At 71.4% G+C, this 57,531-nt stretch carries 43 protein-coding genes and 1 tRNA gene (2 of these 44 only partly in view); 22 read left to right on the top strand and 22 right to left on the bottom strand.

All coding sequences use genetic code 11. From position 1 onward, the window contains the following. A protein-coding gene (locus ACZ5KV_RS13955) for a thioredoxin domain-containing protein (protein WP_464239899.1) crosses the window boundary here: on the top strand, positions 1–377 show its end. 1,885 nt of this gene lie to the left of the window's left edge; 377 of the gene's 2,262 nt are visible here — the last part of the coding sequence; its start codon lies beyond the left edge, outside the window; it ends in the stop codon at positions 375–377. Between the two features lie 105 nt (positions 378–482). Here the strand turns inward: ACZ5KV_RS13955 and ACZ5KV_RS13950 are convergent, their stop codons facing one another. Then, entirely contained in the window at positions 483–2,888 is a 2,406-nt protein-coding gene (locus ACZ5KV_RS13950) for an SLC13 family permease (protein WP_464239898.1), read from the bottom strand. 495 nt (positions 2,889–3,383) lie between these two features. On the opposite strand from ACZ5KV_RS13950, the gene ilvB reads away from it, so the two are divergent. After that, positions 3,384–5,069, top strand: coding sequence for an acetolactate synthase large subunit (gene ilvB, locus ACZ5KV_RS13945; RefSeq protein ID WP_464239897.1), 1,686 nt, complete (start codon positions 3,384–3,386; stop codon positions 5,067–5,069). After that, entirely contained in the window at positions 5,056–5,379 is a 324-nt protein-coding gene (gene ilvN, locus ACZ5KV_RS13940; protein WP_464239896.1) for an acetolactate synthase small subunit, read from the top strand. The genes ilvB and ilvN overlap by 14 nt, the downstream gene beginning before the upstream one ends. A 101-nt stretch (positions 5,380–5,480) precedes the next feature. Here the strand turns inward: ilvN and cbiM are convergent, their stop codons facing one another. Next, on the bottom strand, positions 5,481–6,107 hold the full coding sequence (cbiM, locus tag ACZ5KV_RS13935) for a cobalt transporter CbiM (protein ID WP_464239895.1): 627 nt from the start codon (positions 6,105–6,107) through the stop codon (positions 5,481–5,483). 204 nt (positions 6,108–6,311) lie between these two features. Here cbiM and ACZ5KV_RS13930 point away from each other — a divergent pair, with 204 nt between their 5' ends. The 5 genes from ACZ5KV_RS13930 (at position 6,312) to ACZ5KV_RS13910 (ending at position 12,462) form a co-directional block, all read left to right on the top strand. Continuing rightward, the gene (locus ACZ5KV_RS13930; protein ID WP_464239894.1) at positions 6,312–7,697 is read left to right on the top strand and encodes an ATP-dependent 6-phosphofructokinase; all 1,386 of its coding nucleotides are present in this window, start codon (positions 6,312–6,314) and stop codon (positions 7,695–7,697) included. An 8-nt stretch (positions 7,698–7,705) separates the two neighbouring features. Further along, positions 7,706–9,265 carry a sialidase family protein gene (locus ACZ5KV_RS13925; RefSeq protein ID WP_464239893.1) on the top strand — a complete coding sequence of 520 codons (1,560 nt, stop codon included), beginning with the start codon at positions 7,706–7,708 and terminating at the stop codon, positions 9,263–9,265. A 92-nt stretch (positions 9,266–9,357) separates the two neighbouring features. Further along, positions 9,358–10,716: a sensor histidine kinase gene (locus ACZ5KV_RS13920; protein ID WP_464239892.1), complete on the top strand. Its 1,359-nt coding sequence runs from the start codon at positions 9,358–9,360 to the stop codon at positions 10,714–10,716. Between the two features lie 98 nt (positions 10,717–10,814). Further along, entirely contained in the window at positions 10,815–11,726 is a 912-nt protein-coding gene (locus ACZ5KV_RS13915; protein WP_464239891.1) for a zinc dependent phospholipase C family protein, read from the top strand. A gap of 79 nt (positions 11,727–11,805) precedes the next feature. Further along, entirely contained in the window at positions 11,806–12,462 is a 657-nt protein-coding gene (locus ACZ5KV_RS13910) for a hypothetical protein (protein ID WP_464239890.1), read from the top strand. On the opposite strand, the gene ACZ5KV_RS13905 is transcribed toward ACZ5KV_RS13910, so the two are convergent. Beyond that, entirely contained in the window at positions 12,434–13,390 is a 957-nt protein-coding gene (locus ACZ5KV_RS13905) for a PAS domain-containing protein (RefSeq protein ID WP_464239889.1), read from the bottom strand. The genes ACZ5KV_RS13910 and ACZ5KV_RS13905 overlap by 29 nt on opposite strands. A gap of 238 nt (positions 13,391–13,628) precedes the next feature. Here ACZ5KV_RS13905 and ACZ5KV_RS13900 point away from each other — a divergent pair, with 238 nt between their 5' ends. Next, on the top strand, positions 13,629–14,045 hold the full coding sequence (locus ACZ5KV_RS13900; protein ID WP_464239888.1) for a secondary thiamine-phosphate synthase enzyme YjbQ: 417 nt from the start codon (positions 13,629–13,631) through the stop codon (positions 14,043–14,045). On the opposite strand, the gene ACZ5KV_RS13895 is transcribed toward ACZ5KV_RS13900, so the two are convergent. The 4 genes from ACZ5KV_RS13895 to ACZ5KV_RS13880 all read right to left on the bottom strand — a co-directional run bounded on the left by ACZ5KV_RS13895 (position 14,032) and on the right by ACZ5KV_RS13880 (position 20,292). Further along, the gene (locus ACZ5KV_RS13895) at positions 14,032–17,094 is read right to left on the bottom strand and encodes an ATP-binding protein (RefSeq protein WP_464239887.1); all 3,063 of its coding nucleotides are present in this window, start codon (positions 17,092–17,094) and stop codon (positions 14,032–14,034) included. The two genes, ACZ5KV_RS13900 and ACZ5KV_RS13895, sit on opposite strands and share 14 nt — an antisense overlap. A gap of 15 nt (positions 17,095–17,109) precedes the next feature. After that, on the bottom strand, positions 17,110–17,913 hold the full coding sequence (locus tag ACZ5KV_RS13890; RefSeq protein WP_464239886.1) for a substrate-binding domain-containing protein: 804 nt from the start codon (positions 17,911–17,913) through the stop codon (positions 17,110–17,112). Between the two features lie 116 nt (positions 17,914–18,029). Further along, entirely contained in the window at positions 18,030–19,457 is a 1,428-nt protein-coding gene (gene gltA / locus ACZ5KV_RS13885; RefSeq protein ID WP_464239885.1) for an NADPH-dependent glutamate synthase, read from the bottom strand. Further along, entirely contained in the window at positions 19,450–20,292 is an 843-nt protein-coding gene (locus ACZ5KV_RS13880) for a sulfide/dihydroorotate dehydrogenase-like FAD/NAD-binding protein (protein WP_464239884.1), read from the bottom strand. The genes gltA and ACZ5KV_RS13880 overlap by 8 nt, the downstream gene beginning before the upstream one ends. 462 nt (positions 20,293–20,754) lie before the next feature. Here ACZ5KV_RS13880 and ACZ5KV_RS13875 point away from each other — a divergent pair, with 462 nt between their 5' ends. Beyond that, positions 20,755–22,938 carry a glutamine synthetase III family protein gene (locus ACZ5KV_RS13875; protein WP_464239883.1) on the top strand — a complete coding sequence of 728 codons (2,184 nt, stop codon included), beginning with the start codon at positions 20,755–20,757 and terminating at the stop codon, positions 22,936–22,938. A gap of 108 nt (positions 22,939–23,046) precedes the next feature. On the opposite strand, the gene ACZ5KV_RS13870 is transcribed toward ACZ5KV_RS13875, so the two are convergent. Further along, positions 23,047–25,542: a sensor domain-containing protein gene (locus tag ACZ5KV_RS13870; RefSeq protein ID WP_464239882.1), complete on the bottom strand. Its 2,496-nt coding sequence runs from the start codon at positions 25,540–25,542 to the stop codon at positions 23,047–23,049. A 471-nt stretch (positions 25,543–26,013) separates the two neighbouring features. Here ACZ5KV_RS13870 and ACZ5KV_RS13865 point away from each other — a divergent pair, with 471 nt between their 5' ends. The 8 genes from ACZ5KV_RS13865 (at position 26,014) to ACZ5KV_RS13830 (ending at position 38,975) form a co-directional block, all read left to right on the top strand. Continuing rightward, positions 26,014–27,720 carry a glycoside hydrolase family 3 protein gene (locus ACZ5KV_RS13865; RefSeq protein WP_464239881.1) on the top strand — a complete coding sequence of 569 codons (1,707 nt, stop codon included), beginning with the start codon at positions 26,014–26,016 and terminating at the stop codon, positions 27,718–27,720. Between the two features lie 93 nt (positions 27,721–27,813). After that, positions 27,814–28,293, top strand: coding sequence for a chemotaxis protein CheX (locus ACZ5KV_RS13860; protein ID WP_464239880.1), 480 nt, complete (start codon positions 27,814–27,816; stop codon positions 28,291–28,293). A gap of 102 nt (positions 28,294–28,395) precedes the next feature. After that, complete coding sequence (locus tag ACZ5KV_RS13855) at positions 28,396–30,570, top strand: AsmA family protein (RefSeq protein WP_464239879.1); 2,175 nt, start codon at positions 28,396–28,398, stop codon at positions 30,568–30,570. Between the two features lie 263 nt (positions 30,571–30,833). Beyond that, complete coding sequence (locus tag ACZ5KV_RS13850; RefSeq protein WP_464239878.1) at positions 30,834–31,736, top strand: DMT family transporter; 903 nt, start codon at positions 30,834–30,836, stop codon at positions 31,734–31,736. Beyond that, positions 31,729–34,977: a UvrD-helicase domain-containing protein gene (locus ACZ5KV_RS13845; RefSeq protein WP_464239877.1), complete on the top strand. Its 3,249-nt coding sequence runs from the start codon at positions 31,729–31,731 to the stop codon at positions 34,975–34,977. Before ACZ5KV_RS13850 ends, ACZ5KV_RS13845 begins: the two co-directional genes overlap by 8 nt. Then, positions 34,974–35,462 carry a 2-thiouracil desulfurase family protein gene (locus tag ACZ5KV_RS13840; RefSeq protein WP_464239876.1) on the top strand — a complete coding sequence of 163 codons (489 nt, stop codon included), beginning with the start codon at positions 34,974–34,976 and terminating at the stop codon, positions 35,460–35,462. The genes ACZ5KV_RS13845 and ACZ5KV_RS13840 overlap by 4 nt, the downstream gene beginning before the upstream one ends. Beyond that, positions 35,459–38,473 carry a PD-(D/E)XK nuclease family protein gene (locus tag ACZ5KV_RS13835; protein WP_464239875.1) on the top strand — a complete coding sequence of 1,005 codons (3,015 nt, stop codon included), beginning with the start codon at positions 35,459–35,461 and terminating at the stop codon, positions 38,471–38,473. The genes ACZ5KV_RS13840 and ACZ5KV_RS13835 overlap by 4 nt, the downstream gene beginning before the upstream one ends. A 205-nt stretch (positions 38,474–38,678) precedes the next feature. Then, a complete protein-coding gene (locus ACZ5KV_RS13830) occupies positions 38,679–38,975 on the top strand; it encodes a hypothetical protein (RefSeq protein WP_464239874.1) in 297 nt (98 codons plus the stop codon). Positions 38,976–39,333: 358 nt separating this feature from the next. On the opposite strand, the gene ACZ5KV_RS13825 is transcribed toward ACZ5KV_RS13830, so the two are convergent. The 6 genes from ACZ5KV_RS13825 to ybgF form a co-directional block, all read right to left on the bottom strand. Further along, positions 39,334–40,323 (bottom strand): tyrosine recombinase XerC, encoded by a 990-nt coding sequence (locus ACZ5KV_RS13825; RefSeq protein WP_464239873.1) that lies wholly within the window; start codon positions 40,321–40,323, stop codon positions 39,334–39,336. Further along, positions 40,298–41,329, bottom strand: coding sequence for a GGDEF domain-containing protein (locus tag ACZ5KV_RS13820; protein ID WP_464239872.1), 1,032 nt, complete (start codon positions 41,327–41,329; stop codon positions 40,298–40,300). Before ACZ5KV_RS13820 ends, ACZ5KV_RS13825 begins: the two co-directional genes overlap by 26 nt. A gap of 2 nt (positions 41,330–41,331) precedes the next feature. After that, positions 41,332–42,180 (bottom strand): HDOD domain-containing protein, encoded by an 849-nt coding sequence (locus ACZ5KV_RS13815; RefSeq protein WP_464239871.1) that lies wholly within the window; start codon positions 42,178–42,180, stop codon positions 41,332–41,334. A gap of 1 nt (position 42,181) precedes the next feature. Then, positions 42,182–42,631 (bottom strand): hypothetical protein, encoded by a 450-nt coding sequence (locus tag ACZ5KV_RS13810; RefSeq protein ID WP_464239870.1) that lies wholly within the window; start codon positions 42,629–42,631, stop codon positions 42,182–42,184. Between the two features lie 185 nt (positions 42,632–42,816). After that, the gene (gene dprA / locus ACZ5KV_RS13805; protein WP_464239869.1) at positions 42,817–44,175 is read right to left on the bottom strand and encodes a DNA-processing protein DprA; all 1,359 of its coding nucleotides are present in this window, start codon (positions 44,173–44,175) and stop codon (positions 42,817–42,819) included. A gap of 8 nt (positions 44,176–44,183) precedes the next feature. Further along, the gene (gene ybgF / locus ACZ5KV_RS13800; protein WP_464239868.1) at positions 44,184–45,191 is read right to left on the bottom strand and encodes a tol-pal system protein YbgF; all 1,008 of its coding nucleotides are present in this window, start codon (positions 45,189–45,191) and stop codon (positions 44,184–44,186) included. 211 nt (positions 45,192–45,402) lie between these two features. Between ybgF and ACZ5KV_RS13795 the strand changes: the two genes are divergently transcribed. Continuing rightward, complete coding sequence (locus ACZ5KV_RS13795) at positions 45,403–46,347, top strand: hypothetical protein (protein WP_464239867.1); 945 nt, start codon at positions 45,403–45,405, stop codon at positions 46,345–46,347. Between the two features lie 92 nt (positions 46,348–46,439). After that, positions 46,440–46,955 carry a DUF3124 domain-containing protein gene (locus ACZ5KV_RS13790; RefSeq protein ID WP_464239866.1) on the top strand — a complete coding sequence of 172 codons (516 nt, stop codon included), beginning with the start codon at positions 46,440–46,442 and terminating at the stop codon, positions 46,953–46,955. Between the two features lie 127 nt (positions 46,956–47,082). On the opposite strand, the gene ACZ5KV_RS13785 is transcribed toward ACZ5KV_RS13790, so the two are convergent. The 8 genes from ACZ5KV_RS13785 to ACZ5KV_RS13750 form a co-directional block, all read right to left on the bottom strand. Beyond that, entirely contained in the window at positions 47,083–50,022 is a 2,940-nt protein-coding gene (locus ACZ5KV_RS13785; RefSeq protein ID WP_464239865.1) for a chemotaxis protein CheA, read from the bottom strand. Between the two features lie 77 nt (positions 50,023–50,099). Continuing rightward, positions 50,100–50,471, bottom strand: a complete 372-nt coding sequence (locus ACZ5KV_RS13780) for a response regulator (RefSeq protein WP_291499515.1) — start codon at positions 50,469–50,471, stop codon at positions 50,100–50,102. A gap of 11 nt (positions 50,472–50,482) precedes the next feature. Then, entirely contained in the window at positions 50,483–51,190 is a 708-nt protein-coding gene (locus ACZ5KV_RS13775) for a chemotaxis protein CheW (RefSeq protein WP_464239864.1), read from the bottom strand. Then, positions 51,177–51,953 (bottom strand): ParA family protein, encoded by a 777-nt coding sequence (locus ACZ5KV_RS13770; RefSeq protein WP_464239863.1) that lies wholly within the window; start codon positions 51,951–51,953, stop codon positions 51,177–51,179. Before ACZ5KV_RS13770 ends, ACZ5KV_RS13775 begins: the two co-directional genes overlap by 14 nt. 39 nt (positions 51,954–51,992) lie before the next feature. Further along, positions 51,993–52,385 (bottom strand): PilZ domain-containing protein, encoded by a 393-nt coding sequence (locus ACZ5KV_RS13765; RefSeq protein ID WP_464239862.1) that lies wholly within the window; start codon positions 52,383–52,385, stop codon positions 51,993–51,995. 31 nt (positions 52,386–52,416) lie between these two features. After that, a complete protein-coding gene (locus tag ACZ5KV_RS13760; RefSeq protein ID WP_464239861.1) occupies positions 52,417–53,295 on the bottom strand; it encodes a CheR family methyltransferase in 879 nt (292 codons plus the stop codon). Beyond that, positions 53,296–55,224: a HEAT repeat domain-containing protein gene (locus tag ACZ5KV_RS13755; RefSeq protein ID WP_464239860.1), complete on the bottom strand. Its 1,929-nt coding sequence runs from the start codon at positions 55,222–55,224 to the stop codon at positions 53,296–53,298. Positions 55,225–55,277: 53 nt separating this feature from the next. After that, the gene (locus ACZ5KV_RS13750; protein ID WP_464239859.1) at positions 55,278–56,357 is read right to left on the bottom strand and encodes a protein-glutamate methylesterase/protein-glutamine glutaminase; all 1,080 of its coding nucleotides are present in this window, start codon (positions 56,355–56,357) and stop codon (positions 55,278–55,280) included. 318 nt (positions 56,358–56,675) lie between these two features. Between ACZ5KV_RS13750 and ACZ5KV_RS13745 the strand changes: the two genes are divergently transcribed. Beyond that, positions 56,676–56,752: transfer RNA gene (locus tag ACZ5KV_RS13745), tRNA-Pro, on the top strand. Between the two features lie 509 nt (positions 56,753–57,261). Next, positions 57,262–57,531, top strand: partial view of a carboxymuconolactone decarboxylase family protein gene (locus tag ACZ5KV_RS13740; RefSeq protein WP_464239858.1) — the 5' portion only. 60 nt of this gene lie beyond the right edge of the window; 270 of the gene's 330 nt are visible here — the first part of the coding sequence; it begins with the start codon at positions 57,262–57,264; its stop codon lies off the right edge, out of view.

Here is a 57,531-nt window from a genome sequence, read left to right as displayed (position 1 = left end):
GCGACCCGACGCACACCCGCCGCGCCGAGGCCCTGCTGGCGGCCTTTGCGGGCAACCTCGCCGAAAACCCCTCGGCCCATGCCCACTTCCTGTGCGGCCTGCTCCGCTGGCTGGCTCCGGGCCCGGACGTGGTCGTGGTCGGAACCCCCGGCGCAGCGGACACCGAGGCCCTGCTCGCCGCCATCCGCACCCAGGCCCCGCCGGACACCCTGGTCCTGCTCAAAAACCCGGCGGACGCGCACGCCGCCGAGCGCCTCGCGGCCCTTGCGCCGTTTACGAAAGACATGACCATGCGCGACGGCAAGGCCACGGCCCACATCTGCCGCGACCAAACCTGCGCCCCCCCGGTCACGGACCCGGCGGGCCTGCCCTTCTGACCTCCGGCCACCCAGCCGCGCAAACAAAGACCTCCCCGCCAGCCTGGGCTGGCGGGGAGGTCTTGTTCTTTCTCGGCGTGCCCCGCTCTTCCGCGGGCCCCCGCCTTACGCGGGCCAGAGGATGGGCAGCAGCCAGACGCTGACGGCCATGACGACCACCGTCAGCGGGATGCCCACGCGCAGGTAGTCCGTGAAGCGATAGCCGCCCGGGCCCATGACCAGCAGGTGCGCGGGGTGGGACAGGGGGCTGGCGAAGCTGGCCGAGGCGGCCATGGCCACGGTCATCATCAGCAGATGGGGCGAGATGCCCAGGTCCGTCGCCGCGCTGAGGGCCACGGGGGCCATGAGCACCACCAGGGCCGCCGTGGGGATGACCTGCGTGCCCAGCACGGTGACCAGGAACAGCGCCGCCACCACCCAGCGCGGACCCAGGCCGCCCACCGTGGCGATGAGCACCTCCGCGCCCATGCGTGCGGCCCCGGTGTGCTCCACGGCCACGCCCAGGGGCAGCATGCAGGCGATGAGGAAGATGACCTTCCACTCGATGGCCCGGTAGGCCTCCTCCATGCTCAGGCAGCGGAACAGGACCATCAGCGCCGAGCCCGCCAGGGCCGTGATGGCGATGGGCGCGAGCCCCAGGATGGCCGAGAGGATCACGGCCAGCATGATGACCGCCGCCAGGGGCGCCTTTTCCAGGCGCGGGGCCTGGGCGGCCTCCTGGTCCAGCACCAGGAAGTCCGCATCGCGCGAGACGGCCTCCAGGCTCTTGCGCGAACCGTAGACGAGCATGGCGTCGCCGAACTGCAAGGGCAGCTCCTGAAGGCCCGTGCGCAGGGCCTTGCCCCCGCGCCACAGAGCCAGCACGCTCAGCCCGTAGCGCTCGCGGAAGCGCAGATCGGCCAGGGTCTTGCCCGTCAGCGTCGTGCGCGGAGAAAGCAGAATCTCCGTGGCCCCGATGCGTTGGGACTCCAACTCGGCGGCCAGGCTGGGCGGCGTGGGCATGGGCGCCAGGTCCTGAAGGCTGCGCAGCACGTCGAAATCGCGCCCCGAGCCGTGCAGCACGAGCACGTCGTCGCCCTGGACGACCTCGCCGGGCTCGGGCATGCAGTGCAACGCCTCGTCGCGATAGATGCCGACCACCGTCAGCCCGAACTTGTTGCCCAGGTGGCTGTCGGCCAGACTCACGCCCACCAGCGCCGACTCGGGCGGCACATGCAGGGACATGAACGGCCCGGTGACGGGCACGGCCGGGGCGTGCTCCCCCCGGGCCCGGGCGGGCGTTTCCAGCCCCGCCAGCAGGCCCAGGCGGGCGACCTCGGCCAGGGCGGAGGGCTCGGCCAGCAGGGTCAGGGCGTCGCCCACGGCCAGGGGCCGGTGGGCCATGTCCTTCCCCGCCGAACCAGGAGTCAGAACAGGAGCCGGACCAGGGGCCGCGCCCGGCGCGCCCGGTACGTCCGGCTCTTGGGCCGGGTCCAGCGCCAGCACATGAACCCGGTGCTCGCGGCGCAGGGAGCTTTCGGCCAGGGACTGGCCCGCCAGGGCCGAGCCCTCGCCGACCACGCCCCGGGCCACCAGCAGCAGCCGCTCGGCCAACCCCTCGGCCACGTGCCCCGGGGTGGCGCGCAGGTGCTTGCTGCCGTGGAAGTGCCTGAAGCGCTCCACCGGCCCGTGGACCACGAGCACATCGCCCTCCTGGAGGCGCTCGTCGGGCCGGGGGGCCAAATGCAGATCCTCGCCCCGGCGCAGGGCGACCACGGTCAGTTGCAGGGCCGAGCCCAGGCGGGTTTCGACCAGAGTGCGGCCCGCCAGGGGCGAGCCGGTGCGGATGCCCAGGGAAAACACGTGGGCGTCGAACTGGTAGTTGGCCTCGGTGCCGCCCGAGGCCGCCACCTGCCCACGGGCCGCCGAGGGCAGAAGCCGCCGCCCCGCCAGAATGACGAACACGATACCCGCCAGGACGATGGCCCCGGTGATGGGCGTGAAGTCGAAAATCGCAAAGGGCGTGAGGCCCGCGTTGCGCAGGGCGTCGGTCACCAGGATGTTCGGCGGGGTGGAGATGCCCGTGAAGGGGCCGCCCAGCAGGCAGCCCAGGGCCATGGGCAGCAGCAGGCGCGAGGGCGGCCGCCCGCTGCGCCGGGCAAGGTCCATCGTCGCTGGCAGCAGGATCACGGCCACCGTCGTCGTGTTGATGAGCGCCGAAAAGATGCTGGCCGCGGCCATGAGCACCACGATGAGCAGCCATTCGGGGCTCCGGGCGAAGCGTTGCAGCGGCTTGCCCAGCCGGTAGGCCACGCCCGTGCGCGACAGCCCGGCGGAGAGGATGAACATGGCCAGCACGGTGATCACCGCCGGGCTGCTGAACCCGGCCAGGGCGTCCTCGGGGCCCACGAGCCCGGTCAGCGCCAGGGCCGAGAAAACGAGCAGGCCCACAAGGTCCACAGCCAGCCAGCCGCCGACGAACAGCACCAGGGCCGCCAGGGTGATGCCCGCCAGCAGGAAGAGTTGCAGCACTCCGGATTCTCCGTTCAAAGGCCGCCCGCGCGCCGGACGGCCTTTCATGACGTGGTTGATGACGACCGCGGGTCGTCATGGTCCGCAGCCTCGCGCGGGGCCGCGCCGCCCGCGAGGGGCGGCATTTCCCTCTATACGCCACCGCGCGCCCGGGGTCATCCAAAATGTCTGCGCCGCCCCCCTTGACGGGCCGGGCGCCCGGGTGTAACGCTTCTCGGAACAGGCGCCCGCCGGGCGCCGCAACCCGAACCCCCGAGGCCCGTCACGATGACGCCCACCCGACTCGCCCTACTGCTCCTCGCCGCCAAGGCGTTGGTCGTCGTAGCGCTGGTCGTCGTACGTCGTCGCAACGCCGTTGCGCTGTAGGGTTCGCTTTTTCATAAAATTGCATTGCAACCCCCGTCGGCGCAGGTCGGCGGGGGTTTTTCGTCGGGGCGGTCCAGCCCCGGCGGCCTCCGCCCGACCGCACCCGGGCAACCCAAGGAGGCTGGTCCCATGGAACGTGCGAGCGGAGCCGAAATCGTCGTCCGGCTTCTGGAACGGCAAGGCATCCGAACCCTTCCCGGCATCCCCGGCGGCGCGAACCTGCCGCTGTACGACGCCCTGTCCAGAAGCACCGTCATCCGCCACGTGCTTGCGCGCCACGAGCAGGGCGCGGGCTTCATCGCCCAGGGCATGGCCCGCGTCACCGGGCTGCCCCAGGTCTTCCTGGCCACCTCGGGCCCCGGCGCCACCAACACCCTGACCGCCCTGGCCGACGCCCGGCTGGACTCCGTGCCGCTCATCTGCATCACCGGCCAGGTGCCCAGCTCCATGATCGGCACCGACGCCTTCCAGGAAGTGGACATCTACGGCATGAGCCTGCCGGTGACCAAACACAACTTCCTGGTCCGCTCCGCAGAGGAACTGCTGACGGTCATCCCCGCCGCTTTCCGCATCGCCGCCTCGGGCCGCCCCGGCCCCGTGCTGGTGGACATCCCCAAAGACGTGCAGACCCGGATCGCCCACTTCGAGGACTGGCCCGCCCCGGGCCGCCCCGACCCCCTGCCCGGGCTGGACATGGACGCCATCCTGCGCGCCGCCGCGCTCATCAACGGCGCCCGGCGCCCGCTGCTCTACCTGGGCGGCGGCGCGGCGCGCTCCGGCGCGGCCCAGGCCGCCCGCGCCCTGGCCGAGGGCGCAACCATCCCGGCGGCCATGACGCTCATGGGCCTGGGCACCCTGCCCTCGGCGCACCCGCTGTGCCTGGGCATGCTCGGCATGCACGCCGCGCCCTACACCAACATCCTGCTTGAGGAATGCGACCTGCTCATCGCCGTGGGCGTGCGCTTCGACGACCGCGCCACGGGCAAGCTCGACCAGTTCTGCCCCCAGGCCAGCGTGGTGCATATCGACATCGACCCCGGCGAAATGGACAAGCTGCGCACCCCCGAGGTCGGCATCACCGCCGACGCGGCCCAGGCCCTGGACGCCCTGCTGCCCCTGGTGGACCGCCGCAAACGTGCCCCCTGGGCCGAACGCGTGACCCAACTGCGCAGGAGCCACGGCTTCGAGCCGCCCCAGGCCGACGACCCCGCCAGCGCCTACGGCGTCATCCTGCACGCCGCGCGTCTGGCCGGGGAAGACGCCGTGATCTGCACCGACGTGGGCCAGCACCAGATGCGCACCGCCCAGGCCTACCCCTTCACACGCCCGGGCCGCCTGCTGACCTCCGGCGGCCTGGGGACCATGGGTTTCGGCATGCCGGCGGCCATCGGCGCGGCCCTGGCCCGGCCCGATCTGCCCGTGGTCTGCTTCAGCGGCGACGGCAGCATCCTCATGAACATCCAGGAGCTGGCCACCGCCGTGGAACAGGGCGCGAACATCAAGATCATCCTGCTGGACAACAACGCCCTGGGGCTGGTGCAGCAGCAGCAGCAGCTCTTCTACGGCGGGCGCATCTTCGGCTCGGACTACCGCATGCGCCCGGATTTCACGGCCATCGCCCGAGGCTTCGGCATGCGCGCCTACGACCTGTCCACGGGCGTGGCCCCGGCCCAGACCCTGGCCATGGCCTTTGCCGAGCGCGGCCCGTGCCTGATCCGCGTGCCCGTGCGCGCCGCCGAGGGCGTGTATCCCATGGTGCCCCCAGGCGCCGCCAACCGCGAAATGATCGGAGACGCAGCCCATGTTCATCCCTGACCACGCGGCCTTGCCCGCCAAGGAGAAAGCCATGCAGCACGTCGTGCTCGAACTGACGGTGAACAACCACCCCGGCGTCATGTCCCACGTCTGCGGGCTGTTCTCGCGCCGGGCCTACAACGTGGAGGGCATCGCCTGCATGCCCGTGGGCGACGGCGCGGTCAGCCGCATCTGGCTGCTGGTGGAGGACCAGCGCCGCCTGGAGCAGATGATCGCCCAGGTGGGCAAGCTGGAGGACGTGCGCCGCGTTGACCGCCACGGCGGCGACCACCCCGTGTTCGCGGAACTGGGGCGGCTGGTGGCGGGCTGACCGCGCCGCGAATGCCCCGGCCCGGAAACGGCAGGCCCGCGCGGAGGAATCCTCCGCGCGGGCCTGCGCGTTTCGGGGCGCCGGGCGGCCGGGGGCCGGGGTCAGCGCGGGGGCCGGGTCGGCGCGGGGGGCGCGAAGTGCAGCGCCTCGGGCCGCACCCGGGCCAGGAAGGAAACCGTCAGCAGCGTGACCACGCCCTCCACGAGCATGATCGGCAGGTGCGCCAGCAGCAGGGCCACGGCCACGGCCATGAACCCTTCACCGGACAGGGCCAGGGCGCAGGCCGTAAGCAGCCCGGCCAGCCCCACGCCCAGGGCGCCGCACAAAAAGGCCCCCACGGAGCGCGCCTGCCCGCCGCGCGCCATGAGCGGGCGGAAGGCCCAGCCGCACACGGCGGCGGAAAAAGCCATAGTGAAGGTGTTGACCCCGAGCACCGTGAGCCCGCCGAACTGGAAAAGCACGGCCTGGAGCGTGAGGGCCACCAGAATGGCCGGGAAGGCCGCCAGCCCGAGCATGGCCCCCAGCAGGCCGTTCAGGATCAGATGCGCGCTGGAAGGCCCCACGGGCACGTGGATCAACGAGGCGACGAAAAACGCCGCCGAAAGGATGGCCACGGGCATGAGCCGGTCGTGGTCCAGCCGCCGCAGGCCCAGGGCCGTGCCTCCCGCCGCCAGGGCCCAGCCGCCCGCCAGCACCGCCGGGGCCAGCACGCCTTCGGAAATATGCATCGCGCCTCCTTGCGCCCGGGCGGCTGCCGCCCGGCGCCTGCGGCAGGCGTACACGAAAACGCCCTTCGTGTCACCGGGCTTGTATTCCGGGTGCGCGGGCCCGCCGCGGGGCGCTGGATTGCGGTTTGCCCCCGCCCGGGTTTCTGGTACATGAATGCTGAACCCGGGCCGCGCGCCGCGCCCGGCAGCACAGGAGAACCCGCCATGCCCACCAGGAAGGCCGCTCCCAAGGCCCGCGCGTCCAAAGCCGCCCCCGGCGGCGCCCCCGCCGCCCCCGGGAAGGATCTCGACACCGCCATCGCCCGCGTGGGCGAGCCCAAGGTGCCCTCGCCCCTGCCTTACAGCCGCTTCGTGGCCGACGACGCCCACGCCGCCGTGCATCTGGACGAGGAACTGGGCCTGCCCGGCGGCCAGACCCGGCGCTGCGAATTCGAGCTGGCCGGGCCGCGCCGGACGGTCTACTTCGACCCCTCCAAGGTCAAATGCGCCATCGTCACCTGCGGCGGCCTGTGCCCCGGCATCAACGACGTGATCCGGGCCATCGTCATGGACGCGCACCACAACTACCGCGTGGCCGCCACCCTGGGCATCCGCTTCGGCCTGGAGGGCTTCATCCCCAAGTACGGTCACAACGTCTGGGAGCTGACACCCGGCTCGGTGTCGGACATCCACCTCTTCGGCGGCACGGTGCTCGGCTCCTCGCGCGGGCCCCAGGCGCCGGACGAAATCGTGGACGCCCTGGAACGCATGAACATTTCCGTGGCCTTCTTCATCGGCGGCGACGGGACCATGAAGGCCGCCCACAGGGTCCACCTGGAGGCCGCCCGGCGCGGGGCGCGCATCGCCGTCATCGGCATCCCCAAGACCATCGACAACGACATCAGCTTCGTCTTCCAGTCCTTCGGGTTCGACACCGCCGTGGAGGCCGCCACCCAGGCCATCCAATGCGCCCACACCGAGGCCACCGGCGCTTACAACGGCATCGGCATGGTCAAGCTCATGGGCCGCGAGTCGGGCTTCATCGCCGCCCAGGCCACCCTGGCCCTCAAGGAGGTCAACTTCGTGCTCGTGCCCGAGGCCCCGCTGGACCTGGACGGCCCCGAAGGCTTCCTGGCCGCCCTGGAGCGCCGCCTGCGCACGCGCCACCACGCCGTGGTGGTCGTCGCCGAGGGCGCCGGGCAGGACCTGTGCCGCGCCTCGGGCCACACCGACGCCTCGGGCAACGTGCAGCTCGGCGACATCTGCTCCATCCTGCGCGAGCGCGTGACCCGGCACCTGAACGAACGCGGCGTGCAGCACACCCTGAAATTCATCGACCCGAGCTACATCATCCGCTCGGTGCCCGCCAACGCCAACGACCGCGTGTATTGCGGCTTCCTGGGCCAGCACGCCGTGCACGCAGCCATGTCCGGGCGCACGGGCATGGTGGTCAGCAAAATGCGCGGGCATTACATCCACCTGCCCCTGACCCTGGTCACCTCCGGGCGGCGCAGGCTGAACATCGACTCCGACTACTGGCGCGCGGTGATGGAAAGCACCGGGCAACTGGCCTACGCCAAGGGCTGCGACCAGGGCGCCGGAGCGTCCTGAGCCCCGGGGTGGCATCCATCGCCGCCCTGGCCGCGCGCCACGCCGTGGTGGACGCCCGGCCCGGGCAGTACCTGTGTTTTCCCGACCTGCTGGCCCTGCCCGGCGGGCGGCTGCTATGCGTCTACCGCGAGGCCGACCGCCACGTGGCCACCCGGCGCGCCCTGCTGGCCCGCGAAAGCGCCGACGGCGGCGCCACCTGGGGCCCGGCGCGCGAGGTGGCCCGGGGCACGGGCCACTGCCCGCGCCTGTCCGCCCCGGCCCCGGGGCTGGTCTGCGCGCTGGACGACGACGGCGCCCTGTTCGCCAGCCGCGACGCGGGCCGCACCTGGAGCGCCGCCCGGGGCACGGGCATGGCCCACGGCGTGCCCGACCGCATTCTGCCCCTGCCCGGCGGCCCCTGGCTGACCACCGCCCACCGCCACCTGGACGGCCCCGAAGACCCCGCCAGCGGCCAACGGCCCACGGAGCAGATCGTCTTCGCCAGCCGCGACGCCGGAAGTTCGTGGCGGCCCAGGGGCCGACTGGCGGGCCCGGGGCGGCTGGTGCTGTGCGAGGCGGCCATGGTCCGCCTGCCCTCGGGGCGCCTGCTGGCCCTGCTGCGCGAAAACAGCCACGTGGGCGAGCCCATCCGCCGCTGCCACAGCGACGACGGCGGACGGACCTGGAGCGCCCCGGAACCCACGCCGCTGCTGGGCCACCGCCCAACCCCGGGACTGACGACCGACGGCCGCCTGCTGGTAACCTACCGCGATACCGGCCCGAGCCCGGGAACCTCGGCCTGGCTGGGGCCCGAGGAAGCCCTGCGCGGCTTCGCACCCCAGGGCCCGGCCAGCCACGCCCCCGGGCCGCCGCCGCCCCTGTCCGCCGCCGGGCTGCTGCTGGAGGCTCCCCCGGCCACGGCGCCCTGGCTGCTGCACCCGCTGACGGACCCCGACGCCGAACATGCGGCGCTGGAAGCCGAGGTCCGCTGCCTGGAGGGTGCGGCGGGCCTGCGCCTGGGCGGCTGGTGGCGCGTGACGCCCGGGGAACTGGCCCTGCTCGGGCCGCCCGAATCGGGTGGATCGGGCGGGGCCCACGGCGCCCCCTCCGAGGTGCTGGCGCGCACGGCCCTGGCTCCCGGCGCCTGGGCGCGCATCCGCCTGGAATGGCGCCCGGGCGAGGTTCGGGCCCTGGTGGACGGCGCGCCCCGGCTGGCCGTGGCTCTGCCCGCCGCCGACGTACGCCGCCGGGCGGTCTGCTTCGGGGCCCTGCCCGGCGCGGCCGGGCGCAGCCTGTGGCGCGCCGTGGATCAGGACATCCGGCCCCTGGGCGGCGGCCCGGGCCACGCCTGGGCCTGGACCCCGGCCCAGGGCCAGCCGGACGCACGGGCCCGCCGCGAGGTGCTGCGCCTGGCCGACGCCCCGGGCGTGGCCTGGCCGGACTTCGGCTACTCCGGCTGGGCCGAACCCCGCCCGGGGCGGTTCGTCTGCGTTTACCACCACGCCGAAGCCCAGGCCCCGGACTACGCTCCCGGCACCGGCGCCCACGTGCGCGCCACACGCTTCGACGCGACGGATTTCCCGCCCTGAGGACTTTTCCACCATTGCGCCCCGGGCCGAAGTGCGTATATGCTCCCTCGCGCCGTTTCCTGTCCGGACACACTCCAGCCACGCCGAGCCCCATGACCGACCTGCTTCTGGACGTTTTGCGCACCCTGGTCCTCGCGGCCATCCTGGCCACCCTGCTGCACGCGGGCGGCAGGCGCGGCCTGGGCGGCACCCAGGGCTGGCGGGCCTTCGTGGCCGGTTTCGGCCTCATCCTTTTCGGCTCGGTGCTGAACACCCTGCGCGGCCTGCCGGGCCTGCTGCCCGGCCCGGGCGCGCCCCTGCTGGATCTGCTGGAACGGGTGGTCGGCTTTGTGGGCGGCATCTGCCTGCTGGCCTGGGGCCTGTGGCGCTGGCTGCCCGTGGTCGCCGCCACCCGGGCCAACGAGCGCGAGCTGCTGCGCATCAAGGAACGCTACCGGGCCATCAGCGCCATGACCTCCGACCTGAACATCGACGCCGAGGTGCTGCCCGACGGCTCCCTGCGCGTGGACTGGATTTCCGGCTCCCTGCACTCCGACAGCGGCTACGCCAAGGACGACATCATGACCTTCGAGCAGTGGCGGCGCGTCGTCCTGCCCGAGGACCGGCCCCTGCTGGAAAATCATCTGGCCGCCGCCGGGGCGGGGGAACCGCGCCGCACGGAGTTGCGCGTCCGCACCAGGGACGGGCGCGAGCTCTGGCTGGCCCTGGCCACCCAGCCCCGCCGGGAGCCCGGCTCCGCCACCCGCTGGCTGACCACCGCCGTGCGCGACATCACCGCGCGCAAGCTGGCCGAAGCACGCACCCTGCGCTCCCTGGAGGAGAACCAGATCCTGCTGCGCGAGCTGCACCACCGGGTCAAGAACAACCTCCAGGTCATCACCGGGCTGGTGGAACTGGCCAAGAGCCGCATCAAGGACAAGGACCCCGAGGTGCTCGAAGCCTGCCGGGACCTGCACGCCAAGATCGGCTGCATGGCCCTGGTGCACACCCAGCTTTCCGCCGACCCCTCCCGGGGCCACATCGACTTCGGGACCTACGCCCGGACCCTGGCCGAGCAGACCGCCCGGCTCTATGACGCCGCCGCCGTGGATCTGGACTTCGACCTGGACGAGGTGCTCCTGGACCTGGACACCGCCGTGCCCTGCGGCCTGGCCCTCAACGAACTGCTGACCAACGCCTTCAAGCACACCGTCGGCGGAGGCCTCACCCGCGTGGGCGTGACCGTGCGCGCCCAGGGCGGCGAACTGCTGGTGCGCGTGCGCGACGACGGCCCCGGCCTGCCGGGGGGCGAACCGGAGCAGGGCACGGGCATGCGCCTGCTGCACAATCTGGTCGCCCTGCAACTGCGCGGCAGCGTGGAATTTTCCTGCGGCCCGGGAACCACGGCCATCCTGCGCCTGCCCCTGAGCCGCGACACCGACGGGTTCCCCTTGCCATCACCCCGGCCTTGAGGCAGAATCGAAAGATACGCCACAGGCGCCAAGCTGTTTGCGGGAGAGCCCGGACCCGGCCGTCAGGCCCATCCCGGCCCCTCTCCACAGGTCACGCCATGCCCTTTTGTATCGCCGCCGCCACCCTGCTTCTCTTCCTGCTGCTGCCCGACGCCCAGGCCCACGCCTGGGGGCCGGGGGTGCACATGGCCGTGGGCAACTGGTTCCTGGCCAACCTCGACTGCGTGGCCCCGGACGTGGGGCGCATCCTGTCCCTGCACCCCGGGGCCTTCCTCTACGGCAGCCTCGCGGCGGACATCTTCATCGGCAAGGGCAGCACCGTGCGCCCCGGCCACAGCCACAACTGGGCCACGGGCCTCAGTCTGCTGGCCCGGGCCGACAACGCGCGCACCCGCTCCTACGCCTACGGCTACCTCGCCCACCTGGCCGCCGACACGGTGGCCCACAACCACTTCGTGCCGGAAATGCTCTGCGGCCTGCCCGCCGGGGGCCGCCTGGGGCATGTGTACATCGAGATGCAGGCCGACGCCCGCGTCAGTTGGGACACCGGGCAGGCCCGCGAACTGTTCGCCAGCCCGCAGCACGACACCGACGCCGCCCTGCTGGCCACGGTGCGCAAGCGGCGCTGGCCCTTCCTGCTCAAGAAGCAGGTCATCAAGGGCCATCTGTCCCTGTGCGGCCGCCGCCGGTGGGATCAATCCCTGGACGTTGCCGACCGCGTGGTGCGCCTGGGCGGGCTGCGCTACTTCCAGGACATGTTCGCCCTGACCCTGGACGCCGTGGGCGACTTCCTGGCCCGGCCCGGGGAGTCGCCGGTCATGGAGCTGGACCCCATCGGCAGCGCGCCGCTGGGCCGGGCCGCCGGGCTGCGCCGCCTGGGCGGCCGCCCCGGGCGCCGCACGGGCCGGGCCCCGGGCGGACTGTTCCCCCTGCCCGGGCAACTGGCGAGCCTGCCCCGGCTGCACGACAGGCAGGGCAATACGGAAATCCCCCTGCGCCGCGCGGGCTGACGCCCCGCAAGCCTGCCGCCGCAATCGCACAATCGCCGCCATTGCCGCCATTGCCGCCGTTTCCGAGGACACGACAGCCATGCCAGCCCCCGGCCCCCGACCGCACGCACCGGCCACGACATCCGCCTCCGGCGCCCCCGGCGCCCCCGGCGCGCCGCCCCTGCCCCTGCGCTACCTGCGCGCCTCGCCCCTGCCCCACGCCACGGCCCTGGCCTCGGCGGGGGTCTGCCTGACCCTGGCCCTGGCCGCCCTGAGCCACCTGGACGACGGCAGCCACCGAGCGGCCGCCGCCTGCGCCGCCCTGGCAGCGGGGTGGCTGGGTCTGGCCTGCGTCGCCCTGCTGGACGGCTTCTCGCGCTTCCGCGAATACCGGCGCATCAAGGCCATGCTCGCGCGCCACGGCTGGAACCGCCGGGTCTTCACCCTGGTGGCCGGTTCGCGCTGCCAGCGCGACGCGGCCCTGCAAGCCGCCCACGAGGCCGGGCACGGCCGCCGCGCCCGACGCTTCTTCCGCGCCCTGGGCTACCGCTGGTACCACCTGCTGCCCGACGCCGTGGCCCGCAACCCGCTGTGCTTCTTTCACCCGCGCTTCCTGCGCGGCTCGTTCCTGCCCGGCAAGGCTCCGCGGGCCCGAAGCCGCCAGCGGACGCGACAAGGCCCCGCGCCCGAAAGGACGCGGGGCCCGCAGCGCCGCGGCGGCGGCGGATTCAGTCCAGAAGGCGCTTCTGGCCCGTGAGGGCCATGATGTCCGTCACGTCCTGGGTCACCTCCAGCACGCCGAGGTAGGCGCCGTCGTCCCCGCGCACGGCGAAGTAGCGGATGTGCACCTTGCGGCCCATGAAGTCGATCCAGAATTCGGCCGTGTCCCGCGTGCCGTCGCGCATGCTCTGCACGATCTCGCGGACCACGTGCACGCTGCCCTCGGGGTGGCATTTCTCGACCTTGCGCCCGATGACCGACCGGGTGCGCGGGAAGATCTTGGTCCGGTCCAGGCGGTTGAAATAGGCCACCGTGTCCTCGGCGTCCACGAAGGTCACCTCCACGGGCAGGGTTTCGAGGATGCCGTGGATCTGGGCGGGGGTGAGCCGCGCGGCCAGGGAGCGGCGCACCCCGGCGTCCTCGATCTCGGCGACCATGCGCGCGTAGTTCTCCCGCGCGCCGGGGCCGTAGGTCTGAAGGTCCAGGCGCTCGAAGGCTGCCAGCAGGCCCACGCCGTCGCGCTCCTGCATGACCTTGCGGCCCATGGGGTAGAGCACGTCGTTCTCCTTCCAGATGTGCTCGGCGCGGATGCGCAAATAGTCCTGGCCCTCGCGCACGAAGCGCTCCCGCTCGCCCGCCGGGGCCGAGGGCAGCCCGCCCACCTCGCGGGCCATGCGCCCCAGCAGCTCGCGCTCGGCCTCGTGCTCGGCGAGCATCACGCCCAGCGGGCCGCCCTGCACGGGGATGCCGCGCTGTTCCAGCAGCGGAAAGAGGTATTCCTCCTCCTTGGCGTTGTGGATGCGGTCGCCGAATTCGAGCAGGAAATCCAGGGCCCGGCGGGTCTGCACCGGGTCGTGGCCCAGGGTGCGCACGCGCTCCAGGTTGGCCCGCAGCACGGCCATGGCCCGCTCGATGAGCTCATGCTCCTCCACCAGAAACGTATCCCAGCGTCTGACCTGATCCATGTGCCTCCTCCTCGCCCCGCGGGGCTGTGGGTTGTGTCCGTTTCGGGAGCGTGGCCCGCGCGGCACCGCTTCGCCTTGACGCGGGTCAAAACCCGCTCCACCATACCCCAGGCCCCGCCTTCGGGGAAAGCCCCGGACACGGGAAAACCGGCGCCGCCGGAGCCGCACGGGGCCGCGCCCGCCCGTGGCGGGCTCCCCCGCCACGGGCCCACGGGGTCCAGGACCACAGGAGAACGTCATGAAATCCTACCGCAAGGAACTCTGGTTCCAGGTGCCCACTCGCCGGGCCTTCGTGAACATCACCCCCGACGTGGAGCGCTGCCTGGCCGAGTCGGGCATCCACGAGGGCCTGTGCCTGGTCAACGCCATGCACATCACCGCCAGTGTGTTCATCAACGACGACGAATCCGGCCTGCACCACGACTACGAGGCCTGGCTGGAGCGCCTGGCGCCCCACGAGCCCGTGTCCGGCTACCGCCACAACGTCGGCGAGGACAACGCCGACGCGCACATGAAACGTCAGATCATGGGCCGCGAGGTGGTGGTGGCCGTCAGCGGCGGGCGCCTGGACTTCGGCACCTGGGAGCGCATCTTCTACGGCGAGTTCGACGGGCGGCGCAAAAAGCGCGTGCTGGTCAAGATCATCGGGGAATAGGTCCGGGCCCGAACGCCGGACCGGACGCCGGACCCGCGACCTTGCGCAGCAGGGCTTCGAGCTCCTTGAGGGAGGCCGGTTTGGCGATGTAGCCGTCCATTCCGGCGGCCAGGATGCGTTCGCGGTCGCCGGGCAGGGCGTGGGCGGTCATGGCCACCACGGGGATGGCCGTGTCCACCCCGGGCAGGCCGCCCGAGCGGATGTCGCGGGTGGTGTCCAGGCCGTCGCGGCCGGGGAGCTGCACGTCCATGAGCACGCAGTCGAAGCCCTCGCCCGCCAGCAGGGCCAGGGCCTCGTCGCCGCTGGCCGCGCAGACGGCGCTGTGGCCCATGCCCTCCAGGAAAAGCTGGATGGTCACGGTGTTCAGGGGCTCGTCGTCGACCACCAGCACGCGCAGGGGCCGCGCCGGGGCGGCGCCGGGAGCGGCGGGCGGGGCGGCACCGGAAGCGGCGGCCCCTGCCTGCCGTTCGGCCCCGGGCACTCCGGCGGGCAGGGTGAACAGCACCGCGGTGCCCGCACCGGCCTCGCTGTCCAGGGTCAGGGTGCCGCCCCACAGGCCCACCAGACGGCGCACGATGCCCAGCCCCAGGCCCGAGCCCCGGCCGTCCCCGGTCCGGGGGGCCGCCACCTGGGTGAAGGCCTCGAACACCGCGTTCTGCCGGTCGTCGGGGATGCCCCGGCCCGTGTCGGCCACGGTCCACAACAACAGCCGCCGTCCGTCGGGCCTTTCATGCGGCAGCGGCGCCAGTTCCACGCGCACCCCGCCCCGGGCGGTGAAGCGCACGGCGTTGGCCACGAGGTTGAAGAGCACCTGGCGCAGGCGCACCTCGTCGGCCACCACCCGCGCGGGCACGCCGTCGTGGATCACGGCCGTAAGCTCCAGGCCGTGCGCCTCCGCCGCCGGGCGGAAATTGTCCAGCACCAGCGCCGCCGTGGCGCGCGGGTCGAATTCCGTCTCGTGCGGGCGCAGGGCCCCGGCCTCCAGGCCCGAAAGGTCGAGCACGTCGTTGACCACGTCCACGAGGCTGCGGCAGGTGTCCAGCCCGCGCCGGACCAGGGCCTCCTGCCGCGCGTTCGGCCCGGAGCGCTCCAGCAACTGCAAGGTGGCGTAGATGCCGTGCAGCGGGCTGCGCAGTTCATGGCTCATGGTGGCCACGAACTCGCCTTTGGAGCGGTTGGCGGCTTCGGCCGCGTCCCTGGCCTCCAGGATGGCCCGCTCGGCGCGTTTGCGCTCGGAGATGTCGTGGAGGGACAGGCGCAGGCCTTCGGTCTCCCCGGGGCGATCCTGCACCGGGGCCAGATGGGCCAGGCAGGTCAGTTCCCCGCCGTCCCGGCGGCGCATGACCAGCTCCCACGGCCCCGAGGGCAGGCCCGAGGCCGTCAGCCGCACGGCCGAATCGAACAGGGCCCGGCTGCCCGGAGTCACCAGGGTCCGCAGATCCGGCGGGGGCAGCAGGGGCCCGGGGCCGAAACCGAAGGCCTCGCGCCCGGCCTGGTTCACATAGAGCACGCCCAGGTCCGGCCCGGCCTCCAGGATGGGCGTGGGCAGATGATCGGCCATTTCGCAAAAGCGGCGCGCCGACAGGCGCAGGGCCTGTTCGGCCAGCTTGGACCGGGTGATGTCGCGCAGCAGGCACAGGGCGCCCTGAGGCATGCCGTCCGCGGCCTTGAGCCGCGTGCAGGACAGGGAGAGCCACTCCCGCGTGCCGTCTTCGGCCGTGCGTCCCAGTTCCAGGTCCCGGAAATCGCGCTCCACGGGCAACCCCGGGCCGGACACGGCGCGACAGGCCGCCAGGGCCTCGCCCAGGGTGCGGTCCAGCAGGGCGTCGGCCGCGCAGCCCAGGATGCGGCAGGCCGCCGGGTTGGCCAGGGTCACACGGTCCGCGCCGTCGAGCACCAGCAGCCCTTCGTCCATCTGGGCGATCAATTCAGCGTGGTAGCGGTTGGCGGCCACAAGGCTGCCCTCGTAACGCTCCAGAGTGTCCAGCATGTCGTTGTAGCCGCGCGCCAGCAGGCCGAACTCCGCCCGGGGCGCACCCTGGACGCGGGCGCTGAAATCCCCGGCGGCGACGCGGGCCAGGGCCCGCTCCAGGGGCCGCACCTGGCGGTCGATCCAGCGTGCCAGCAGGAAGGTCACCAGAGTCGCCACCGCCAGGGTGGCCAGCCCCACCCAGACCACCTGCCGGTGCAGGGCGGCCAGGGGCGCCAGATAGGCCTCGCGGGGAATCCACAGCGTGCAGTGCCAGTCCAGCCCGGGCACGTGGTCCTCGAGCACCACGAGCTCCTGGCCACCCCGGCTGGCCAGCCGCAGGCCGCGCCCGGCCTGGCGCACCCAGGGCAGATGCGGCAGTTCCTCCACGCGGGTGGCGAACAGGTCCGCCAGGACGTGGGCGGGCAGCAGCTTGGAGCCCAGGGCCACGCTGTGCAGGGGCGTGCCGTCGGCGGCGGTGATGGTCAGGGTGCCGGGCAGGGCCAGGTTCATGGTCCCCAGGCTGGCGCAGAATTCGTCCACCGGGACCATGGCGTAAAGCAGCCCCGTGAACCTGTCGAAGGGATCGTGGCGGGCCAGGGAGTAGTAGAGGCCCGGGGGCAACACCCCGGCCCCGAGGCCGCGCGGGCGGACCAGCACCTGCCCGGGCTGCCCCAAAGCCTCGCCGAACAGGGCCGTGGCGGCGATGTCGTCCATCTCGGGGCGCACGCCGTCGCGCCCCACCTTGACCTCCTCCACCCCCGAGGGGTCGGTGTAGGCCATCAGGGCGAAGGTTCCGGCCTCGGAGTCGAACAGCCGGGCCACGCGGTGCTCCGCAAAGCCGGTGGCGTAGTCGGCCACCTCCGGGCTGCCCGCCAGCCGCCGGAAGGCCGCGAGGTTCATGCGGTTGCGCAGGGCCAGGTTCTCGGTCACCCGGGCCATGACCTCGCCGAGCACGGCGGCCTGGTTGCGTTGCAGCAGCGAGGAGACGATCATGTCCGCCGACAGGCCGAGCAGGGCCATGACCAGGGCGGCCACGGCCAGAACGGCGAGCAGGAAACGTCCTTTGAGCGACCGCATGGCGCGACCGGCGCCCTAGGGCGCCACAGGCAGGATGTCCAGCTCCGCCAGCGCGGCACGGCCCTCGGGGCCGAGGGCGAAATCGAGGAACCGGCGGGCGGCGGGCGAGGGCTCGGGCAGCCAGGCCAGGCCGTGGGTCATGAGCAGCGGATAATCCGGGCGCACGGCTCCGGACGCATCCGGCTCCAGGCCCTCGATCCACAGGATGTTCAGACCCCGGGCGCGGGCGGCGGGCAGGCTGACGATGCCGAAGGAAAATTCGTTGTCCGCGATGTCGGCCAGGGCCTCGCCCGCCTCGTAGGCCACCTTGCCCACGGGAACGTGGTCCGCGAGCTCGGTCAGGTAGGCCGACAGGGCCCCCTGGGGCGCCTCGCTGGCCTCGCGCTGGACCACGCATATCCTGTGATCCGGCCCGCCCAGGGCCTTCCAGTTGGTGATGCCTCCGGAGAGCACGCCCACGGCCTGGGCGCGGGTCAGCCGCGCGACCTTGACCCCCGGGTGGGAGGCGAACACCACGGGCACCCGGCCCAGGGGCCGGTATTCGAGCTGGAAGCGCAATTCCTTGTCCCGCAGGGGGCGGGCCAGGCGGGCGATGTCGCAGGTGCCGGCGGCGGCGCAGCGCACCCCGCCGCTGGAGCCCACGGTGGGCGGCACGTCCACGGCGCGGTCGGGGTAGGCGCGCATGTAGGCCCGGGCCAGGTGTTCGAAAACCTCCTGGCCGTCGCCTGTTCCGGCCAGGACCACGCGTTCCTGACAGGCGGCCGCCTGGGCCCACAGGACCAGGAACAAGGCGGCGAGCAGGACAAACGGACGCTGCACGATGACCCCCGGAATTGCTGGAACAAACGAAGCGGGCAAAGCCTAGCCGCAAAAAGCCGGGGAAGTCAACGCGCCCGCAAAACAGTGTGCTTTGCGGAGATGCGCCTCCCGCCGGGCTAGCCCTCGGGGCAGCCCAGGCGCCCGGCGATGACCCGCGCCGCGCGGCGCCCCGCGCCCATGGCCTGGATCACCGTGGCGGCGCCGGTCACGATGTCCCCGCCCGCGAAAACGTTCGGCACGCTCGTTTCGCCCGTGGCTTCGTCCACGACGATGTAGCCGCGCCGGTCCACGGCGACACCCGGCTCGCTGGCCAGCAGCAGCGGGTTGGCCCGGGTGCCCACGGCGATGATGGCCAGGTCGGTTTCCAGCTCCATGGTCCGGCCGGGAATGGGCACCGGGCGGCGGCGCCCCGAGGCGTCGGGCTCGCCCAGCTCCATCCGCTGCAAGGTCACCGAACGCAGGGCGAAGCGCTCGTCGCCCGAAAAGGACAGCGGCGCCGCCAGGGTCTGCATGACGACGCCCTCCTCCTCGGCGTGCTCGATCTCCTCGCGGCGGGCGGGCATGTCGGCCACGGTGCGCCGGTAGACCACGCGCACGCTGGCCGCGCCCAGGCGCAGGGCAGTGCGCGCGGCGTCCATGGCCACGTTGCCCGCGCCGTAGACCGTGACGTTGCGGCCCAGGATGACCGGGGTGTCGTGGTTGGGAAAATCGTAGGCCCGGCCGAGGTTCACGCGCGTCAGGTACTCGTTGGCCGTGAACACGCCGTTCAGGTTCTCGCCGGGAATGTCCAGGAAGCGGGGCAGCCCGGCGCCGACGCCGATGAACACCGCCGAGAAGCCCTGATCGAACAGGTCGCGGATGCTGAAGGTCTTGCCGCCCACGCGGTTGGTGACGAACTCGACCTGCTGCGTGCCCAGGGCGCGGACCTCCTTGGCCACGATACGGTCCTTGGGCAGGCGGAACTCGGGGATGCCGTAGACCAGCACCCCGCCGACCTCGTGCAGCGCCTCGAACACCGTGACCTTGACCCCCCGCGAGGACAGGTAGCCCGCCACGGTCAGCGACGAGGGGCCCGAGCCGATGCAGGCCACGCGGCGGGCGGGGTCCACGGGCGTGCAGTCGCGCGCGCCGGTGAGCAGGTCGCAGGCGTCCATGTGCACGTACTGGTCCGCCGCGAAGCGCTCCAGGCGGCCGATGGCCACGGGCTCGGCCTTGCGGCCCAGCACGCAGGCGCCCTCGCACTGCGTCTCCTGCGGGCAGACGCGCCCGCAGATGGCGGGCAGGCTGTTGGCCGTCTTGATGGCCCGGTAGGCCGCGCCCACGTCGCCCGCGGCCAGGTGGGCGATGAAGGTCGGGATGGGCACCTCCACCGGGCAGCCCTTGACGCACAGCGGGCGCTTGCATTGCAGGCAGCGCCGGGCCTCGGCCACGGCCATGTCGAAGGTGTAGCCCAGGGCCACCTCCTCGAAATTGCGGACCCGCTCGGCGGCGGGCTGCAAGGGCATGGCCACGCGGGGGGCGGCGGGCGCCGCGGCCCTAGGCATCGGCCCGGCACCTGCAATAGTGGTCGTGGGCGGCGCGCTCCATTTCCTTGAAGGCCGCCAAGCGCTGGGCCAGCTCCTTGAAATCGACCTCGTGGCCGTCGAACTCCGGGCCGTCCACGCAGGCGAAGCGCGTGCCGCCCGCCACGGTCACCCGGCAGGCCCCGCACATGCCGATGCCGTCGAGCATGATGGAGTTCAGGCTGACGGTGGTGCGCACGCCGAAGGGCCGCGTGGTCTCGGCCACGGCGGCCATCATCGGCACCGGGCCCACGGCCACGATCTCGCCGACCTCGCGGCCCTGTTCAAGGTGCTCGCGCAGCACCTCGGTGACCAGCCCCCGGTGGCCGCGGCTGCCGTCGTTGGTGGACACGAGCACCTCGTCGCAGAAGGCCGAAAGTTCTTTCTCGAAAAGCAGAAGGTCCGCCGAGCGGGCGCCGATGACGGCCACCACGCGGTTGCCCGCGTGCCGGTGGCCCTTGGCGATGTGGTGCATGGCGGCCACCCCGGTGCCGCCGCCCACGCAGATGACCGTGCCGCAAGGCTCGATGCGCGTGGGCCGCCCCAGGGGCCCGCACAGGTCGAGAATGCTGTCGCCCTCGTTCAGGGCCTCCAGCATGGCTGTGGACTTGCCGAGCACCAGGTAGACCATGGTAATGGTTCCGGCCTCGGGGTCGGTGTCGGCGATGGTCAGGGGAATGCGCTCGCCGGTTTCGCACACGCGCAGGATGACGAAATTGCCGGGCCGGGCCTTGGCCGCGACGTGCGGCGCGTCGACCACGAGCTTGCTGGTCTGCCCGGGGATGAGCTGTTCCTTGTGCAGGATGCGGTGGGCCATGGAAAGCCGTCCTGTGCGCGGAGGGCGCGGGCGAGGTCCTGGCCGCTCCGGCCCCGGCGCGGGGCCGGGCGGGGCGGGCCGCCACGGGCGCACGCGCCGCAGGCCCCACGGCCCGCGCGCCGCCCAGGGTCCGGGCTCAAGCGCCAAGCAGGGTTCTTTTCAGAACAATCTATCACGGTCAAGGATTTTCCCGCACCGCAGCCTGCCCCGGCGCGGCCCAAAAGGACAAGGATGACATTTCTGTAACTCACTCACCCGAGAACACGCAAATTTTATAACAAATTTGGCAATCGAGAGACATGCGCAGCCTTCCTCGAAGCGGCAGCACTTTGAAATAACACGCGAACGGCAACTTGGCCCTGTATTTGATAATACACCGGGCACCGATATTTTGCTGGCCCCGGCCGGGCGGACCCGGTCGCTCCAGGTAATGTCCCATACCGCACCCAAGGAGATGCAAACATGAGTGGATACCAGGCCCGCCTGAACGCCATCGCCGCCATCAACAACTACAAGCCCCTGGCCGAGCCCCTGAGCTTCGCCGAGATCAACCCCACCGACCTTTTCGGCTCCAACGTCTTCTCCGACAAGGTCATGCGCGCGATGCTGCCCAAGGAGATCTACAAGTCCCTGCAAAAGACCATCGAGAAGGGCGAGAAGCTCGACCCCTCCATCGCCGGGCCCGTGGCCGCGGCAATGAAGGAATGGGCCGTTTCCAAGGGCGCGACCCACTACTGCCACGTCTTCTTCCCCCTGACGGGCCTGACCGCCGAGAAGCACGACAGCTTCCTGACGCCCGACGGCAAGGGCGGCGCCATCGCCGAGTTCGAGGGCAAGCTCTTGGTGCAGGGCGAGCCCGACGCCTCCAGCTTCCCCTCCGGCGGCCTGCGCGCCACCTTCGAGGCCCGCGGCTACACCGCCTGGGACGTGACCAGCCCCGCCTACATCCTGGAAAACCCCAACGGCACCTTCCTGTGCATCCCCACCGCCTTCGTCTCCTGGACCGGTGAGGCCCTGGACAAGAAGACCCCGCTGCTGCGGTCCTCCCAGGTCATCAACAAGCAGGCCCGCCGCGTGCTGGCCCTGTTCGGCAAGGACAACGGCGAGCGCGTCAACTCCTACGCCGGGCCCGAGCAGGAATACTTCCTGGTGGACCGCAACTTCTACTTCGCCCGCCCCGACCTGCTGCTGTGCGGCCGGACCCTGTTCGGCGCCAAGTCCGCCAAGGGCCAGGAGTTCGAGGACCACTACTTCGGCGCCATTCCGCGCCGCGTGCTGGCCTTCATGCTCGAGGTCGAGCACGAGCTGTACAAACTCGGCGTGCCGGTCAAGACCCGCCACAACGAGGTCGCCCCCGGCCAGTTCGAAATCGCGCCCATCTACGAAAGCTCCAACCTGGCCACCGACCACAACCAGTTGGTCATGACCACCCTGAAGAGCGTGGCCAAGCGCTACGGCATGGCCTGCCTGCTGCACGAGAAGCCCTTCGCGGGCATCAACGGCTCGGGCAAGCACCTGAACTACTCCATCGGCAACGCCTCCCTGGGCAGCCTGTTCGACCCCGGCGACACCCCGCACGAAAACGCCCAGTTCCTGGTCTTCTGCGCCGCGGTCATCCGCTCCGTGCACAAGTACGGCGCGCTGCTGCGCTCCGTGGTCGCCACGGCGGGCAACGACCACCGCCTGGGCGCCAACGAAGCCCCGCCGGCCATCATGTCCATCTACCTGGGCGAGCAGTTGGCCGACATCTTCGAGCAGATCAAGACCGGCACCTGCAAGTCCTGCAAGACCAAGGGCCTGCTCGAAGTGGGCGTCGACTCCCTGCCCCCGCTGCCCATGGACGCCGGCGACCGCAACCGCACCAGCCCCTTCGCCTTCACCGGCAACCGCTTCGAGTTCCGCGCCGTGGGCTCCAACATGTCCATCGCCGGGCCGCAGGTCGCCCTGAACACCATGCTCGCCGAGTCCCTGGACTTCATCGCCACCAAGCTGGAGAAGGCCACCAAGGGCGACCCCTCCAAGCTCAACGCCGCCGTCCAGAAGCTGCTCAAGGAGATCATCAACGAGCACGGCGCCGTGATCTTCAACGGCGACGGCTACGCCGACGCCTGGCAGAAGGAAGCCAAGAAGCGCGGCCTGCCGAACTTCAAGACCTCCGTCGAGGCCCTGCCCGTCCTGACCACGCCCGAGGTCGTCACGCTGTTCACCTCCTACGGCGTGCTCTCCGAGCGCGAGCTGCACAGCCGCCAGGAGATCTACCTCGAGCAGTACGCCAAGACCGTGATGACCGAGGCCACCCTGTGCGCCAAGATGGCCAAGACCCAGATCTTCCCGGCGGGCGTGCGCTACCAGATGGAGCTGGCCAAGACCTGCGCGAACATGAAGATCGCGGGCATCGAGCCGGTGACCAACGCCCTGGAGGACGTGACCGCCAAGCTGCGCGGCCTGCAAACCTCCGTGGCCGCGCTGGAAAAGCTCATCGCCAAGCACGACTTCAAGTCCCTGCTGGACGAGTGCAAGCACCGCTGCGAGAAGGTTCTGCCCGCCATGCTGGAAGTCCGCTCCTACGCCGACGCCCTGGAAGGCGTGGTCGCCGACGACCTCTGGGCCCTGCCGAGCTACCAGGAAATGCTGTTCATCAAGTAGCCGCCCCGGCGCAATGACGCAAAGCAAGGCGGCCCGTCGCAAGACGGGCCGCCTTTTTTGTCTGCGCATGGCCGCGCACCGGGGCGGCCTCGCAGCGGCCGGGCCGGGCTACGGCGCCGGGTCCGCCCCGGCCAGGGGCCGGGGCTCGCTGGCCTGCCAGGCGCGCAGCCAGTCCTGGAATCCGGCGTAGGGCAGCGGGCGGCTGAACAGGTAGCCTTGCAGCGTGTCGCAGCCCAGGTCGGCCAGCAGCCGGGCCTGTTCCTCGGTTTCCACGCCCTCGGCCACGGTGCGCATGCCCATGGTCCGGGCCATGGCGATGACCGTGGCCACGATGCTCGCGTCGGCCTCGTTGCGCGTCACGTCGCGCACGAAGGACTGGTCGATCTTCAGCGTGTCGATGGGAAAGCGCTTGAGATAGGCCAGGGACGAATAGCCCGTGCCGAAGTCGTCCACGGACACCGCCAGACCCATGGCCCGCAGTTCGTCCAGGGTCGCGGCCGTGCGCGTCACGTCGGTCATGATGGCCGTCTCGGTGATTTCGACCTCGAACAGCGCGGGCGAAAGGCCCGAGGCGTCCAGGGTCGCCCGCAGCAGGGGCACGAAATTGTGCTGCTGGAACTGGCGCGGCGAAACGTTGATGGACACCACAAGGCCGGAGGCCGTCAGGCCCAGGCTCTGCATCTCGCGCATCTGCGCGGCCACGGAGAAGTTGAACTGCTCGCCCAGGGGCACGATGATGCCGGTCTCCTCGGCCAGGGGAATGAACTCCCCGGGGGAAACCAGGGTCCCGTCCTCGCGCCGCCAGCGGATCAGCGCCTCCATGCCCGTGACCCGCCCGGTGCGCACGTCGATCTTGGGCTGATAGAACGGCTCGAACTCGTGGCGCATCATGCCCCGGCGCATGTCGCCCTCCAGGCGGATGCGGCGGGTGACGCGCTCGTTCATCTGCGGGGTGTACAGGGAGTAGGTGTTCTTGCCCAGCTCCTTGGCCCGCGACATGGCCAGGTCCGCGCTCTTGAGCACCTCGCCCGCGTCGGCGCCGTCGTCGGGGTAGTAGGCGATGCCGATGCTGGCCGAGAGAAAGACCTCGTGCCCGCGCACGCGGAACGGCCGGTGCATGCGTTTGGCCACGCGCTCGGCCAGTTGCGCGGCCTCGCTTTCGTCGCGCACGGCACCGAGCAGGATGACGAACTCGTCGCTGCCCAGGCGGGCCAGCGTGTCCCCGGCGGCGACCAGACGGCCCAGGCGCCGGGCCATCTCGACCAGGATTTCGTCGCCCACGGCGTGGCCCAGGGCGTCGTTGACGTTACGGAAGTCGTCCAGGTCCACGAAGAGCACGGCCACCCGCTGCCCGCTCCGGGCGGCCCGGGCGGCGGCCAGGTCCAGCCGCTCGCGCACGGCCAGACGGTTGGGCAGACCCGTAAGCGGGTCGTGGTTGGCCTGATAGAGAATCTGGCTTTCCTTGTTCTTCATCTCCGTGATGTCGTGGAACACGGCGATGTAGCGCGCCTGCCCCCTGCCGGGGATGCTGCTGATGGACAGCCATTCGGGGTAGACCTCGCCGCTCTTGCGGCGGTTCCAGATCTCGCCCTCCCAGCGCCCCCGGCGGACCAGGGACTGCCACATGGCGCGGTAGAAATCGCGGTCGTGGCGGTCCGAGCGCAGGATGCGCGGGTTCCGGCCCAGGGCCTCCTCGGCGCTGTAGCCGGTGATCGCCGTGAAGGCGGGGTTCACCGAAAGGATGGTTCCCCCGGCGTCGGTGATGGTGATGCCCTCCAGGGCGTTCTCGAAGACCTTGCCGAACAGTTCGAGCTGCTCGCGGGCCCGGGCCGCCTCGGTCACGTCGCGCGCGTTGGCGAGCACGAAGGCCTCGTCCTTCAGGACGATGGCGCGCATGACCACCTCCACCGGGAACTCGCGCCCGTCGTCCAGGCGCCGCCCGACCCAGGGGAAGGTCACCACCTCGCCGCGCAGGGCGCGGGCCCAGAAGCCGGGCAGGTCCTCCATGGGGTTGGCCGGGCTCATGAACGCGGTCACGTCGGCGCCCCGGGCCTGCTCCGCGGTCGCGCCGTACATGCGCAGCATTTCGTCGTTGACCTCGACGATGCGCCCGTCCCGGTCGTGCACGAAAACCGCCTCGCGGGTGTTTTCCAAAAGGGTGCGCAGGCTGCCCTTGTAGCGCAGGAGATCGCGGGCGGCGGTCTCCAGCTCGCCTTCGCGGCGGGCGACCTCGGCGCGCAGGCGCTCCTCGGCCAGGGCCCGGGCGCTCACGTCCACCAGCAGTCCTTCCAGATGCCCCGCGGGCTTGCGGCACACGGTGTACAGAACCCGGCCCGCGCTGCCGTCGGCCCGGCGCAGCCCGGCCTCGCCCGTGCGCGCCAGGGCGCAATCCGCCGATTCGTGCAGCCCGAGCCAGGAGGGAACCAAATCCGCGTCGGCCAGGAATGCGGCCAGGGGCCGCCCCAGCAGCCGGTCCGCTCCGGCGCAGCCGAGCATTCCCGGCAAGGCCGCGCTGCCCGAGGTGATCCGGCCCCGGGCGTCGAGGGTGAACAGGCCGATACCCGCGTGGTCCACGATCTGGAACAGGCTTTCCAGATCAAGCATGCAGCTTTGCCCCTCGCGGGGCGCTTCGGATTGCATCAGTTCCGGCCCATTCCTTCCACACCGCAGCTCGCGCGGCGGCGCGTTTGACAAAAACGAAAAACAGGGGAAACAGAATTGTCGAAACCGCCATGCGCCCCCTCCGCAGGGGCCATCGCTCCCGGCGCTGAAAGGCGCCGGTTTTTCCCGTTGCCGCAGGGTAGCCATCCATAGCCTGTTTCGCAAGAGCCATGGTTTTCCCGTTCCCGATTTCACATGGCTTCGCTATGAAACCAACATGCTGCCGGGCGCCCCCAGCGCGGGCGCAACAAAAAATCCGACGCCGCGCATCAGCATCCCTCGGACCGGCGCCCCCAGCGCGGGCGCAACCCAAGCCGCCTCCGGGCGCGCCCCGGGGCCGACGCCCGAAAACCCTTGCGCCCCGGGCGTCTTCGCGGCGGTTGACAGCCCGGCCCCAGTGCGTACCCTGCCGCAATGCACATCCCCCCCCGTCCGCGTCGTTTCCTGGCCGCCGCACTGCTGGCCCTGGCCGCGCTGCTCACGTCGGCCCCGACCGCCCCGGCCCAGGACGCCCGCGCCCGCGCCCGCGCCCTGACGGAGGCCATGAGCGTGCCCGAAAAAGTCGGCCAGACCATGCTGGTCTTCTTCGAGGGCCCGGAGCTTTCACCCGAATTGAAGGCCATGATCGCCACGCACCACGTGGGCGGGCTGCTGCTCTACGACAGCGCGGGCAACGTACGCGACATGGCCCAGGTCGCCGGGCTGACCGCCGCCGCCCAGGCCCTGGCCCAGGCCGGGCCCCACGGCCTGGGGCTGTTCATCGCCGTGGACCAGGAGGGCGGCCCCGTGGCCCGGCTGCGCCGGGGCTTCGCCGCCACGCCGCCCAACATGGCCCTGGGCGCCACGGGCCGGGCCGAATCCGCCGCCCTGGCCGCCACGGTCACCGCCCGCCAGCTCAAGGCCCTGGGCATTACCATGAACCTGGCTCCGGTGGTGGACGTGAACTCCAACCCGGCCAACCCGATCATCGGCGTGCGCTCCTACGGCGAGAACCCGCAGACCGTGGCCCGCTTCGGCGCCGCCGCCGTGCGCGCCTACCGCGCCCAGGGCGTCATGGCCTGCGCCAAGCATTTTCCCGGCCACGGCGACACGGGCTTCGACTCCCACGTGCGCCTGCCCACGGTGCCCCACGCCATGGCCCGGCTGCGCGCCGTGGAACTGCCGCCCTTCGCGGCGGCCATCGCCGCCGGGGTTCCGGCGGTGATGACGGCCCACGTGGAGGTGCCCGCCCTGGAGCCCGAACCGGGCCTGCCCGCCACCATGTCCCCCCGGGTGCTGGAGGGCCTGCTGCGCGGCGAGCTGGGCTTTCGCGGGCTCATCATCAGCGACTCGCTGACCATGGGCGCGGTGGCCGGGCGCTACGACGCCGGAGAGGCCGCCGTACGCGCCTTCCTGGCCGGGGCCGACGTGCTCTGCTTCGGCGCCGACCGGGGCCACCGCCCCGAAGAGCAGCTCGACGCCCTGCGGCGCATGATCCAGGCCGTGGAAAGCGGCGAGATTCCCATGGCCCGCCTGGACGCCGCCGTGGAGCGCATCGTGGCCGCCAAGCTGGAATACGGCCTTGCCGGACCCGAAGCCCTGCCCGCGCCCGACCCCGCCCGGGTCGACACCCCCGAGGACCGCGAGGCCGTGCGCCGTCTGGCCGATGCCTCCATCACCCTGTTGCGCGACCGGGGCGGCGTGATCCCCATGGCCCCGCGCACGGCCGGACTGCTCGTCTGGCCCGGCGGCAGCCCCGAGGCCGCCGCGCCCTTCACCGAACTGGGCACCCGCTTCGAGGTGCGCTGCCCGGCCGAGGACCCGTCGGCCGAGGAACGCGCCGCCCTGGTGGCCGCCGCGGGCGAGGCCCGGCGGCTGGTGGTCTTCACCCGCCGGGCGGACAAAAGCCCCGGGCAGGCCGCCCTGGTCGACGAATTGCTGGCGGCGGGCCTGGGCACCCGGATGGCCGTGGTTTCCCTGGACGTGCCCTACGACGCGACCCTGACGCCCGAAGCGCCGTGCCTGCTGGCGGCGTGGTCCGGCGCGCCGGAGCAGTTGCGCGCCCTGGCCCGGGTGCTCTTCGGGCTGGCCCGGCCCACCGGGCGCCCGCCCGTGACCGTCCCCGGGCTGGACGGGCCGTAAACGACGAATTGTGGCCCCGCGCTGTTGCCTCCCCCGCGTGGCACTGCTATGGAAAAAGATGCTCCAACCGCACGACGCAAAGGATATCCGTCCATGAACGTCAAGGAAGACGCCAAAATCGTCCGCCCGTTCCTCGAAGCGGTCAAAAACGTCATCGGCACCATGGCCATGATCGAGGTCGTGCCCGGCAAGCCCTTCATGAAGCGCGACACCGTGGCCAGCGGCGACGTGACCGGCGTCATAGGCATCACCGGCGACCGCAACGGCACCATGTCCGTGACCTTCACCCGGCCCTGCATCCAGGCCGTGGTGGGCAACATGCTCGGCGAGCCCGTCGACGAGTTGAACCAGGACGTGCGCGACGCCGTGGGCGAGCTGACCAACATGATTTCCGGCCAGGCCCGGCGCGGGCTCCAGATGCTCGGCGTGCGCCTGGAAGCGGGCATCCCCACGGTGGTCACCGGCGAAAACCACTCCATCGCGCACATCTCGCGCGAACCCATCCTGGCCGTGCCCTTCAGCACGACCCACGGCGACTTCACCCTGGAAGTCTCGCTGGAAACGCCGAAGTAGCCCATCGCCGTCCCTTTGGTTGAAAGGCCCGTCCTTCCCGGGTATCCTGGCGGGAAGGACGGGCCTTTTCGCGCCCGCGCGAACCCCAGCCCCGGAGGGACCATGAAACCCATCGCCAAATATTCCGCCCTGGCGGCGGCCCTGGCCCTGGCCGTCGCGGCCGTGGCCGCCGTCGTTCTCGTCGCCGTGGTGGACACGGAGTTCATCAAGGCCGAGGCCGCCAAGGCCGTGCGCGAACGCACCGGCCGCGAACTGACCTTCGCGGGCGACGTGCGCCTGTCCTTCTTCCCCTGGCTGGGGGTGGACATGGGCGGCGTGGCCCTGTCCAACGCCCCGGGCTTCGGCGACGAACCCATGATCGAGGCCCGCGAAATCGCCGTGAAGGTCAAGCTGCTGCCGCTGCTTTCCGGGCGGGTGCAGGTGGGCGACGTGGTGCTCGACGGGCTGGCCGTGCGCCTGGGCCGCGACGCCTCGGGCCGCGGCAACCTGGACGACATCCTCGCGCGCTCCGCCCCGGGCAAGGGCGCGGCCCGGGGCGGCGGGCAGGCCGCCGAAGCCCCGGAGGCCGCGAGCCCGGCCGATGCGCTGGACGCTCTGGTCATCGGCAGCCTGCGCGTATCCGGCGCGACCCTGACCTGGGACGACCGCCAGTCGGGCGCGCGCTACGCGGTCAACGGGCTGGACCTGAGCACCGGCTCCCTGGCCTCGGGCCAACCCGTGGACCTGACCCTGCGCGCGGCCCTGGCCGCCGTTCCCGGCCCGGACGCGACGCCCCTGGACGCCACGCTGGACCTCGGAGCGCGGCTGGCCCCCGGGCCGGACTTCACGACCCTGGCCGTCCAGGGCCTGAAGCTGGCCCTGGAGGCCCGCGGCGAAACCCTGCCCGGCGGCGCGGCCCGGGCGACCCTGGCGGGCGACCTGCTGGCCGACCTGAACGCGGACACCCTGGACCTGCACCCCCTGACCCTCACCGCCGCCGACCTCACGGCCAGGGTCGAAGGCCGCGTGACCCGGCTGCGCACGGCCCCGGCCCTGGACGCCGCCCTGACCCTGGACGCCTTCGACCCCAGGGCCCTGCTGGCGGCCCTGGGCCTGGACGCCCCGGCCACCGCCGACCCCAAGGCCCTGACCCGCGCGGCCCTGGCCACCCGCGTCCAGGCCGCCGCCGACGCCCTGGCCCTGGCCGACCTGCGTCTGACCGTGGACGACACCGACCTCACGGGCCAGGCCTCGGTGCGGAACTTCCAGCGCCCGATCCTGCGCTTCGCCCTGGCGGCCACGGCCCTGGACGCCGACCGCTACATGCCCGCCGCGTCCGCCACGGCCAAGGCGCCCGCGGGCGCGGGCCAGGGGGGAGCGGGCGGAGCCAAGGCCCCGGCGCCCCCGGCCCCGGCCGGCGACGGAGGCTCCGGCCTGCCCACGGAGCAACTGCGCGCCCTGGACGTGGACGGCACCCTGGACGTGACCGCCCTGACCGTCTCCAACGTCCGCCTGAGCGACGTGCACGTGACCGTCACGGCCAAGGACGGCGTGCTGCGCATCTCGCCGCTGTCCGCCGGGTTGTACGGCGGGCTGCTCAAGGCCGGGCTCACCGCCGACGTGCGCGGGCAGGAACCGAAGACCAGCCTGGACCTCGGCCTCGCGGGCATGGCCCTGGGCGGCCTGCTGGCCGACCTTGCAGGCCAGGACAAGGTGACCGGCACCACGGCGCTGGACCTGACCCTGGCCGCCACGGGCAGCCAGTGGAAACCCATGCTGCGCTCCCTGGCGGGCAAGGGCTCCTTCGCGCTCACCGACGGCGCCTTCAAGGGCGTCCAGATCATCCCCGAGGCCGTGCGCGCCCAGGCCGCCGCCAGCGACCCGCAGCGCCGCGTGGAAAAGGCCGCGCGCCAGCAGCGCTTCAAGGACATCAGCGCAACCTTCGCCATCGCCAAGGGCGTGCTGACCACGGGCGACACCACCCTGAGCGCCGACAACCTGAAGGGCCGGGGCAAGGGCGCCGTGGACCTCGCGGCCGGGACCATCGACTACAGGGCCGTGGTGGACGTGACCGCCGTGCCGCGCATCCCCTTCACCGTGCGCGGGGCGCTGACGGACCCGACCGTGTCCCTGGACACCGCCGAATTCGTCAGAGGCCTGGCCGAGGGCGTGCTCGGCCTGCCGGGCAAGGCGGGCCAGGGCGTGCTGGACACGGGCAAGGGCGCCCTGGAGGGCCTGGGCTCCGGGCTGCGCAACCTGCTCGGCGGCGGGCGCAATTCCAAGGAGGGACAGCAATAGGCGCGCTCCGCTGCCTGTTGCAAAAATCAAAACCCGCAGGCCGCCCAAAACCACGCGGCGCAGAGAGGGGTAAAAATCCAGATTGTACGGCCTATTGCGCACACAAGCGGCCTGGGCTTTTCCGCTGACACAACCGATCGCCGTCTTGAGGCGGCCCGCAGGCGTTGCTTTTCCCCTGCGGCTCTGACACCCTGCCGGGCGGACGGGAGCCTCCATGCCGGGGGCTCCACACGGCCCGGGCCGGGCCGCGCGGAGGGGGTGCCATGGCCTTACGCGGATATTGCTACGTGCTACTGGCCGCCGTGCTCTGGGGTTCCCTGGGCCCGGTGGCGAAATACGCCTTTTCCCAAGGGGTTGCGCCCCTTGAGGTCGCCTTCTGGCGCTGCGTCATCCCCTTCGTGCCTTTCGCCTTCCAGGCCCTGCGCCGGGGCCACAGCCTGCGCGTGCAGCCCGGCGACCGGTTGGCCATGGCCGGGTTCGGGTTCATTTGCATCGCCGCGTTCTACGGCGTGTACCAGTTGGCCATCAACGAGGGCGGCGCGGCCCTGGCCTCGGTGCTCATGTACACGGCCCCGGCCTGGGTGGCCCTGGCGGCCTGGGCCTGCCTGGGCGAGGGCATGAGCGCGGCCAAGCTCGGCGCCGTGGCCGCCACGCTGGCCGGGGTGGCCTGCGTCAGCGGCCTGCTGGGCCCCGAAGCGGGCCATGGGATGAGCGCGACGCCCAAGGCCGTGCTCCTGGGCCTGCTCTCGGGCCTGACCTATGCCATGTATTACATTTTCGGCAAAGGCCGCCTGCGGCACTACCCGACCCCGGTGCTCTTCCTGCACGGGCTGCCCCTGGGCGCGCTGCTGCTGCTGCCCTTCGTGGATTTCAGCCCCAAGACGCCCGGAGCCTGGGCAGCCATCGTCACCGTGAGCCTGCTGTCCACCTGGGGCGCCTATTCGGCCTACTACGCCGGGCTGCGCCACCTGGAGGCCACCCGGGCCGCCGTGGTGGCGACCCTGGAGCCGGTGGTGGCCGCCGTGGTGGCCTTCCTGTGGTGGGGCGAGCGCTTCACGGCCTCGGGCTGGCTCGGCGCGGGGCTGATCCTCGGCGCGGTGGCCCTGGTGGTCTGGGACGGGCGGCGCCCGCGCGCCGCCGCGCGGGAGGCCCTGGAGCATGGATGACGCCGCGCGCCTTCTCCAGCTCAAGGCGTCCGCCGGGGCGGGCAAGACCTACGCCCTGACCGGACGCTTCCTGGAGCTCCTGGCCGGGGCGGACCAGGACGACGACGCCCCTCCGGCCTGCGCCCGGGCCGCCGCCCGCCGCCACGGCTGGCCCGAAATCATGGCCGTGACCTTCACCAACAAGGCCGCCGCCGAGATGAAGGAGCGCGTGGTCGGTCGCCTCAAGGAATGTGCCCTGGGCCTTGGCGGCGCCGGGGCGGCCTGGGGCCGCGACGAAGCCGCCCTGTGGCTGGCGCGCATCCTGCGCCGCTACGACCAGCTCAACATCCGCACCATCGACAGCCTGCTGCACCTCATCATGCGCCTGTTCGCCCTGGAGGCCGGGCTGGCGCCGGATTTCCAGGCCCTGTTCGGGCTCGGCGAAGTCTTCGACGACCTGCTGGACCCCGTGGTCGCCGCCGCCGAGGACCACGACGGCCCCGAGCGCCGCCTGCTGACCACCGCCCTGGACACCATCCTGCACCTGGAAGGGCGCGCGGGGTTCCTGCTCGGGGCGCACTTCCGCGAGCGCCTGGGCAAAGTGCTGGCCTGGAGGCTGACCAACGACGCCTCCTGCGAAACCGACCCCCGGCGCATCCACACCGAGCTGGAAGCCCTGTACGCCGACCTCGCCCGGGCGGCCCGGGCCGTCCCCCCGCTGCTGGACGGCCTGAAGGCCAACGCCAATTTTCTCAAACTGCTCGACAAATGCGCGGCTCTCGCCCCCGGCGCAACGCTGCCTTCCGCCACCTTCGCCACCAAGGCCAGCGTGGACGACTGCCTGAACGCGGGCTCCAGGGGCCGGGGCGGCGCGGCCCTGGACGCGGCCTACGCCGCCCTGTGCGCGGCCTATGCCGCCTGCGCCGACCAGGGGCCCATCCTGCGCGGCGCGCGCGACATGGCCGCCCTGGTGGCCCTGGCGGACCTGATGCTCGCGGTGCTCGACGAATTGCAGGCCACACGCAACGTGCTGCCCTCCGCACGCTGCGAAACCCTGGCCGCAACCATGCTCGCCGACTGCGGCGCGCCCGACGCCTTCTGCCGCCTGGGCGCGCGCCTGCGCCACATGCTGGTGGACGAATTTCAGGACACCAGCCGCACGCAGTGGCGCGCTCTTTCGCCCCTGGCCGGGGAATGTCTGTCCAAGGGCGGCAGCGTGCTGCTGGTGGGCGACGTGAAGCAGGCCATCTACGGCTGGCGCGGCGGCGACGCGCGGCTGTTCGACGAGGCGCCCGCCCAGCCGGAGCTGGCGGCCATGGCCCCGCCCGTGCGGGCCAGCCTGCCCCACAACTGGCGCAGCCGCTCCGAGATCGTGGCCTTCAACAACGCCTTCTTCGCGCGGCTGGAAGCCCCGGAAACGGCCCGGACCGTGGCCTCGGTCATGCTCCAGGACCAGCCCGCCGCCGTGGACCTGCTCGCCCGGGCCATGGCCGAAACCTTCGCCGGGTGCGTCCAGACCCTGCCCCCGGGCCGCGAGGGCACGGGCGGCGGCTACGTGCGCCTGACGCGCGTGGAGCCCGAAGACGGCAACAAGGATGCCCTGATGGAGGCCGTGCGCACGCACCTGCGCGGCCTGTTCGCGGACCTGCGCGCGCGCCGGGCCCCGGGCGAGATGGCCGTGCTGGTGCGCGACAACACCGAGGCCGCCCTGGTGGCGGGCTGGCTGCTCGACTGGGGCCTGCCGGTCATCACCGAAAACAGCCTGGCCCTGGGCGCGCATCCGCTGGTGCGCCAGCTCGTGGCCTGGCTGCGCTTCCTGGACTATCCCCTGGACGACCTGGCCCTGTGGGAATTCGTCAGCGGCGAGGAAATCTTCCTGCCCTGCGCGGGGCTCACGCGGGCCGGGGTCGTCGACTGGCTGGCCGGGCAGGACCACGGCGGACTCTACCGGCGCCTGCGCGAACGCTGGCCGGAGGTGGCCGAGCGCTTTCTCGTCCGCTGCGTGCGCAAGGCCGGGTTCATGACGCCCTACGACGCCGTAAGCGAAGCCGTGCGCGACCTGCGCGTGCTGGAACGCCACCCGGACGGCGCGCCCTACGTGCGCCGCTTCATGGAAATCGTCCATCAGGCCGAGCAGAACGGGCACCAGTCCCTGGCGGCGTTCCTGGACTTCTGGGACGCGGGCGCCTCGGGCGAGAAGGTGCCCCTGCCCGAATCCGTGGACGCCGTGCGCATCATGACCATCCATCAGGCCAAGGGCCTGGAATTCCCGGTGGTCGTCGTGCCCTTCCACCACTGGCGCTTCGACCCCGGCGGCGAGCCCACGCCCGTGGACTGCCGGGGCCTGCGCCTGCTGGCGCCCCTGCGCCGCGAAATGGGGGCCGCCTATCACGAGCACGCCGCGCGGACCCTGCTGGAACAACTCGACCTGCTCTACGTGGCCTGGACGCGCGCGGAAGAAGAACTCCACGGCCTGCTCACGGCCACGAAAATCTATCGCCAGCGGCCCCTGGTGCGCGCCCTGGAAGCGTTGACCGCGGAATACCCCTGGGCCCCGGGGCCCGACGGCTGGCCGACCTGCGCCTTCGGCGCGCCCCCGGCCGCTGTGGCCCCTTCGCCGGACGCAGCCCCGGCGCCGCCCCGGCCCGGCGCAGCCGCGCCCGCGCCCCAGGCCTGCGCCCCGGCTCCCGAGGCCGACCCCGAGCCGCCCATGGCCTGGCTGCCGCGCCTGAAAATCCACCGCCATTTCAGCCGCGACGTGCCGCGCGAGGCGCTCTTCGGCGGCGGCCCCGTGTTCGACGCCCGGGCCAGGGGCACTCTGGTCCACGACGCGCTGGACCGCCTGCGCCGACCCGGCGGGCTGAACCCCGAGCACGCCGCGCGTGCCGCCGTGGCCGTGCATGCCGACATCCTGCCCCCGGGCGAGGCCGCGCGCGAGGCCGTGGCCGCCGAGGTCCGGGGCATCCTCGACTGGGTGCTCGGGCTGCCGGAGTTCCCGGGTTGGGCCGAACGCGGGCACCCCGAATGCCCCATCCTGACCCCCGAAGGCGTGGAGCGCCGCCCGGACCTGCTGGTTACCGACGCCCACGAGACCGTGGTCGTGGAATACAAGACCGGCCAGCCCAGCCCGGACCATGAGCGCCAGGTGCGCGAATACATGACCCTGCTGGCGGCCATGGACGGCGCACTGGGCGTGGCGCCCGCCATGCGCGCCGTGATTCTCTACCTGGACCTCAAGACCGTGCACGAGGTGCGGCCATGAACGATTCTTCCGGCCAGCGCCCCGTGCGCTACGTGGTCAGCGCCTGTCTGGCGGGCGTCCACAGCCGCTACAATGGCGACCGCAAGGCCGTGGAGGCCGTGGTCGCGCTCATCCGCCAGGGCGTGGCCCTGCCCGTGTGCCCCGAGCAACTGGGCGGCCTGCCCACCCCGCGCCCGCCGTGCGAAATCGTGCCCGGGGCGCCCGGCTGCCCCGCGCGGGTGGTCAACCGCCTGGGGGTGGACCAGAGCGCCGAGTTCCATCTCGGCGCTCGGGAAGGGGTACGCCTGGCCGAACTGTTCGGCGCCACCCGCGCCGTGCTCAAGGCCGGTTCGCCCTCGTGCGGCAGCGGGCAAATCTACGACGGCACCTTCAGCGGGCGGCGCGTGCCCGGCGACGGCGTGTTCGCCGCCGCCCTCAAGGCCGCGGGCATCGACGTGCTGACCGAGGACGACCTGCCGCGCGAGCTCGGGGAGAGCCCGCAATGAAGCCCATCCTGGTTGTGGACTGGCGCGCGGACTGCATCGCCGCCCTGGCCGACCTGCTCCTGGCTCCGGACGGGCCCGGCACCTCCGGCGGGGCCGACCTGCGGCGCTGCCTCGTGGTCTTCCCCCACCGCCGCCCGGCGCGGCACCTGATGCACCATCTGGCGACCCGCGCCGATGTGCCCAAACCTTTGTTCCTGCCGGAAATGACGGCGGTGGACCAGTGGCTGCCCGCCCTGGCCCGCGAACTGGACCCCGCCCCCCTGCGCACGGCGGGCCTGCTGGACCGGGTCGGCCTGCTGCGCGAAGCCGTGGCCGCCCTGCCCCGGCCCGGCCCTCTGCGCGCCCTGGCCGCCGCGCCCGAGCGCTTCTTCCCCTGGGGCCGCCATTTGGCCGGACTGATGGAAGAACTGCTGCGCCATGGCGCCGGCCCGCAGGACATGCACCACCTGCAAGGCGAGGTCCACGACACCGCCGCCGCCCTGCTGGAGCGCCTGCGGGCCATCCACGACGGCTACCTGCGCGCCCTGGAGGCCAGGGGCTGGACAACCCCGGGGCTGGACGCCGCCCGCGTGGCGCGCCGGGCGGACGAACTGCCCGCCCTGCTGGCCGGGCGCCGCATCCTCCTGGTCGGCTTCCACGCACCCACGGGCACGGAAATGGCCGTGCTGCGCGCCCTGGCCGCCGCCGGAACGGCCCAGGTCGTCTGGCACTCCGACCCCGCCCTGGCCCAGGCCCCCGGGCGCGTGCACTGGGCCTGCCGCGAGCATGCCCGCTGGCTGCGGGACTGGGGCGCCCGGGCGGAGCTCCTCGGCCCCCCCGCGCCGGACACGCGGGAAACCCCGCCCACGGTACGCTTTCACGAAGGCTTCGACCTGCACTCGCAGCTCGACGCCCTGCGCGGCGTCCTGGACGACATGGCCGGGCCGCCCGCACAGGCGACGCAAAATGGCCGGAAGCAGGACACGCCCAAGCCCGGCGCCCACGGCGACACCGCCGTGATCCTGCCCGACAGCGGCGCGCTCATGCCCGTGTTGCACCACCTGCCCGTGAAAGACGTGAACATCTCCATGGGCTATCCCCTGGCGCGCTCCAGCCTGCTGCGGCTGGTGGAGACCGTGCTGCGGCTCCAGGAGACCTCGCCCGGCCCGGGGCGCTATGCCTGGCGCGAGGTGGTGGCCCTCATCCGTCACCCCTACGTGAAAATGCTCGAACCCCGGCCCGGGCTGCCCCTGCGCGGGCTGCTGCGCGAAATGGAACAGGCCATCCGCCGGGGCGGCACCGTGTTCGCGCCCCTGGCCTGGGCGCCCGATCCGGCCACCCTGCCCGAAGGAACCCTGCCCCCGGAGGCGGACCCGCAGGAAGCCCTGGCCCTGCTGCACGAGACTCTCACGGCCTGCCTCACGGCCTTCGAGGGCCTGGGCAGCCTGGAAGCCCTGGGCCGGGCTCTGCTGGGGCTGGCCCGGGCCCTGGTGCCCGAGGGCGGCGAACAGACCTGGCACCGCTTCCCCGTGGACGCCGAATGCCTCTACCGCCTGACCGCCGTGGTCGTGCCCGCGCTGACGGACAGCCACGTCAGCCGCGACCCGGCCGGACGCGCGACCCTGTTCTCCATCCTGCGCCAGATGCTGGCCGCCGAGCGCGTGCCCTTCGAGGCCGAGCCGCTGACCGGGCTCCAGGTGCTCGGCATGCTCGAATCACGCTTGCTGCGCTTCGCGCGGGTCTGCGTGCTGGACGCCACCGAGGAGCACCTGCCCGGCCCCCCCGCCCACGACCCGCTGCTGCCCGACCCGCTGCGCGGCCTGCTCGGCCTGCCCGACGCCCGCCAGCGCGCCCAGGTCGCGGCGCACAACTTCCACCGGCTGGTCGCCGGGGCCCGCGAGGTGCACCTGTTCTACCATACCGGCGTCTCCGGCAGCGGGCCCCTGGGCGGGCGCAGCGTGCGCAGCCGCTTCGTGGAGCAGCTCCTGTGGGAGGAGGAAAAACGCCAGGGCCGCGTCATCCGCGGCAACGACGGTGGGCCCCTGGAAACCCTGGCCCTGCCCGTACGCCCCCTGCCCCGGCCCACGCCCGGCGTGGCCAAGACCGCGCCCATCCTGGCCCGGCTGGACACCCTGCTCGCCACGCGCGTCCTCTCGCCGACCCTGCTGGACGACTACCTCGCCTGCCCGCTGCGCTTCTTCCACAAGCGCCTGACGCCCCTGCGCGAGCCCGACACCGTAAGCGAAGACGGCGACCAGCGCGAACTGGGCATCCTCATCCACGCCGTGCTCAAGGATTTCCTGGCGCCGCTGCGCCAACAGCGCGTGAACCTCGCCGAGCAGGACCCCGCGCCGCTCATGGACGCCTTCAGCGCCCGCCTGGAGGCCGCGCCCTTCTTCATCCAGATGCCCTACGACCTGCGCCTGGGCCTGCGGGCCGTGGGCCGCGAACGGCTGCGCCGCTTCCTGGCCTCCTCGCCGGAAACGACCATCGTGCTGCTCGAACAACCCGTGGAGGCGCCCCTGGCCGTGGACGGGCTGGGCGTGCGCCTGGGCGGCGTGCTGGACCGGGTGGACCAGCGCCCGGAAGGCGCCGTGGTCCTGGATTACAAGACCGGAAGCCTGGCCCCGCCGCCCCTGAAAGCCTGGAGCAACGACGCCCTGTGGGAGCGCGTGGAAGCCTGGGAACCCGGGCAGGACCCCGGCCTGCTAGCCGACCTGGAAGCCGCCCTGCACAGCCTGCAACTGCCGCTCTACGCCTGGCTGCACTGGTGCGAAACGGACACCCTGCCCGCCGACGCGGCCTGGGTCGAACTGCGCGCCGACGGCGGGGAAAAGCCGCTCTTCGGCCCCAAAGCCGAAGCCGAAACCCGCGAGACGGCCATCACCGAACTGACCCCCCTGGCCGTGCGCCTGCTGGTGCGCCACATGCGCGGGGCCGAACGCTTCGAGGCCGCCCCCGGGCCGCACTGCCAGTGGTGCCGTTTCGGGTTCTCCTGTCCGCTGCCCGCGAAGGCCGGAACCTCGCGCTAGCCGCGCCCCGCCCGGCGCCGCCACGGGGCGAAAAACCCCGCCGCGGCCCATTGCGCGTATACGGTTTTTGAGCTACATTCACACGCGCAAGTTCGCAATGCTGCGCCTGTATCCCCTGCATGATACATTCGGGCACATCACGGAACGTCGGCCGACAGCGCGAAGCACGGCCCCGGACGACGACACCACGGATTCGAGGAGCGGGATGAAGCTGTACAAAACCTACAGCGGCGAGAACTTTCCGAAGACCTATCTCGTCGTCGAGCGCGACGAGCAGCCCGAAAAAATCGTCCCTTTCAACATCCTGTACCTCTTCGGTCCCCTGAAGCTCATCAAGGGCGCGCTCATGCCCTCGCACCTGCCCTTCTCCAAGGGCGGCCAGCGGCGCATCGTCGAAGTCATCGAAGACGCGGGCTACTGCTTCTACAAATGGCCCGGCAAAATCCTCGGCGCCGAACTGGGCGACATCCTCGAAGTCGACGACGACACCCCCAAGGACTGACCGCCCGGCGTCGGCCCAGCCCGGCACAGGCCCGGCGGGACTCCGCGAGCCCGGCGGGGGAAGGGGGAGGAGCCTTTTCTTGAGGAGAAAAGGCTCCTCCCCCTTCCCCCGCGCCCCCATCCCCCGCTTCCAAAAGACCTTTTTCTTTGGGGGCCGTAAGGTTGACGCAAAAGGGAAACGAGAACCCAAAGCGCTTGGAGTGGCACGCCGCGACGCTGCCCTTCCGCCCGACGCTTCCGCCCGACGCTTCGCCGCGCGGTTGCGGGGCGGCGTGCGGGGTCCAGGGGCCGTTGGCCCCTGGTGGGGGTGCAGGGGGCGACGCCCCCTGCCGGGGTTCGGGGCAGCGCCCCGACGGGCGCTATGCGCCCCTGCCGCCCGGCCCCTTGCCGCCCTTGGCGCCTTTGCCGCCTCCGGCGCCCGTGGCGCGGGCCTTGGGGTGGGCGTTGTCGTAGGCGCGCACGAGTTTGTCGACGCTCAGGTGGGTGTAGCGCTGGGTGGTGGTCAGCCGGGCATGGCCCAGCAGTTCCTGGACGCTGCGCAGGTCGGCGCCGGATTCCAGCAGGTGGGTGGCGAAGCTGTGGCGCAGCATGTGCGGGTGGACGCCCTGGGGCAGCCCGGCCAGGGCGGCGAGCTTGTCGAGGATGCGGCAGGCCTGGCGGCGCTGCATGCGCGCGCCGCGCACGCCGAGGAAGAGCGCTTTTTCAACCAAGCTGGCGGTGAACTCGCCGCGCACGCGCAGGTAACGCGCCAGGCGCTCGCGCCCGGCGTCGGACAGCGGCGCCAGGCGCTCCTTGGCGCCCTTGCCCATGACGCGCACCACGCCCGAGCCGGGGTCGAAGTCGTCCACGTCGAGGTCCAGGGCCTCGCTGATGCGCAGGCCGGAGCCGTAGAGCAACTCGGCCAGGGCCACGTCGCGCAGGGATTCGGGGTCCTCTCCGGTCTGGGCCTCCATGAGGGCCAGGGCCTGATCGACGTTGAGGGCGCGGGGGTGGCGGGCGTCCTGCTTGGGGTTGCGCACTCCGGCGGTGGGATCGGCGCCGACGAGCCCGGCGCGGGCGAGGTATTTGAAGAACGAGCGCAGGGTGGAGAGCTTGCGGGCCACGGAGGCTTTGCCGGTGCCTTTGCGGTGCAGATCGGCCATGAAGCCGCGCACGTGGTCGCGGGTCAGGGCGGCGGGGTCGTGCAGCCCTGCGCCGCGTGCGGCAAGGAAGTCCTCGAACTGTTCCAGGTCGCGGCCGTAGGCCTCGACGGTGGCGGGGCTGTAGCCCTTTTCCACGTCCAGGTGGCCGAGGAAGGCCAGGGCCGTGTCGGGCAGGGCGGGCTCAGGCCCGGCGGCGGTCCAGGACATAGCTGCTCCCGGGGGCGGCCTTGGCGCGTTTCTTGAGTTCGGAGGCGATGGACGAGGCCTCGCCGTAGTGGGCGAGCTTGGCGTCGTGGTTGACGACCACGGCGATGGACACGGCCATGAGCGGGAACGTGCAGGGGGTGCCGTTGCGGTCGTAGGAGGCGATGGCGCCCCGGGCGCGGTCGGCGGCGTCGTAGAAGCCGGGAACGATGGCGTCGAAGGCGGCGATGAAGCGGGAACAGACGGCCTCGGCCTGGGCGGCGGGCGCGACGAACACGAAGTCGTCGCCACCCACGTGGCCGACGAATCCGCCGGGCCCGGCGATCTGGCGCACGGTGTTGACCAGCAGGCGCGCGGCCATGCGCAGGACCTCATCGCCCCGGGCGAAGCCGTATTTGTCGTTGAAGGCCTTGAAGTGGTCGAGGTCGGCGTAGCCCAGGGCGAAGAGGTCGCGGGCCTGGATGCGTGCCTGCACGGCCTGCATGATGCTGGTGTTGCCGGGCAGCAGGGTCAGGGGATTGGTGTCCTGGGTGCGCTGGGCGCGCTCCACGGTCAGGGCGATGCGCGCGGCGGCCTCCACGGGGTCCAGGGGCAGCAGGGGGAACCCGGGCCCGGCGGCGGGCATGGGCAGCCCGGGCTGACGCAGCAGAAAGTCGTCGGCCTGGACGCTGGCCCAGTCCAGGCCGCAGTCCAGGGCATCGGTATCCAGGATGAGGATGACCGGGGTGCGGCGGTAGACGTTCTCGCCCTTGACCATGGCCACCAGCCGCCGGCCGTCGAGGCTGCGCTGCCCGGCGCAGCCCGGGCCGTCCACCAGCAGCAGGTCCGGCGGGGCGGTGAGCAGGCGCTCCACGGCGTCGCCGGGCGCATCGAACAGGTGCCAGCGGGCCTCGAAAGGCAGGCTGAGGCCTTCGAGCAGGTCGCGCAGGTCGGGGTCCGGGCTGACCAGGAAGACCTGGAGCTCGGGCCCGGAGGAGGAGGAGGAAGCGGGGTCCGTGGCGGCGCCCATGGTCAGGCCGTTCCGCCGAAGGTGAACCCGGCCACGTCCACGAGGCGGTCTTCCAGGTCCTGCACGCAGGCCAGCAGGGCGCGCCCGTCGAGGCCCAGGAGTTTCAGGGCGCCCTTTTCCAGCCGGGGCACGCCCTGGTCGCCGCCGTCGCCGAATTCCAGCAGCCGCACGCAGAAGTCGGCCACATGGGCCACGCTGGCGTATTGCGGGTAGAAGCGGGCCAGCAGCGGCTTATGGTGGTGCGACAGGGCGTCCTTGATGTTCACGGGCAGGTTCCAGTGCCCGGCGAGCCAGGCGCCGATCATGTCGTGGGAAAAGCCGAGCACCCGGCGCTCGGCCTCGAAATAGGTCAGGTCGTCCCGGGCGACCAGGGCGCCGAGCTCCTCGCGCAGGCCCTGCATCTGCACGGCGGCCACGACCTTGCCCAGGTCGTGCAGCAGCCCGGCCACGGCGAACTCCTCGGGGTCCTTGAATCCGGCGCGTTCGGCGATGGTCCGCGCCGCCGTGGCGGCGCCGATGCTGTGCTCCCACAGCCCGGCCATGGATTTGTTCATCACGTCGAAGACCGAGGTGGAGATGATCACGCCGCGGATGACGTTGAAGCCCAGGAGCACCAGGGCGTGCTGGATGGAGGAGATGCGCCCCGGGAAGCCGTAGATGGGCGAGTTGACCATCTTGAGGATTTTGGCCGAGAGCACCTGATCCAGGCCGATGACCTTGGCGATCTGGTCGGTGGAGGATTCGGGGTCTTCCACAAGGCGGGAGACCTGATCGAGGACGGGCGGCAGGGTCGGCAGATCCTTGACGGCCAGGATCTGGCCCTTGCGCTGGGTGCGCAGGTCTTCGGCCATGCTAGCGGCCTCCCGTGCCTGGCGCGGAGGCCGGGGCGGCGCCCGGGGTTTCGCGCAGGGCCGCGTCGCGGGCCTCGCGCTCGGCGCGGGCGGCGGCCTCGCGGGCTTCGCGCTCGGCGCGCTCGGCCTCGGCCTGGGCGGCGGCCTTCATGGTAAAGTAGCCCTTGAAAACCTTCTTGAGCTGCATCATCCACGGGTCGTCGCCGTGGCGGCGGAAGAGGTGGTCCATGCGGGCGGCGCGGGCGGCGTGGCTCGTGCCCCCGGCCAGGCCTTCCAGGTCCACCGGGTGGCCCTGGACGACGATGCTGTCCACCCCCATGCCTGCCAGACGCGCCACGGCGGAGTCGGACAGCTCCGTGCCCTCGGCCAGAAGGACCATGCCGTTGTCGCGGAGCAGGGGTTTGGCCAGGACCATGCCGGGCCGGGCGAGCTTGACGGGGATGCGCTGCATGCGGTGGGGTCTCCTGAAGGGGCGAGTGTAGCGGATTCGACGGCGCATTCCAAGGCCGGAGATGCCGGGGCGGCGCGCGGCGCCCCGAGGCGCACCGGACAATACTGCCCACCCCGGGGCCTGTCACGTTCAGGATTGCAAAGGCCGCGCCGGATCATGCGGAGCAGGACAGGTGCGGGGTGGCGTCAAGCCAGGCTGTACTGCATGCCCGGCCACTGACGGACCAGCCCGCCGACTTCGAGCATCAGCAGCACGCGCGAGAGGCGCGCGGCGTCCCAGCCCAGTTCACGGCCCAGGGTGTCGATATGCAGGCGCCTGTCTCCGGCCAGGGCCAGGACCACGGCGCGCTGGTCGGCGTCTTCCGGCAGCGCGGGCGGCGCAGGGGCGGCGGAAGGGGCAGGCGCAGGAGGCCGGGGCGCGGCCTTGGGCCGGGCGGCCGCCGGAGCCTGGGCGCGCGGTGCGGGCCGTATGGAGACGGAGGGAACGGCCGGATTGGCGCCGCGCGGCCCGTCGCCCTCTCCGGCACCGGACGCACCGGCGCGGGCGACGGCCCGGGGCGCGGAGGACTCCACGCCCAGGGGCAGGTGCCGCGCGCGGCCCGCCGGGGGGCGCGCCGGGGCGTCGCGCCGCTCCAGGGCCAGACGCAGCCGCGGGGCCAGGTCGGCCAGGATGGCTTCGGCCCCGGCGACGGGCAAGGCGCCCTCCTCGGCCAGCACGCGGCAGCCCTCGAAATCCGGCGCTCCCTCGGGCCCCGGGAAAACATAGACTTCGCGGCCCTGCTCCAGGGCCAGCCGGGCCGTAATGCGCGAGCCGCTGCGCGCGGCGGCCTGGGCCACGACCACCCCCAGGGCCAGCCCGCTGACGATGCGGTTGCGCACCGGGAAGTTGCCCGCCTCGGGGCCCGTGCCCGGCGCGAACTCCGTGACCAGCAGCCCCTGCGCGCCCAGGCGCTTGAACACGTCCACATTGCGCGATGGGTACACGCGGTCCAGCCCCGTGCCGAGCACGGCAACGGACGAACCCGGGCCCGTGAGCCCCGCCAGATGCGCCTCGCGGTCGATGCCCCAGGCCATGCCCGAGACCACCGTGACCCCGGCGGCGGACAGTTCGCGCCCGATGCGCGAGGCCGCGAGCATGCCCTCAGGGACGTACTTGCGCGAGCCGACGATGGCCACGGCCGGGCCGCGCAGAAGGCGCAGGTCGCCCCGGCAGTACAGCAGGATCGGCGGGTCGGGGATGGCGCGCAGCAGGGGCGGATAATCCGGGTCGGCCCAGGCCAGCACCTCGGCGTCGGCCAGGGCCAGGGCGCGCTCCAGCTCGCGGGCGGCGCCCGCCTCCCAGGCTCCGGCCAGGAAGGGTTGGATCGCGTCGGCACGCACAAGGCCCAGGCGCCGCCACGCGCGGGCCTCGGCCACGGCCTCGCGGGCGCTGCCGTAGTGCTCCAGCAGGCCGCGCCACGTGTGCGGGCCGATGCCCGGGCTGTGGCGCAGAGCCAGACAGGCGCGCAGTTCCTGGAGCCGGTCCTCGTGCATGACCAGGGGCATCGGTCGGGCTAGCGCAGGCTTTCCAGGCGCTTGCGGGCCAGGGCGGCGGGCTCGGAGTCCGGGTAGTCCTGCGTCAGCACCTGGAGGTAGAAGCGGGCGTTGGCCGTGTCGCCCAGGCGCTCGTAGGCATAACCGATCTTGAGCAGCGCGGCGGCGGCCTTGGAGTGCCGGGGGAACTGCTGGTGCACGGTCTTGAAGGCCACGATGGCCTCGGCGTCGTCGCCCTCGTGATAATAGGTCTCGCCCACCCAGTAGCGCGCGTTGGGCGCCAGAGGGCTGGCGGGCTCGGCGGCCAGGAAGTGCTCCATGGCCGTGCGGCCCTCGGCGGTCTTGCCGTCCAGCACGAGGCGCAGAGCGGCGTCGTAGGCGGCCTTGCCCGTGGCCGGGGCGGGAGCCTTGGCCCTGGCCTTGGTCGCGGGCAAGGCCTTGGCGGCGGCGGAAGGCTGCGCGGGGCTGGCGGCCTTGGCCGGAGCCTTGGCCCGGACTTCGGGGTAGGCCTCCCAGGGTTTGCCGGATGCGGGAGCTTCGGCCTTGGCCTGGGGCGCGGGAGCAGGGGCTTCGGCCTTGGGCGCGGGAGCAGGGGCTTCGGCCTTGGGCGCGGGGGCGGGAGCTTCGGCCGGGGCGGCAGGCGCCGGAGGCGCGGAGGCGACGGGCGGAACCGGAGCCCCGGCAGGAGCGGCAGGCGCGGGGGCGGCCTCGGGAATGTCTTCGGAGCCATCCGGAGCGGCGGCCGCAAGCCCGCGTCCCGGAGTAGCCTCGGCCAGGGCCTGCGCCGCGGCCCGGGCTTCGGTGGCCTGGGCCTCCAGGGCGTCCATGCGGTGTTCCAGGGCATCGACCCGGGCGGCCAGGGCCTGCTGGGCGTTCTGCTGGGTCAGCGCCCGGGATTCCAGAGCGCTCAGGCGCCACTGCTGGCTCGCGGCCTGTGGGGAGGCTCCAGAGCCCTCGCCGCGCCCGGCGCAGCCCGCAAGGGCCGCACACGCCAGGGCCACGGCAGCCAGACGGAGCAATCGGAGCATGGGCCCTCCCTGGCGGATGGTGGAAATCGGCATCGCTCCCTCATAGGCCAGGAGCGCGAAAAATTCAAGGGCGGCGAGCTTCTGGCGCGCCCCGGCCCGCCCGGCCCGGCCTTGCCCAAACGCCGTTTTTCGGGCACAACTTCTTGCGTCCGGGCCGCCGCGCAGGCGCCCGCGCCCCGCCCGGGGCAAGCCCTCGCCAAGGAGTCCGACCATGACGCTGCCCGAATTCACCCCGGCCCTGGCCGCCGTGTTCCTGGTCCTGGCCCTGCATTTGTGCGCCGTGTACGTCGGCCTGGGCGCCTTTGCCCTGGCCTGGTGGAGCGAAGCCCTGGGCGCCACGCGCCGGATGGGCTTCCTCAAGAAGCTCGCCGGGCAGTTGAGCGCCCTGGGCGTGCTGTTCCTGTGCTACACGCTGGTGGCCGTGGTCGGCGGGGTGGCCGTGCTCTGGCTGCGCTTCCCCGATGCCCTGTGGCCCTGGACGGCCGTTCCGGAACTGGCCGCGCCCCCGGCCCTGGCCCTGGGCTGCGCGGCACTGTTCGCCCTGGCCTATTCCCTGAGCTGGTCCTCGGCCCGCGAGCACCCGGGGCGCCACCGCGTCCTGGGCCTGCTGGCGGCCCTGGGCGGGCCGCTGGTGCTGGCCGTGTCCCTGGCCATGAAGCTTGCGCCGCTGAACCCCTGGTACGTCGCCGCCGGGGCGCACGTGGTGCTGCTGCGCGGCATCTTCGTTCCGGCCTTCTGGCCGCTGCTGGCCGCCTCGACCCTGCTGATGCTCACCTGCGCCGCCGGGTTCGGGCTGGTTTACCTGCTCCTGCGCCGCAACCGCGACGACTTCGGGCGCGACTACTACGCCTTCGTGCTCGGGCGGCTGGCGGGCTGGGCCCTGCTGCTGGGGCTGGCCACCACCGGGACCCAGGCCTGGGCTTGCGCCCAGGTGCCCGGGGCGTGGCCTCCGGGCGTCACCGGCCCCGGACTGCTGGCCGCCGCCGGGCTGGCCGCCCTGGGCCTGGCCTGCGCGCTGTGGGCCGTGGTCTGGCGGGCGGGCGCCCCGTTGCGCATGAAGCCCGCCGTGTGGCTGGCGGCCGTGGCCCTGGTGGCGGCGACGGCGGCCTTCGCGGCCTTGCAGGCCACCCTGTTCCTGCCTCCCGCCGGAGCGTAGGCCGACACGGCGGGAGACAACGGCGGGGTTTACCGTCCGGCGCCCGGGGTGCTAGTGTCGCTCACGCCCACAGCCCCAACCCGGAGGAACCCATGCCCGCCGCCCGCCTTACCCCGCCCCGTCCGGCCCGCCCCATCCGCCCTGCCCGCTGGGCCGCCCTGCTCGTGCTGCTGACCTGGCTGGCCTGGGCCCTGGCCGCGCCCGCCGCGCGGGCCCAGGCGCCCGTGGCGGGGCAAACCCTCTACGTGCCCGTCTACTCCCACGTCTACCACGGCCCCAAAAACCGCGCCTTCCCCCTGACCTGCACCCTGTCCATCCGCAACGTGGACCCCGGGCACGGCTTCCGCGTGGAGGCCGTGGAATTCTACAACAGCCACGGCGGGCTGGTGCGCGGCTTCATCGACGCGTCCCAGATGGTCCGGCCCATGGGCACCCTGGAATTCATCGTGGACGAGAGCGACAACGACGGCGGCTCGGGGGCCAACTTCGTGGTCCGCTGGGCAGCCGACGGGCCCATGAACCCGCCCCTGGTCGAGGCCGTGATGATCGGCACCAGTTCCAACCAGGGCATCTCGTTCACGTCTCGGGCGGTGGAAATCCTGCCCTAGCGGGCGGGCGGAACGTTCCCTTTCCCGGGGTCGAATCCCGTGCCCCCTCCCCCGCCGGACGCGACACGGCCCGCGGCGAACATCGTCGCCGCGGGCCGTGCCGTTTTTCGCCCTGTGGCCGGGGCGGCTACATGCCCGTCGAACGGCTGGTCGACATGCGGTAGATCTCGTGCGGGTCGAGGATGAGCACCACCGAGCCGTCGCCCATGATGGTCGCGCCGGAGATGCCCTCCTTGTTGCCCAGGTAGTCGCCCAGGGGTTTGATGACGATCTCCTGGCGTTCCAGCAAGGTATCCACCACCAGACCCAGGCGGCGGTTGTTGTCCTGGATGACTACGATGGGCACGATGTCGCGCTTCTCCGCGTTGCGGGGCAGCTCCAGGATTTCGCACAGGTCCATGATGCCCAGCACCTCGCCGCGCAGGGTCACGGCCTTGCGCCCGTTGACCTCGGTGAAGCGGCGGACCTCGATCTTGGTCGTTTCGGACACCGCCTCCAGGGGGATGGCGTAGGTGTCGCCGGAAACCTTGACCATCAGCGCGTCGATGATGGCCAGGGTCAGGGGCAGGGCGATGGTGAAGCGCGTGCCCCGGCCGACCTCGGTGTTGATGTTCACCGAACCCTTGAGATTCTTGATGTTGGTCTTGACCACGTCCATGCCCACGCCGCGCCCGGAGATGTCCGTGACCTTCTCGGCGCCGGAGAAGCCGGGCTCGAAGATGAGCCCGATGGCCTGCTGGTCGTCCATGGCCTTGGCTTCCTCGGGGGTCACCATGCCCTTTTTGACGCCGACCTCGCGCATCTTCACCGGGTCGATGCCGCGCCCGTCGTCCTCGACCTCGATGGCCACGGAGTTGCCCTGGTGGTAGGCGCGCAGCCAGACGCGCCCCGTCTCGGGCTTGCCCTTGGCCTCGCGGTCCTCGTTGGGCTCCAGGCCGTGGTCCACGGAGTTGCGGATCATGTGCACCAGCGGATCGCCGATTTCCTCGATGACGCTCTTGTCCAGCTCGGTCTCCTCGCCTTCCATAATCAGCTCGACCTTCTTGCCGCTCTTGCGCGACAGGTCGCGCACCAGCCGCGGGAAGCGCGAGAACACCGTGTTCACCGGGACCATGCGCACCTTCATGATGGTGTCCTGCAGGTCGTCGGAGATGCGCGCCATGGCGTAGGTCGTTTCGGTGAGGCTGGAGGCGACTTCGGACACGTCGATATGCTGCCCGCCCGTTTCCAGGCTGCGGGCCAGCATGGCGAAGCGGTTGCGGTTGATGATCAGCTCGCCGATGAGGTTCATCAGGTGGTCGAGCTTTTCATGGTCCACGCGGATGGTGGAGGACACCTTGGGCTTCTTGCCTCCGCCCCCGGCGGCGGCAGCGGCGGCAGGCGCGTCCGCCTCGGGGCGCGGGGGCGCGGGCCGGGCGGCGGGGGTGCGGTCCGTGCCCCGGGGCCCGGCGGCGGGACGGGAAGGTGCGGGCGCCTGGACAACGGTGGCGGCCTCGTCGTCGTCCTCGCCGCTTCCGTCGTCCTCGTCCGCCGCGCCCTGCTCCTCCACGAACTTCGGGGCCGGGGCGGCGGGGACCGGGGCGGGCCTGGACGCGGGGGCCGGGGCGGCGGGCTCCGGGGCGTCCTCGTCCATGGCCGAAACAAGCTCCTCCTGCGGGGCCGCGTCGCCGCCGCCCAGTTGCTTGATTTCCTTGTCCACGATGTCGGAAATGATGCCGCACTCCTGGCGCAGGATGTCCACCATCAGGGCGAAGTCCAGGTCCGCGTCGCGGGCCTGGGCCACCAGCCCGGCAGTGCGCTCCGCGTTGACCTTGATGTCGTCCAGGCCCATGTACTGGGCGGAGTTTTGCACCGAGACCAGGGAACGGTACAGCCCGTCCACGGAATCCTTGCTGGCGGGGTCCTTTTCCAGGGTGTCCAGGGCCAGGGTGATGTTGGCCAGTTGCTGGCCCACGGTTTCGCTGAAGACCTTGAGATCGTCGTCGTCCACCGCAGAGCCGCCCGGGGCGGCGGCGGGCTCCCGCTCCGCAGGCGCACCGGGCACCCCGGCCTCGGCCGGCGGCACCACCTCGCCGCTCTCCACCGCCGCCTGCAGGCGGGCGACCAGGGCCGAGGTGTCGTTGGGCACGACCCGGGCGGCGGCGAGGTCGATGGCGCCGATGAGCGTCTCGATCATGTCCACCACGCCCAGAAGCAGATCGATCATGGCGTTGGAGGTGGCCATCTCGCCCTTGCGCACACGGTTGAGCAGGGTTTCGGCCTCGTGGGTCAGGGCGTTCATCTCGCGGTAGCCGATGATGCCGCTGTTGCCCTTCAGGTTATGGAAATAGCGGAAGATGTCGTTGACGGTCTCTCCGGACTTGCCCGGATTCTTCTCCAGGCCGACCAGGGCGCTGTTCAGGTTCTCGACGATTTCGCGGGCCTCCTCCATGAAATCGTCCAGGTGCTCGCGGGCGACCACGTTCAGGGCGTAGGGCGTGGCGTCGAAATCGGCGGGCGGAGCGGCGGGCGCCGGGGCCGGAGCGGCGGGTTTGGGCGCCGGAGCCGGAGCCGCCTTGGGCGCGGGCGCGGGTGCCGGAGCGGCCTTGGGCGCGGGTGCGGGCGCCGGGGCCGCCTTGGGCGCGGGTGCGGCGGCCTTCTCCCTGGGGGCGGCGGCCTTGGACGCGGGGCTTTCGCCCGCCAGAAGCGCGTCCAGGGAGGCGATGAGGGTCTCGGTGTCCACCTCGCCCTCGCCGCCCTCGGTCTCCAGGTTTTCGATCATGGTCCGCAGCATGTCGGTGGACGACAGGATCACGTCCATGATTTCCGAGGTCACGGCCATGCGGCCCTTGCGCAGCTCGTCCATGATGTTTTCGGCGCGGTGGGCGAGCTTGTTGATCTTGTTCAGCCCAAGGAACCCCGAGGCGCCCTTGAGGGAGTGCATCGGCCGGAAGATTTCGTTGAGCAGCGCCAGGTTCTCCGGAGACTGTTCCAGTTCGAGCAGGTTGGGCTCGATGGTCTCCAGATGTTCCTTGGCCTCGATGATGAAATCGGCGAAAATTTCAGGATCCATGAAATCCTGGCTCATTGATGCACCTCAGTATCGTCTTGCGGCGGACCCTGCGGCCCGCCCGTTCCGCGGCCCGGAGCCTCCGGGCCACGGGATCAGCCAAGCAGCATCTTGACGTTCTTGACCATCTTGTCCGGCTGGGCGGGCTTGACCATGTACAGGTTCGCGCCCAGGCCCAGGCCCTTCTGGATGTCCTTGTCCTGGCCCTCGGTGGAGAGCACGATGATCGGCACGTCGCGGTAGGCTTCCTGCTCGCGCACGGTCTTGATGAAGGTGAATCCGTCCATGCGCGGCATGTTCACGTCGGAGATGATCAGGTCCACGGCGGTTTCCAGGGAGTAGAGCTTCTCCAGGCCGTCCAGGCCGTCCTCCGCCGTGGTCACCCTGAAGCCTTCCTTCTTCATGATGAACGCCACGAGATTGCGTACTGTCTTCGAATCGTCCACTATCAGGATATGTTTAGACATGGCGTTTCCTCCTAGCCCTTGAGCACCTTCTCGACGATGCGGTCGATGGACAGAACGCCGATGAGCTTGCCGTCATCGGCCTTGAGCAGCCCGGCCACGTATTCGACGTTGGCCCCCAGATGGACCTCCACGCTCCAGTCGATCTTCTCCTGCGGCACGCGGTACATGGTCTTGACCGTGTCGATCATCAGCCCCAGTTGGAGCCCCTTGCGACGGCAGACCACGATGAAGCCCGGATGCTCCGAGGCGCCCAGGCCGCCCACCAGCGAGGTCATGCGCACCAGCGGCGTGACCCGCCCGCGCAGGTTGACTATGCCCGCGATGAACGCGGGGGCGGCGGGCAGACGCGTGGGCGCCACGTAGCGGATGACCTCCTGGACCACGTTGATGGGCACGGTGAATTCCTGGTCGCCCACCAGGAAGCCCACCAGTTGCAAATCGTGTTCCTCTTTGAGCTGGGCGATGATGTCCGGCTCGGCCAGGGTCTGGTCCAGGTCCCGGCCCGCAGGGTCCGGAGCGTCGGACCCGGGCCGGGGGCCGAACCCGGGGGCGGACTCCACGCGCGCCGGGCCGGGCATGGCCACGGCGCCCTGCCCGGCGTCGTCGCCCAGGCCCATGTACTTGCGCAGGAATTCCCGCTCGGCGGCGGACAGGGTGTCCCCCTCCGCCCCCGAGGGCAGAAAATCCTTCTCCAGGAAATATTGCTCAGGCGTTTTCATTGGCGATCTCTTTGGCGAGCAGCGAGTATTCCACGGCACCCCGGGAGGCGGGGTCGATCTCGTAGATCACCTTGCCCTTGGCGCTGGCCTCGCGGAAGTTGGTGTCCAGGTTGATGACGGTGTCGCACAGGCGCGGGCCGAGTTTCTTGCGCAGCAGGTTGAGCACCCGGCGGCAGGCCCCCGCCCGGCGGTCGAACATGGTCGCCAGGGCCCGGAAGTTGATGGGCCGGGGCAACACGCGGTTCAGGGTGCGGATGGTGTCGAAGATCAGCCGCAGCCCGTGCAGGGCCAGAAAATCCGTCTGGATGGGGATGATGACCAGATCCGACGCCACCAGCGCGTTGACGAGCAGGACGCCCACATGCGGCGGGCAATCGATGACGATGTACTCGTACCGCTGGCGCAGGGGCGCCAGGGCCTCGGTGAGGATCGCCCCGCGCCCCGCGCGGGACTTGAGGTCCATCTCCAGCTCCGAGAGGCGGATATGCGCGGCGGCGAAGTCGAAGAAGCCCTCGTGGTCCGCCGGGTGGACGATCTTGTCCCACAGCGCCGCGTAGTCGCCCTTTTCGGCCTGGAAGATGTCCAGCACCGTGTATTCCAGGTTTTCGGGGTAATAGGCCAGGTGGATGGACGCGCAGGCGTGCGGGTCCAGGTCCATGACCAGGGTCTTGTGCCCGGCCAGCGCCAGGGCGGCGCCAAGGCTCAGGGACGTGGTCGTCTTGCCGACCCCGCCCTTCTGGTTGGCCACCGCTATGACTTGCACCGCTGCCAAAAGCCACCCCCTGCTGTGCGCCGGGCGCCGTTACGCGCTCTTCGAGATGAAGTTGCGAAGCGCCTGCCAGTCGTCGTAGTCCACGTCCAGGAACCGGACGCCCAGTTCGTAGCGCGTGAAGGGAATCACGTCGCGCAGGCGGACCACCTCGGCGATGGCTTGCAGGAACTGCCCGGCATCGCTCTCGAAAACCTTGAAAAACCCCGGGTGGTACTTGTTGAAGCTCGGGATGAATATCTTCACCTGGAGCTTGGTTCCCGGCTCGAATTTCTGCCCGCACTCAAGCTTCATGCCCCCGGCGCTGATGTCCGCGCACAGCACCTCGAAGCGGGGCTGGCGCGCCAGGGGGAAACGGAACTCCTTGATCTCGACCCGAAAGCTCTTGGGCAGCCTGAGGTCGTTTCTGCGGTCCTCTTCGGACATGGCGCACGGTCCTCCTTTCAGGCTCATCGGGCTATTCCTCCTTGCGGTAGATGATCGCTCCCGGATAGTGCGTCGGCTTGAACGCACGGGAAATATTGTGCAGCGATTCGGAATGCCCGATGAGCAGATAGCCTCCCGGAAGCAGGTTGTCGTAGAACGAACTGATGACCCGCTTCTTCATCTCGTCGTCGAAATAGATGATCACGTTGCGGCAGAAAACGATGTGCGAGCGCTCGATGCGCTTGAGCTGCATGCGGTCGGACAGGTTGATCTGCCCGAAGGTGATCATGCGCTTCAGGTCCTCGCGGATGGCGTAGTTGCCGTCGGTCTGCACGAAATACTTGCGGACCATCTCCGGCGGGGTGGTGCGCAGGGCGTACTCGGTATAGATGCCGCGCCGGGCCGAGGCCAGAACGCCCTCGGACAGGTCGTTGGCCGTGATCTTCACGTTCCAGCCCGGCAGTTCGCTGCCCAGCACCTCGCTCATCTGGATGGCGATGGTGTAGGGCTCCTCGCCCGTGGAGCACCCGGCGGACCAGATGCGCACCCGGCGGTCGCCGGCCTTGCGCTGGGCCTCCACGACCTCCTTGAGCACGTGGTCCTGGAAGACCTTGAGCTGCGGCGGGTTGCGGAAAAAGCTCGTCTCGTTGGTGGTGACCACCTCGAAGAGCTTGTTCAGCTCCTGCTTGCGCCCGGCGTCGTACTGCAAATAGTAGTAGTACTCGCCGAAGGACTTGAGGTTGAGCTGCTTCAGGCGGTTGCGCAGGCGGTTTTCCAGCAGGTATTTCCTGTTGTCCGCGATGTAGATGCCGCTTTGGGCATAGATGAAGTCCCGCAGTTGCGAGAACTCCTCAGGTTCTATGGTGAACTCCTTTTTCAAGGAGATCGTCTTGGTGAACAGCGAGGCCATCTACAGTTCCCCTTCTCCGGACTCCTGGATGCGCGCCACCGCGTCCTCGGCGGCGGCCTGGAGTTCCTGGTCCTCGGCGCCCAGCAGCTCGAGCAGCGCGCGGAAGGCCGTCTTGCCGCCGATGGCGCCCAGGGCCTCCACGGCCTTGATGGCCAGCAGGGTGTTGGTTCCGGTGGCGATTTCCACCAGCCTGGGCACGGCGGCGTCGGCGCCGCGCCGCCCCAGGGCCTCCACGGCGCGCACGCGCACCCAATCGTCCTCGTCGTCCAGGGCCTCTTCCAGGCAGGGCAGCAGTTCCTCGCCCTCGCAGTGGCCCAGCAGTTCGACCACGGTCAGGCGCACCTCGCGGTGCTCGTCGTGCAGCCGCTCGCGGATCACGGGCAGCCACTGGCCGATGTCCACGCAGGAATCGCCGAAGGCCTCCAGGGCCACCTTGCGGATGTCGGGCACCGCGTCGCCCAGGGCCGCGCGAATCTCGTCCGCGTGCCCGGCCACGCCGAGCTTGCCCATGGCGTACACGGCCATGAGCCGCCGCACGGGGTCCTCTTCGGCGAACATGGCCCGGAAGCGCTCGTCCATGGCCCGGCTGCCCACGTGCACGCAGGCCTCCAGGGCGGCTTCCTTCACGTCGTCGTAGGGGTGCTCCAAAAAGCCGAACAGCAGGTCGCCCACGTCCTGGCCGCCCTGGGCGCCCAGGTATTCCAGGGCCGCCTTGAGCACGGTGCCGTCCTCGTGGCGCTCCAGCACCTCCAGGAAAAAGGGCTTGTCGTCCGCGCGGGCGCAGGCGCACAGGGCCTGGACGATCTCGCGTTGCAGGTCGCGGTCCCGGCTCCAGAACGCGGCCTTCATGGCCTCGCACAGGGCCGGGGAGCACAGCCGCTGGGCAACCTCGACCACGACCTGCACCGGGCGCACGGCATCGGCCTCCAGGGCCTGTTCCAGGGGCCGGGTCGGGCCCATGCCCGCCAGGGCTTCCACGGCCAGCACCAGCCGGTCGTGGTCGCGGTCGGGGTCCAGCGCGGCGGCCAGGGCCAGTACGTCCGCCGAGGCCTTCTCGCCGCCGACGAACCCCAGGCCGGTCATGGCCGCGTCCTGCACGGCCTCGTCCTCGTCGGTGAGGGCCACCAGCAGATACTGGCCGAAGCGCTCGCGCTCGGCCTCGCTCAGGAGTTTCAGGGATTTGCCGCCGAGAATCTGCACGATGGCCTTGCAGATCTTGTTACGCAGGGCCGTGGAGGCCGCGTCCAGGTGCTTCATGAGCATGGTCACGGCCTTGACGTTGCCCATCTCGCCCAGGGCCTCGACGATCATGGAGGCCACGAGGTCGGAGCTTTTGTGCAGGGCCTTGGCCAGGGCGCCGATGGAGCTGTCGTCGCGAATCTTGGCCAGAGCCTCGATGACCGAGAACTGGACCCACTCCTCGTCGCCCAGGGCCTTGTTCAGGTAGCGGGCGGCGTCTTTCAGGCCCAGCTCGCCCAGGCTCACGGCGGCCTGGTAGCGCACGTTGACCTCGGGGTCGCGCAGCAGGGCCTCGCCCAGGGGGCCGACGGCGGCCACGCTGCCGGTGGAGCCCAGAATGTCCGAGGCGAAGATGCGGATGTCGGCGTCCTCGTCGCGCAGCAGGCCCACCAGGGACGGCAGGTCCTGGGCGCCGACCGCGCGCAGGATGTCCATGGCCAGGTTGCGCACCGGGGCCTCGTCGGAACGCAGCAGCGGGATGACCGCCTCCACGGTGGCCTTGCCGCCGATGCGCCGCAGGGCCTGGTCCGCGGCCTCCTGAATGCCCAGGTTGCCGCTGGCCAGAAGCCCGGCCAGAGCCGGAACGGCTTCCTGGCAGACGCTTTCCCCCGCCTGCCACGCGGCCTCGCGGATGTCCGAAGCGTCCCCCCCGCCCTGCAACGCCGCGACGATCTTCTTGCAGTCCTGCATAGCCTCTCCACCCTCCGGAATGTGGCCCCCGCGGCGCGCTTGGCCGCGCGGGCTCAGACGTACAGGCCGTCCACCAGGGCGCCCGCCATGTCGTCGATGTCCACGATCTCGTCGGCCAGCCCGGCGTCCACGATGGCCTTGGGCATGCCGTAGACCACGCAGGTGGCGTCGCTCTGGGCCAGGGCCCTGCCGCCGCGTGCCTTGAGCACCTTCACCCCCTCCATGCCATCATTGCCCATGCCGGTCAAAATGGCGCCCAGGGCCCGGCGCCCCACGCCCTCGCCCACCGAGGTCATCAGCTCGTTGGCCGAGGGTTTGTAGAGCGCCTCGCGCGGCTCTTCGGAAACCACGATCTCGATGCGGCTGACCTTCTGGGCGATGCGCAGGTGCTTGCCGCCGGGCGAAATGTACACCGTTCCGGGCCGGAAAAGCTCGCCGTGCTCGGCCTCCTTGACCGCCAGCTTGCTCACGCCGTCCAGGCGCTTGGCAAACGGCCCGGTGAAGGCGGCGGGCATGTGCTGGGCAATGAGAATGCCCGCCGGAAAGTCGGCGGGCAGCGCCGCGAGCACCTTCTGCACGGCGGGCGGCCCGCCGGTGGACACGCCGATGGCCACCACGTCGCGCCGCTGGCCGCCTTTGGGCCGCGTGACCGCCGCGCGGGGGGCCGGGGGCGCGCCGTGGGCCGCGCCTCCGGCGCCGGACGCCGGGGCATGCACCCGGGGGCTCATGGGCCGCAGCTTGCGCCCGGCCAGACTGCGAATCTTGTTCCGCAAGTCCTCTTCGATCTTGATGATATCCAGCGATACCCGGGACAACTGCTTGGGGATGAAATCCACCGCGCCAAGCTCCATGGCCTTGAGGGTCGCCTCGGCGCCCTCGGTGGTCAGGGAGCTGATCATCAGCACCGGCCGCGGCATCTCCATCATGATGTGCCGCAGGGCCGTGAGCCCGTCCATCTTGGGCATCTCGATGTCCAGGGTCACCACGTCGGGCTGATGCCTGCGAATCAGCTCCAGGCCTTCCTCGCCGTTGCGGGCCGTGGCCACGACCTTGATCCCGGGGTCCTTTTCGAGCATCGTCGCGATGGCCTTGCGCATGAAGGCCGAATCGTCAACAACGACAACCGTTACCACTCGCTACTCCTTTCTGGTCCGCTCGGCCGCATCCGCCACAGGACCCCCGTGCGGCCCGGGGGCTTTAGATTTTCTCTAGGTTAGCACACTCCATTCCGGAGGGATAGAGCGCCGACACCCTCATCTTCTAATGAAAATGGCCCTGAAGGACAACGGCTAAATTTTCCGCCCGGCCCATGGCGCGCGGCCCGCGGCCGCCCCGCCCGCCCCGGAACCCGCGCCCCGAAACGCTCCGCCCGCCCCGCCCCCGCCTCGCGAAAATTCGCGCCCCAAGGGTTGCCAAACCCCGGCCCTTCGGATAGAAGCATCTCCTCGCTACGGGATGTGGCTCAGTCTGGTAGAGCGCTGCGTTCGGGACGCAGAGACCGCGTGTTCAAATCACGCCATCCCGACCAGAAAAATCAAGGGTTTACGCGCAAGCGTAAGCCCTTTTTTTCATGAATGACAACAGCTAACACGGCAAAGATTTTGTAAGCGCGCGAGTGAATCGGCACAAGATGGCGCTTCATTTGGCCCGAAATGTAAGCGCGCGGGGAAATTGGCATGGAGCGGTCCCCTCAGCCCGGGGCCGGGGGGCGGCATGACGACCTGAGAGCGGTGGTCCGGTGCCCGCGCACTTCGGAATCGGCTTCCCTGCGCCTCCGGCCACACCCAACGCCCCCGGGTGCGCGGATTTGCGGGATTTCTTCGCGCCGCGTGATGGCGCGCGATGATGGCGGGAACCGGGGACCGGGAGTGCGGACGGCAGGGGCCGCCGCGCTCGTTCGCCGGGAAACCGGAGGCCCGGGCGCGTCGCGCAATCCCGGGCGCGGCGCTCGGAATCAACCCGCTGAAATCATTGCCTGGGCCGGGCGCTCTGGGCTATCGTGGGATCACTCATCCACCCACAACCCAAGGAGGCCCCATGAGCCAGCTTCTGGATGAATTCAACGAGACCCTGAAGGCCCTGAAGAAGGAAACCCCCGCCCAGTTCGACGGATTCATGGAATTCATGAAGGCCGCCAAGGCCGACGGCGCCCTTCCCGGCAAGACCAAGAATCTCATGCTCGTGGCCCTGGCCGTGGCCAACCAGTGCGACTGGTGCATCGCCGTGCATGTGGCCAACGCCGTGAAAACCGGCGCCACGGCCGAGGAAATCCTGGAAGCCGCATGGCTGGCCGTGCTCATGGGCGGC

Source organism: Desulfocurvus thunnarius, from assembly GCF_055390965.1.
Note: the sequence above shows the minus strand (reverse complement) of the source record. Positions and strands in the feature narration are given on the sequence as shown.

What these genes read in the sequence shown, in the direction of transcription:
- ACZ5KV_RS13860 (WP_464239880.1), top strand. Translation starts at nt 27,814, where the DNA reads ATGAACGTCAAGGAAGACGCCAAAATCGTCCGCCCGTTCCTCGAAGCG.
- ACZ5KV_RS13795 (WP_464239867.1), top strand. Translation starts at nt 45,403, where the DNA reads ATGACGCTGCCCGAATTCACCCCGGCCCTGGCCGCCGTGTTCCTGGTC.
- ybgF (WP_464239868.1), bottom strand. Translation starts at nt 45,191, where the DNA reads ATGCTCCGATTGCTCCGTCTGGCTGCCGTGGCCCTGGCGTGTGCGGCC.
- ACZ5KV_RS13850 (WP_464239878.1), top strand. Translation starts at nt 30,834, where the DNA reads ATGGCCTTACGCGGATATTGCTACGTGCTACTGGCCGCCGTGCTCTGG.
- ilvN (WP_464239896.1), top strand. Translation starts at nt 5,056, where the DNA reads ATGTTCATCCCTGACCACGCGGCCTTGCCCGCCAAGGAGAAAGCCATG.
- ACZ5KV_RS13865 (WP_464239881.1), top strand. Translation starts at nt 26,014, where the DNA reads ATGCACATCCCCCCCCGTCCGCGTCGTTTCCTGGCCGCCGCACTGCTG.
- ilvB (WP_464239897.1), top strand. Translation starts at nt 3,384, where the DNA reads ATGGAACGTGCGAGCGGAGCCGAAATCGTCGTCCGGCTTCTGGAACGG.
- ACZ5KV_RS13905 (WP_464239889.1), bottom strand. Translation starts at nt 13,390, where the DNA reads ATGGATCAGGTCAGACGCTGGGATACGTTTCTGGTGGAGGAGCATGAG.
- ACZ5KV_RS13855 (WP_464239879.1), top strand. Translation starts at nt 28,396, where the DNA reads ATGAAACCCATCGCCAAATATTCCGCCCTGGCGGCGGCCCTGGCCCTG.
- ACZ5KV_RS13845 (WP_464239877.1), top strand. Translation starts at nt 31,729, where the DNA reads ATGGATGACGCCGCGCGCCTTCTCCAGCTCAAGGCGTCCGCCGGGGCG.
- ACZ5KV_RS13900 (WP_464239888.1), top strand. Translation starts at nt 13,629, where the DNA reads ATGAAATCCTACCGCAAGGAACTCTGGTTCCAGGTGCCCACTCGCCGG.
- ACZ5KV_RS13760 (WP_464239861.1), bottom strand. Translation starts at nt 53,295, where the DNA reads ATGGCCTCGCTGTTCACCAAGACGATCTCCTTGAAAAAGGAGTTCACC.
- cbiM (WP_464239895.1), bottom strand. Translation starts at nt 6,107, where the DNA reads ATGCATATTTCCGAAGGCGTGCTGGCCCCGGCGGTGCTGGCGGGCGGC.
- ACZ5KV_RS13790 (WP_464239866.1), top strand. Translation starts at nt 46,440, where the DNA reads ATGCCCGCCGCCCGCCTTACCCCGCCCCGTCCGGCCCGCCCCATCCGC.
- ACZ5KV_RS13785 (WP_464239865.1), bottom strand. Translation starts at nt 50,022, where the DNA reads ATGAGCCAGGATTTCATGGATCCTGAAATTTTCGCCGATTTCATCATC.
- ACZ5KV_RS13825 (WP_464239873.1), bottom strand. Translation starts at nt 40,323, where the DNA reads ATGTCCTGGACCGCCGCCGGGCCTGAGCCCGCCCTGCCCGACACGGCC.
- ACZ5KV_RS13930 (WP_464239894.1), top strand. Translation starts at nt 6,312, where the DNA reads ATGCCCACCAGGAAGGCCGCTCCCAAGGCCCGCGCGTCCAAAGCCGCC.
- ACZ5KV_RS13835 (WP_464239875.1), top strand. Translation starts at nt 35,459, where the DNA reads ATGAAGCCCATCCTGGTTGTGGACTGGCGCGCGGACTGCATCGCCGCC.
- ACZ5KV_RS13810 (WP_464239870.1), bottom strand. Translation starts at nt 42,631, where the DNA reads ATGCAGCGCATCCCCGTCAAGCTCGCCCGGCCCGGCATGGTCCTGGCC.
- ACZ5KV_RS13775 (WP_464239864.1), bottom strand. Translation starts at nt 51,190, where the DNA reads ATGAAAACGCCTGAGCAATATTTCCTGGAGAAGGATTTTCTGCCCTCG.
- ACZ5KV_RS13840 (WP_464239876.1), top strand. Translation starts at nt 34,974, where the DNA reads ATGAACGATTCTTCCGGCCAGCGCCCCGTGCGCTACGTGGTCAGCGCC.
- dprA (WP_464239869.1), bottom strand. Translation starts at nt 44,175, where the DNA reads ATGCCCCTGGTCATGCACGAGGACCGGCTCCAGGAACTGCGCGCCTGT.
- ACZ5KV_RS13875 (WP_464239883.1), top strand. Translation starts at nt 20,755, where the DNA reads ATGAGTGGATACCAGGCCCGCCTGAACGCCATCGCCGCCATCAACAAC.
- ACZ5KV_RS13815 (WP_464239871.1), bottom strand. Translation starts at nt 42,180, where the DNA reads ATGGCCGAAGACCTGCGCACCCAGCGCAAGGGCCAGATCCTGGCCGTC.
- ACZ5KV_RS13920 (WP_464239892.1), top strand. Translation starts at nt 9,358, where the DNA reads ATGACCGACCTGCTTCTGGACGTTTTGCGCACCCTGGTCCTCGCGGCC.
- ACZ5KV_RS13755 (WP_464239860.1), bottom strand. Translation starts at nt 55,224, where the DNA reads ATGCAGGACTGCAAGAAGATCGTCGCGGCGTTGCAGGGCGGGGGGGAC.
- gltA (WP_464239885.1), bottom strand. Translation starts at nt 19,457, where the DNA reads ATGCCTAGGGCCGCGGCGCCCGCCGCCCCCCGCGTGGCCATGCCCTTG.
- ACZ5KV_RS13830 (WP_464239874.1), top strand. Translation starts at nt 38,679, where the DNA reads ATGAAGCTGTACAAAACCTACAGCGGCGAGAACTTTCCGAAGACCTAT.
- ACZ5KV_RS13820 (WP_464239872.1), bottom strand. Translation starts at nt 41,329, where the DNA reads ATGGGCGCCGCCACGGACCCCGCTTCCTCCTCCTCCTCCGGGCCCGAG.
- ACZ5KV_RS13765 (WP_464239862.1), bottom strand. Translation starts at nt 52,385, where the DNA reads ATGTCCGAAGAGGACCGCAGAAACGACCTCAGGCTGCCCAAGAGCTTT.
- ACZ5KV_RS13910 (WP_464239890.1), top strand. Translation starts at nt 11,806, where the DNA reads ATGCCAGCCCCCGGCCCCCGACCGCACGCACCGGCCACGACATCCGCC.
- ACZ5KV_RS13870 (WP_464239882.1), bottom strand. Translation starts at nt 25,542, where the DNA reads ATGCTTGATCTGGAAAGCCTGTTCCAGATCGTGGACCACGCGGGTATC.
- ACZ5KV_RS13780 (WP_291499515.1), bottom strand. Translation starts at nt 50,471, where the DNA reads ATGTCTAAACATATCCTGATAGTGGACGATTCGAAGACAGTACGCAAT.
- ACZ5KV_RS13895 (WP_464239887.1), bottom strand. Translation starts at nt 17,094, where the DNA reads ATGCGGTCGCTCAAAGGACGTTTCCTGCTCGCCGTTCTGGCCGTGGCC.
- ACZ5KV_RS13880 (WP_464239884.1), bottom strand. Translation starts at nt 20,292, where the DNA reads ATGGCCCACCGCATCCTGCACAAGGAACAGCTCATCCCCGGGCAGACC.
- ACZ5KV_RS13915 (WP_464239891.1), top strand. Translation starts at nt 10,815, where the DNA reads ATGCCCTTTTGTATCGCCGCCGCCACCCTGCTTCTCTTCCTGCTGCTG.